The 57,671-nt window shown below is 40.0% G+C and carries 51 protein-coding genes (1 of these 51 running past the window's edge); 48 read left to right on the top strand and 3 right to left on the bottom strand.

From position 1 onward, the window contains the following. The 13 genes from NTHER_RS11460 to NTHER_RS11400 form a co-directional block, all read left to right on the top strand. Positions 1 to 576, top strand: the 3' portion of a protein-coding gene (locus NTHER_RS11460) for an LCP family protein (protein ID WP_012448673.1). 231 nt of this gene lie to the left of the window's left edge; the window shows 576 of its 807 coding nt (coding positions 232-807); its start codon lies off the left edge, out of view; its stop codon occupies positions 574 to 576. Between the two features lie 172 nt (positions 577 to 748). Then, complete coding sequence (locus NTHER_RS11455; protein WP_012448672.1) at positions 749 to 1,396, top strand: CpsD/CapB family tyrosine-protein kinase; 648 nt, start codon at positions 749 to 751, stop codon at positions 1,394 to 1,396. Positions 1,397 to 1,655: 259 nt separating this feature from the next. Next, a complete protein-coding gene (locus NTHER_RS11450; protein WP_012448671.1) occupies positions 1,656 to 2,363 on the top strand; it encodes a DUF554 domain-containing protein in 708 nt (235 codons plus the stop codon). Between the two features lie 280 nt (positions 2,364 to 2,643). Continuing rightward, positions 2,644 to 4,917: an S-layer homology domain-containing protein gene (locus NTHER_RS11445; protein ID WP_012448670.1), complete on the top strand. Its 2,274-nt coding sequence runs from the start codon at positions 2,644 to 2,646 to the stop codon at positions 4,915 to 4,917. Further along, positions 4,914 to 7,409: an S-layer homology domain-containing protein gene (locus tag NTHER_RS11440; RefSeq protein ID WP_012448669.1), complete on the top strand. Its 2,496-nt coding sequence runs from the start codon at positions 4,914 to 4,916 to the stop codon at positions 7,407 to 7,409. Before NTHER_RS11445 ends, NTHER_RS11440 begins: the two co-directional genes overlap by 4 nt. A 393-nt stretch (positions 7,410 to 7,802) precedes the next feature. After that, a complete protein-coding gene (locus tag NTHER_RS11435; RefSeq protein WP_238526100.1) occupies positions 7,803 to 9,500 on the top strand; it encodes an O-antigen ligase family protein in 1,698 nt (565 codons plus the stop codon). A 77-nt stretch (positions 9,501 to 9,577) separates the two neighbouring features. Next, entirely contained in the window at positions 9,578 to 11,293 is a 1,716-nt protein-coding gene (locus tag NTHER_RS11430) for a sigma 54-interacting transcriptional regulator (protein WP_012448667.1), read from the top strand. Positions 11,294 to 11,634: 341 nt separating this feature from the next. Next, positions 11,635 to 12,957, top strand: coding sequence for a short-chain fatty acid transporter (locus tag NTHER_RS11425; RefSeq protein WP_012448666.1), 1,323 nt, complete (start codon positions 11,635 to 11,637; stop codon positions 12,955 to 12,957). Between the two features lie 29 nt (positions 12,958 to 12,986). Further along, complete coding sequence (locus NTHER_RS11420) at positions 12,987 to 13,643, top strand: CoA transferase subunit A (RefSeq protein ID WP_012448665.1); 657 nt, start codon at positions 12,987 to 12,989, stop codon at positions 13,641 to 13,643. Between the two features lie 3 nt (positions 13,644 to 13,646). After that, positions 13,647 to 14,306 (top strand): 3-oxoacid CoA-transferase subunit B, encoded by a 660-nt coding sequence (locus tag NTHER_RS11415; RefSeq protein WP_012448664.1) that lies wholly within the window; start codon positions 13,647 to 13,649, stop codon positions 14,304 to 14,306. 280 nt (positions 14,307 to 14,586) lie between these two features. Next, positions 14,587 to 15,870: an MFS transporter gene (locus NTHER_RS11410; protein WP_012448663.1), complete on the top strand. Its 1,284-nt coding sequence runs from the start codon at positions 14,587 to 14,589 to the stop codon at positions 15,868 to 15,870. 41 nt (positions 15,871 to 15,911) lie between these two features. Beyond that, positions 15,912 to 17,084, top strand: a complete 1,173-nt coding sequence (megL, locus tag NTHER_RS11405) for a methionine gamma-lyase (RefSeq protein ID WP_012448662.1) — start codon at positions 15,912 to 15,914, stop codon at positions 17,082 to 17,084. Positions 17,085 to 17,106: 22 nt separating this feature from the next. Beyond that, a complete protein-coding gene (locus tag NTHER_RS11400; protein ID WP_012448661.1) occupies positions 17,107 to 17,793 on the top strand; it encodes an aspartate/glutamate racemase family protein in 687 nt (228 codons plus the stop codon). 69 nt (positions 17,794 to 17,862) lie between these two features. On the opposite strand, the gene NTHER_RS11395 is transcribed toward NTHER_RS11400, so the two are convergent. Continuing rightward, entirely contained in the window at positions 17,863 to 18,924 is a 1,062-nt protein-coding gene (locus NTHER_RS11395; protein ID WP_012446527.1) for an IS6 family transposase, read from the bottom strand. A 125-nt stretch (positions 18,925 to 19,049) separates the two neighbouring features. On the opposite strand from NTHER_RS11395, the gene NTHER_RS11390 reads away from it, so the two are divergent. Both NTHER_RS11390 and NTHER_RS11385 read left to right on the top strand, forming a co-directional pair. Beyond that, entirely contained in the window at positions 19,050 to 20,435 is a 1,386-nt protein-coding gene (locus NTHER_RS11390) for a Na+/H+ antiporter NhaC family protein (RefSeq protein ID WP_012448660.1), read from the top strand. A gap of 307 nt (positions 20,436 to 20,742) precedes the next feature. After that, positions 20,743 to 21,426, top strand: a complete 684-nt coding sequence (locus NTHER_RS11385) for a FadR/GntR family transcriptional regulator (RefSeq protein WP_012448659.1) — start codon at positions 20,743 to 20,745, stop codon at positions 21,424 to 21,426. 155 nt (positions 21,427 to 21,581) lie between these two features. On the opposite strand, the gene NTHER_RS11380 is transcribed toward NTHER_RS11385, so the two are convergent. After that, complete coding sequence (locus NTHER_RS11380; RefSeq protein WP_012448658.1) at positions 21,582 to 21,953, bottom strand: prepilin-type N-terminal cleavage/methylation domain-containing protein; 372 nt, start codon at positions 21,951 to 21,953, stop codon at positions 21,582 to 21,584. Positions 21,954 to 22,364: 411 nt separating this feature from the next. On the opposite strand from NTHER_RS11380, the gene NTHER_RS11375 reads away from it, so the two are divergent. From NTHER_RS11375 to hpf, 18 genes are all read left to right on the top strand, one after another. Continuing rightward, the gene (locus NTHER_RS11375) at positions 22,365 to 22,781 is read left to right on the top strand and encodes a TIGR03826 family flagellar region protein (protein ID WP_012448657.1); all 417 of its coding nucleotides are present in this window, start codon (positions 22,365 to 22,367) and stop codon (positions 22,779 to 22,781) included. A gap of 277 nt (positions 22,782 to 23,058) precedes the next feature. Continuing rightward, entirely contained in the window at positions 23,059 to 23,388 is a 330-nt protein-coding gene (flgM, locus tag NTHER_RS11370; protein ID WP_012448656.1) for a flagellar biosynthesis anti-sigma factor FlgM, read from the top strand. Between the two features lie 74 nt (positions 23,389 to 23,462). Continuing rightward, positions 23,463 to 23,978, top strand: a complete 516-nt coding sequence (locus NTHER_RS11365; protein WP_012448655.1) for a flagellar protein FlgN — start codon at positions 23,463 to 23,465, stop codon at positions 23,976 to 23,978. Positions 23,979 to 24,028: 50 nt separating this feature from the next. Next, positions 24,029 to 25,735, top strand: coding sequence for a flagellar hook-associated protein FlgK (flgK, locus tag NTHER_RS11360; RefSeq protein WP_012448654.1), 1,707 nt, complete (start codon positions 24,029 to 24,031; stop codon positions 25,733 to 25,735). 126 nt (positions 25,736 to 25,861) lie between these two features. Beyond that, positions 25,862 to 26,848, top strand: a complete 987-nt coding sequence (gene flgL, locus NTHER_RS11355) for a flagellar hook-associated protein FlgL (RefSeq protein WP_012448653.1) — start codon at positions 25,862 to 25,864, stop codon at positions 26,846 to 26,848. A 44-nt stretch (positions 26,849 to 26,892) separates the two neighbouring features. Beyond that, the gene (locus NTHER_RS15340) at positions 26,893 to 27,447 is read left to right on the top strand and encodes a DUF6470 family protein (RefSeq protein WP_012448652.1); all 555 of its coding nucleotides are present in this window, start codon (positions 26,893 to 26,895) and stop codon (positions 27,445 to 27,447) included. Between the two features lie 99 nt (positions 27,448 to 27,546). Next, positions 27,547 to 28,002 (top strand): flagellar assembly protein FliW, encoded by a 456-nt coding sequence (fliW, locus tag NTHER_RS11345; RefSeq protein ID WP_012448651.1) that lies wholly within the window; start codon positions 27,547 to 27,549, stop codon positions 28,000 to 28,002. Further along, the gene (csrA, locus tag NTHER_RS11340; RefSeq protein WP_012448650.1) at positions 28,002 to 28,238 is read left to right on the top strand and encodes a carbon storage regulator CsrA; all 237 of its coding nucleotides are present in this window, start codon (positions 28,002 to 28,004) and stop codon (positions 28,236 to 28,238) included. The genes fliW and csrA overlap by 1 nt, the downstream gene beginning before the upstream one ends. A 323-nt stretch (positions 28,239 to 28,561) precedes the next feature. Then, a complete protein-coding gene (locus tag NTHER_RS11335; protein WP_012448649.1) occupies positions 28,562 to 29,713 on the top strand; it encodes a flagellin N-terminal helical domain-containing protein in 1,152 nt (383 codons plus the stop codon). Positions 29,714 to 29,784: 71 nt separating this feature from the next. After that, positions 29,785 to 30,174: a flagellar protein FlaG gene (locus NTHER_RS11330; protein WP_012448648.1), complete on the top strand. Its 390-nt coding sequence runs from the start codon at positions 29,785 to 29,787 to the stop codon at positions 30,172 to 30,174. 19 nt (positions 30,175 to 30,193) lie between these two features. After that, on the top strand, positions 30,194 to 31,789 hold the full coding sequence (fliD, locus tag NTHER_RS11325; protein ID WP_012448647.1) for a flagellar filament capping protein FliD: 1,596 nt from the start codon (positions 30,194 to 30,196) through the stop codon (positions 31,787 to 31,789). 45 nt (positions 31,790 to 31,834) lie between these two features. Continuing rightward, entirely contained in the window at positions 31,835 to 32,257 is a 423-nt protein-coding gene (gene fliS / locus NTHER_RS11320) for a flagellar export chaperone FliS (protein WP_012448646.1), read from the top strand. Next, the gene (locus NTHER_RS11315; RefSeq protein WP_012448645.1) at positions 32,244 to 32,687 is read left to right on the top strand and encodes a hypothetical protein; all 444 of its coding nucleotides are present in this window, start codon (positions 32,244 to 32,246) and stop codon (positions 32,685 to 32,687) included. Before fliS ends, NTHER_RS11315 begins: the two co-directional genes overlap by 14 nt. Before the next feature lie 82 nt (positions 32,688 to 32,769). Beyond that, positions 32,770 to 34,143, top strand: coding sequence for a YheC/YheD family protein (locus tag NTHER_RS11310; protein WP_012448644.1), 1,374 nt, complete (start codon positions 32,770 to 32,772; stop codon positions 34,141 to 34,143). Between the two features lie 138 nt (positions 34,144 to 34,281). Beyond that, positions 34,282 to 35,745, top strand: a complete 1,464-nt coding sequence (gene fliD / locus NTHER_RS11305) for a flagellar filament capping protein FliD (RefSeq protein ID WP_012448643.1) — start codon at positions 34,282 to 34,284, stop codon at positions 35,743 to 35,745. A gap of 223 nt (positions 35,746 to 35,968) precedes the next feature. Beyond that, complete coding sequence (locus tag NTHER_RS11300; RefSeq protein WP_012448642.1) at positions 35,969 to 37,471, top strand: sensor domain-containing diguanylate cyclase/phosphohydrolase; 1,503 nt, start codon at positions 35,969 to 35,971, stop codon at positions 37,469 to 37,471. A gap of 97 nt (positions 37,472 to 37,568) precedes the next feature. After that, positions 37,569 to 37,766: a cold shock domain-containing protein gene (locus NTHER_RS11295; protein WP_012448641.1), complete on the top strand. Its 198-nt coding sequence runs from the start codon at positions 37,569 to 37,571 to the stop codon at positions 37,764 to 37,766. Between the two features lie 211 nt (positions 37,767 to 37,977). Next, positions 37,978 to 38,508, top strand: coding sequence for a ribosome hibernation-promoting factor, HPF/YfiA family (gene hpf / locus NTHER_RS11290; protein ID WP_041367118.1), 531 nt, complete (start codon positions 37,978 to 37,980; stop codon positions 38,506 to 38,508). Between the two features lie 65 nt (positions 38,509 to 38,573). Here the strand turns inward: hpf and NTHER_RS11285 are convergent, their stop codons facing one another. Next, positions 38,574 to 39,659: a P1 family peptidase gene (locus NTHER_RS11285; protein WP_012448639.1), complete on the bottom strand. Its 1,086-nt coding sequence runs from the start codon at positions 39,657 to 39,659 to the stop codon at positions 38,574 to 38,576. A gap of 269 nt (positions 39,660 to 39,928) precedes the next feature. Here NTHER_RS11285 and NTHER_RS15965 point away from each other — a divergent pair, with 269 nt between their 5' ends. The 15 genes from NTHER_RS15965 (at position 39,929) to NTHER_RS11210 (ending at position 57,584) form a co-directional block, all read left to right on the top strand. Beyond that, on the top strand, positions 39,929 to 41,326 hold the full coding sequence (locus NTHER_RS15965; protein WP_012448638.1) for a hypothetical protein: 1,398 nt from the start codon (positions 39,929 to 39,931) through the stop codon (positions 41,324 to 41,326). Between the two features lie 234 nt (positions 41,327 to 41,560). Continuing rightward, complete coding sequence (locus NTHER_RS11275; protein WP_012448637.1) at positions 41,561 to 42,445, top strand: hypothetical protein; 885 nt, start codon at positions 41,561 to 41,563, stop codon at positions 42,443 to 42,445. A gap of 108 nt (positions 42,446 to 42,553) precedes the next feature. Next, positions 42,554 to 45,214, top strand: coding sequence for a preprotein translocase subunit SecA (gene secA, locus NTHER_RS11270; protein WP_012448636.1), 2,661 nt, complete (start codon positions 42,554 to 42,556; stop codon positions 45,212 to 45,214). Between the two features lie 288 nt (positions 45,215 to 45,502). Next, a protein-coding gene (gene prfB / locus NTHER_RS11265) for a peptide chain release factor 2 (RefSeq protein ID WP_148206931.1) occupies positions 45,503 to 46,616 on the top strand; the annotation gives its coding sequence in 2 pieces (ribosomal slippage) (positions 45,503 to 45,568 and positions 45,570 to 46,616; 1,113 coding nt in all). 55 nt (positions 46,617 to 46,671) lie between these two features. After that, complete coding sequence (locus tag NTHER_RS11260) at positions 46,672 to 47,556, top strand: YitT family protein (RefSeq protein WP_012448633.1); 885 nt, start codon at positions 46,672 to 46,674, stop codon at positions 47,554 to 47,556. Between the two features lie 109 nt (positions 47,557 to 47,665). Beyond that, positions 47,666 to 48,520, top strand: a complete 855-nt coding sequence (locus tag NTHER_RS11255; RefSeq protein WP_012448632.1) for a transketolase — start codon at positions 47,666 to 47,668, stop codon at positions 48,518 to 48,520. Further along, positions 48,520 to 49,473, top strand: a complete 954-nt coding sequence (locus tag NTHER_RS11250) for a transketolase family protein (protein ID WP_012448631.1) — start codon at positions 48,520 to 48,522, stop codon at positions 49,471 to 49,473. Before NTHER_RS11255 ends, NTHER_RS11250 begins: the two co-directional genes overlap by 1 nt. 571 nt (positions 49,474 to 50,044) lie before the next feature. After that, a complete protein-coding gene (locus NTHER_RS11245) occupies positions 50,045 to 51,274 on the top strand; it encodes a molybdopterin-binding protein (protein WP_012448630.1) in 1,230 nt (409 codons plus the stop codon). A 2-nt stretch (positions 51,275 to 51,276) separates the two neighbouring features. Beyond that, a complete protein-coding gene (locus NTHER_RS11240; RefSeq protein WP_012448629.1) occupies positions 51,277 to 52,074 on the top strand; it encodes an XdhC family protein in 798 nt (265 codons plus the stop codon). Next, a complete protein-coding gene (gene yqeB, locus NTHER_RS11235) occupies positions 52,064 to 52,948 on the top strand; it encodes a selenium-dependent molybdenum cofactor biosynthesis protein YqeB (protein ID WP_012448628.1) in 885 nt (294 codons plus the stop codon). Before NTHER_RS11240 ends, yqeB begins: the two co-directional genes overlap by 11 nt. A 92-nt stretch (positions 52,949 to 53,040) precedes the next feature. After that, a complete protein-coding gene (locus tag NTHER_RS11230; RefSeq protein ID WP_012448627.1) occupies positions 53,041 to 53,769 on the top strand; it encodes an ATP-binding cassette domain-containing protein in 729 nt (242 codons plus the stop codon). Next, positions 53,759 to 54,685, top strand: coding sequence for a molybdate ABC transporter substrate-binding protein (locus NTHER_RS11225; RefSeq protein ID WP_012448626.1), 927 nt, complete (start codon positions 53,759 to 53,761; stop codon positions 54,683 to 54,685). The genes NTHER_RS11230 and NTHER_RS11225 overlap by 11 nt, the downstream gene beginning before the upstream one ends. Positions 54,686 to 54,873: 188 nt before the next feature. Then, positions 54,874 to 55,617 carry an ABC transporter permease gene (locus NTHER_RS11220; RefSeq protein WP_158438264.1) on the top strand — a complete coding sequence of 248 codons (744 nt, stop codon included), beginning with the start codon at positions 54,874 to 54,876 and terminating at the stop codon, positions 55,615 to 55,617. Positions 55,618 to 55,738: 121 nt separating this feature from the next. Further along, positions 55,739 to 56,791 (top strand): selenium cofactor biosynthesis protein YqeC, encoded by a 1,053-nt coding sequence (gene yqeC, locus NTHER_RS11215; RefSeq protein WP_012448624.1) that lies wholly within the window; start codon positions 55,739 to 55,741, stop codon positions 56,789 to 56,791. Positions 56,792 to 56,855: 64 nt separating this feature from the next. Continuing rightward, on the top strand, positions 56,856 to 57,584 hold the full coding sequence (locus NTHER_RS11210; protein WP_012448623.1) for a nucleotidyltransferase family protein: 729 nt from the start codon (positions 56,856 to 56,858) through the stop codon (positions 57,582 to 57,584). Positions 57,585 to 57,671: the final 87 nt, after the last annotated feature.

Below are 57,671 nucleotides of genomic sequence, written 5' to 3'. Positions count from 1 at the left end.
CGAGAAAATTACAGTCCAAATTCCACAAACTCTTCTAACCCAGATGATCTGGAGGACAACCAAAACAAAAAAATCCATGAACATGATTCACCTCTATATCAGATATCACAAGCCCCGAAACATATTCTCTTTTATACATTAGAAGATGATAGTGACGAAATTGAAACAATAATGTACGCAGCTGTGAATATATCCGAGCGAGAGATTGATCTCATTGGAATTCCCGTATCTGAACAATTGCACATCTCAGACAAGGGCATTCAGCCACTGAAAGAGCTACATAACCTAGGTAAACATGTTTTGGTGAAGTACGCTGTAGAATTGTTAACAGGACAGTATCCGGATAATTATGTTCGAACCAATGAAGAAACCCTGAAAAATGTCTGCAGACAAAAAAATATAGACATTGATAACTTAAATGTAGATGCTTTAGAAGAGGATGGCATCGAAGATGAACTCAAAGATCAGATAGAACTAGACCGTGATAATATGATGGATCTATTTTTTGAGTTCCAGGGGAATGTAGAGACAGATATTAATTTAGAGGAGCTGCTGGAATGGAAAGAGGAGCTTTGATAACGTAAATTCAACAATATTTAGACATATAAATTTTAAAAGATAGGAATAAAGTCACATTACGAGCAGGCTAAAATCATGTATATTGGTACTAGAAAATTATGGAACATAATTCCTAAATTTATTAACGAGGAGTTGGACCAGAATACTTGAAAAGGGGTGAAAAGTACTATTGAAAACTCCTTCCGATTTCCCATTTAGCAATGAAAAAAAGAAAACAAACCTGGAGTTATATCGAATTAAGCAAAATTTAAAAAGTGTAATGGTGACAAGTTCAGAGGACAACACGGGAAAGTCAACAGTAGCTGCCAAACTTGCCATTAACGATTGTAGAAATGACAGAAAAATCCTACTGATAGACTGTGATTTTCAGGAGCCATCTCAGCACAGTCTGTTCGGGGTACAAGACAATCCTGGTTTTTTCGATGTAATAGACAATTCCAGCCTTCAGTTATCAAAGGTAATTCAAAGACCTGAATCCTTTATGGATAAACCCGTGGATTTTCTAGATACAGATTATCCTGATATCCTTACTATAGGTTCACTTCCCAAGTATCCCCTTGACCAGTTAAACTCTCAATCTGGACAAGCCTTATTACAACAGTTGTCCCAGAAGTATCATACAATTGTTATTGATGCACCATGTGTCTATGAGGAGACGGACCTGTCAACTTTCGCCAGCTATCTGGAGGGTATCGTCCTGGTAGTGAGCTCTCAAGAAGCTAGCAGTAATAGTGAGGATGATGAAAGCAAGGAAGATGATACTCAAAATCAGCTTGACAAACTGCAAGGCAAAGTTCTAGGAGTGGTTTTCAATTAGCTTGAACTAGGTTAGACTGCAGTTAGCCCAATAGATAGCATTGACATATTCTGGATGCTCCTACAGCTAAAACAGTGGCTTTCTGTTGCTGTTTAACGTAAAACGGCAACAGAAAGCTTTTCTTCCACTCCTAATTAATATGGAAAAACTTATTTACAAACTCTGTTGACTGTATTAGACTAACATATATCATTGAAATTTTAGCGACTTTTAACTTTAGTTAATTAAATTCTACAAGTGACAGGTGGGAGGGTTTTACATGCCCTTAATATTGGAACTAGGTGATGCATTACAGGGTACTGTAGTTAATGTGATTGCAATTATAGCCGGGGCGGTTTTAGGGCTGGTCTTGAAAAAAGGTGTTCCGGAACAGATGAAAAACACCGTCCTTCAGGGTATGGGGCTGGTTGTCTTGTATCTTGGCCTTTCCATGGCCTTTGAGGGACAAGAGATGTTAATAGCTATTTTCAGTTTAGTTCTGGGAGGAATTTTAGGAGAACTGGCCAAGGTAGAACAACGCCTAAATTCCTTTGGAGACAAATTAAAAGCCAGGTTTGGCAGTGAAGAAGGCCAGTTTACGGAAGGTTTTGTTTTTGCCAGCTTAATTTACTGTGTAGGAGCACTGGCTGTAGTAGGTTCTCTGGAAAGTGGCTTAAATAGCAATCATGAAATTTTGTACACCAAGTCAGCCATAGATGGTGTGACTGCCATTGCCTTTACATCCAGCTTGGGGCTGGGAGTAGCATTTTCCGCTCTACCGGTCTTTATATATCAGGGTTTTATTGCCGTGTTTGCCAGCGGAGTTTCGGATTATCTATCCGATGAAGTAGTAGCCGAGATGAGCTCTGTAGGAGGAATATTGATAATGGCTATTGGATTGAATGTTTTAGAGGTTACCCAAATTAAAATAGCTAATCTCCTGCCTGCAATTCTGGTTGCCGCTGTCATCGCAAATTTCGTGTTTTAAAAATATTTAAATGAAAACATGTGAATACAACATATGAATGGAATGAAACATAAAGGAGCCTTTTGAGGGCTCTTTTTTATTTGCATTAAAATTCACAAATTTGAACAGACGCATAATATAAGGTATAATTCATATTATGTATGGAATATATTACCATTAAAAACACTTTGAACCACCTTAAACGTAAAAACTAATGTTGGGCTCTCTCCTGACCTTCATTAACCTGCTATTAGAAGAGGCCCTACAAATAAATAAAGCAAGTTCCTAAGGAGGTATTATTTTGAGATTAATCACAGTGTTACTAGGAGCAACTTTTTTGATCTCCTCCTGGTTGGCCCCTGGATTAGGAGAAACAGCGGTTTTAAAAGAAGCAGAACCTCATCCCGTAATAGAAGCAGAACAAAAAGATGCAAACTTGACCGAGGAAGAAGTGATTCAACTAGTGGAAGAACTTATTCCCACAACCCAGGATTTAGAGCTGGAAAGAGCAGACTTCAATGATAACTTTGGGAGATGGCAATTAGGGTTTGAAACGCCCCAAGAAGTAGAAGATAAGTATTATAGTACGAATGTCTATATTTGTGATGAAAATAAGAATTTAGAAAGTTTTACAATGCTCATGAGAGAACTGGAAGTAGAAGATCCCAAATACGTAACTCATCAGAAAAGTGAAGAAATTGCCAGGGAATTTCTGAAACGAGCGGATTATGATCTTGAAGAACTGGGAGAATTTGAACTACTGACCCAGGAGATTTCACCTAGTGAAAAAGTTCATCATTATGGTACAAATCTGTCTCACAACTTTACTTTTCGCCAGCTCTACGATGGTTACGGATCAAACAATGAATTTACCGTATACGTCAGTTCACGAACGGGAGAAGTTACGCGTTTTTTAAATAATTATGATTCAGATTTGGAATTTGAGGAAGTTGATCATGTTATAGACAAAGACAAGGCCGAAGACCTCTTTATTCAGGCGGGAGCAGAACTGGAATACGACATTGATTATCGAAATGAAAAAATTGATCTACAGTACAGTCCCATTGTAGGCAATGATGCCAAAATAGATGCAGAGACGGGAGAGTATCTAGATTTTGATGGCGAAACCAAAGATTTGGAAGAGATCAAAAACTCAAAGCCCGAAGTAGATTTGGATATGGGTGCTCTGGAGATTGACAGACTTGATGAGCCTCTGGATCGAAGGGATCAAGCTAGGCTCTCTAATAAGGTGGAAGAAGTAGTATCATCAGCCTTCGATGTTGAAGGTGAACCTTCTCAAACAGGCTCAGGCGGAACCTTAAGAAGCGGTCCATTAGAAATTGAACGTGTCAGTACTGATTATCAGGTCGAGGATCCTGATGTGGTTTTAGACGTCAATATTGAGAAAAACCGTGGTTATCTAAACAAAATTGACGTGAAGCCCATGACCGACGACCCTCTGATTTCAGTAGGAGATGAGGAGTATAGCGAACAACTTGCTCAAGCCTTGACAGAGCTGGCAGAAGATGAAACAGAAGCAAACTTTGAACAAGTAGCTGAGAAATATCTAACCAAGTTGACCCCAGAGTTTTTAGATTATCTGGACTACAGTGAAGCTACTATAACAGAACGAGAAGAGCACTTCGGTGATTTGTACAGGGTCAATTTTCCTATGAAGGCTTATGGACTGCCCCTTAATAGATCACATATACATCTAGTCCTTTGTCAGGAAACGGGAAAGCTTAACAATCTCACTGTTAATATGCCTGTTTTCAAAGAAGATATCGATAAACCAGAGGATTTAATTGATATGGAAGAAGCCTTGAAAACTTATCTGGAAGACACTGAAATTCAACCCTTCTATGGACATGAAGGAGAATTTTACTTTGAGTTTATTAATTACGATCATGATGCCATCAACGCTATCACCGGTGAGCTAGAAGGAAGGTCAAGGGCACAAATGTATACAGATCCCCTGGAGATCAACAATGCTGATAATGATAAGCTGATTGAATGGCTTCATGCAGTAAACGTGATTGTCCCTGAAGAAAGCCAGGTGATTGATGCCGAAAAAACAGTCACTAAAGGGGAAGCTGCTCGCTTAATTAAGTCTTTGACGGGTGAGGCCAGGGATCGCGTCCCGCCATCCGGTGGGCACCGAGGATCCCATGATACGGAAGGCGATGTATTTACTGATGTGGAAAAGGACCATCCCGACTGTGCTATCATTGAAGATATTTACGAACAGGGATTAATTCCTGAACAAATCCTTGCAGGTGAAGATGGGGATAAATTCAAACCTGACCAAAATATTACCAGGGAAGAGTTGGCCACTATGCTAGTCAAGGCCATGAATTTACAGGAAGTGGCTGAACTGGATAATATGGAACTAGACTATCAAATTTCCGATCAGGAAGAGATCCATAATCAGACTGAAAATCATGTGCTCTTAACAGTGGGTTTAGATATTATCTCCCTGAAAGATAGTGAATTTAGACCCCAGGAGTCTGTGACCAGAAACGAAATGGCCCAAGTTTTTGATAGATTGGTTGGATTAGGGAGGTTTGTACAATGAGAAGAATAATAACTGTAAGCTCAAAGCTAAGCCCTAGAAATAACTCGAGACTGGGCTTAATCTTAGCCACCATGGCTATATGGTTGATCGTCGGTTCTTTTTTCGGACTAGGAAACCAAACTTTTGCAGCAGAACCCGAATTAGAAGAAGTTGTGGAAGAAGCGCCTAATGCCGTAGAAAAGGAAACAGTGGAAGAAGAACAGGAACCTGATAAAAGTGATGAGCTAGACCAGGAGCTGACACGAGTAGATGATAAGATCAGGTCGAAACTGGATATTTTGGATGGTTATCGGCTCGATGATGTCGATGAATATCGAGAAGAAGGACATAAGCGATTTAAGTACCAGGACGATAACCACAGCATTTCAGTTGTATATAATTTAGAAAATGAACGAATCGTCAGGCTTGATTCCCATGTTCCCAGGCGAGAACCCACTCTGGCCCAGATAACTACTGCTGAGGCAAAAGAAAAAGCCATAGACTATCTAAAGAAACTGTATCCCGATCTGTTAGACCAGGGTTATCTTGACCCGGAACCCATAATTAACCGAAGAATAGACGATGAGCGCAGCTACAATTCTTACTATCAGTTTGAATTTTCCAGACAGTACAATGATATTCCGGTTAAGGGTGAAGGTATAACTATTGTGATCAATGCCATAAATGGTGAACTTTTTAGCATCAATAAAGACTTTACCGATGTTGACCGATTTGTTCCCGTAAAAGACAAAGCTATAAAAGCGGAGAAAGCCATGGAAATCTTTAAAGAGCAACTTCCCTTGCAGCTGGTATATATGAACAATGCCCGGAATACAGAACTTGATTCGGGGAAACTGTATTTTACCTTCTTTGGCCAGGTAGATGTCGATTCCAGAGGTTATCTTAATAGAGGTTATTCAGTAGATGTTAATGAAGGTGAACTAGTCACTAATTTTGAACAGATAGAGCACGAGAATATTGCTGAAACACTGACCCAGGACGGAAGGTTAACTGATAAGTTCTTAGAACAGTATGCTATCGAGCTTCAGGGAGAGACCCCCCCGGATCAGAAAGAAATAGATGAAGATTATACTGCAGACAGGGGTAAGGAGTTTCTTCACTATCTGGGAATAGAAGATGTTGAATTAGATAGAACTAGTATTCGGAGCATTAGGCGGCCTATTGTCGAAAGGGCCGAAGCCCGGGAAGTCTATGAAATGACTTTCAGCCATGAAGAAATCCGTTCTCTGAGACATTTAAGAGTGAAAGCCTGTACTGAAAGTGGAGATATCATCGGCTTTGAGTTTCGGCCTAGAGGTGAAGCACAACTATTAGAGCTGGTTGGTGACCGCCCGGAAAGGCTGGATCTAAGCGAAATTTCCCAAGACTTGGTTGAAAATATGAGACCTAAACCTTCCCAAGATAAGAAATTGCTTGACAGTTGGAATCTAACTGTTACCCAAGATGCTGATGAACCCCATGAGCATCAAATTGTGGAGGATCCTGGAGAACACGAACCTGGTAGGACTTTTAGAGGCGCGGAATTAATCAGGATAATCGATAATATTCCCGTAGAGGCCAGTGGTTATCATGTGATGCTTGATCAGGCCACTGGATTTCTCAATACTTTGCGTACAGCGGATATTGATCGAGAGAGTTTACAGGACCCTGAAGAGGTGAATATGAGCAAACAAGATGCACGGGAACAACTGCTTTCAGAGTTGGACATAGAAATTACCTATGCACCTAAAACAATCTCCGAAGAAGGTGAATTGGTGACAGATGTGCGCCAGATAGCGGAAGAAGATGTAAAATACGAGATGCGCCCGGTTTATCAGCTTAAACCTTATGTACAGCAGATAGATCGTTTAAGTAGTGCCCCTTATATCGAAGCTGAGACGGGAGAGGTTTATCGCTACGATGGCAGTCCTTTCATAGAAGAAGATATCTTTCAACTCGTAGACGACGATCACTGGGCCGCAACATATTTAGAGCTTGGCCTGGCCCAAGGAATGCTTCCCCTTAGAGAGGGTCAGCTGCATTCTGATGCGGACATCACTAAGGAAGAGCTTAGTGTAATGCTCGCTTATTTGATTAGTGTTCAGGACACTGGTTACGGTCCTGATATTCCGGAAGAGCCTTATTTTAACAATGTTCATAAGAATCATCCTAAATTTGACGAGATACAGCTGACAGCTGATGAGGGGATATTTGACAAGGATCAGGATCGTTTTCCCGCTGATGAAAAGGTAACCAGGGAAGAAATGGCCCAGTTGATAATAAAGACTTTGGATCTGGAACTTCTAATGCATAATGACTTAACCTTCAGTATGGACTATCAAGACCAGGATGAAATCTCTCCCGAACTTCGGGATTACGTTGGCCTGGTTACTGGCTTGGGTATAATGAATGGCGACGGCCAAGAATTTTCACCCCAGGAAAAATTAAGCCGTGCCGAGGCCATCACTATTTTGTATCAACTGGATGAAGAACTCGGTGATATGAAAAATTAAATGCCACCGAGAGAAATTGCTAACACGAATGAGTTTTCACTCTTATATGAAGGGATTTTGATTTTTTATAGTTAAACTTTTGGCTGTCCAGTGATGTCATATCACACCCTGGACAGCTTTTTTTTAACCTCCATTTGACCCCCCTAACATCCTTCCACCTGATCACACGGGGGGATTTTTAAATTAGGGGAAGCTTTTAAGTGAAATTGTTTGTGTTTTCGACATTTTACACCTTTTATTGACAACAACTACTTATTAAGATAAACTTATATAAATGTAAATAGTGTCTTTTAAGATTATTAGTGGGACAATTATAGTTATTCTAAAAAGTGGGCGTGGTTGTACTTTCCTGTGATTTTACTAATATACTGGTTCCTTAACTTGAAAAGGTTTTTGAATTCCTTTGTGTATGCTGCTATCCCTGCAGGGATAGTTTTAGTATCTGCTTTACCTGTTTGGGAAGCTATTGAAGAAAATTCAGCAGCCGGTTGGCATTATATTGGCTACGGTGTTATGGCCTCTTTTATCCTGACCTTTGCATTTTCCTACTTTTTTAAGGGTGTGGAGAAGATTGAAAAGAAGGCAGTTAAGTACAGTATGATTACCTTGTTAGCAGTGATTATCCTGGTCGGTTCAATGTATGGAGCAACTAATTATGAAAAGGCCCTGGGATACATGCCCGAAACGGTACAGGACAGAATTGATAGGGTGGATTTTGATGAAACTGGATTTACCACAAGAGTAGAGCTCATGGAAACTGCCTGGGATATTATAGAAGACCATCCCTTTGGTGTAGGAGGTGGAGGCTGGGATCCTTTATATCCCCAGTATATGGAGAGGGATTACACCTCTTCCAAAGTCCATTCCCATATATTTCAGATAGGAGTCGAGACAGGCATCCCCGGGATGATTATCTTCGGGGGGATTTGGGCTGGACTGATATATCAGTTGCTTGTTATCCGGCGAAGGGGAACTGCTCGCGAGTTGTATCCCGCTGCCGGTGTCTTTGTAGCGGCACTGGCCCTTGGAGGTCACAGTTTGATTGATTTCAACTTGTCCCTGGGAGCTGTTTCAGTATATCTCTGGGCCCTCTTTGGACTGGTAACTTTTTATTACCGAGAGGTTATTGATTCGAACCGGTCGGATAGGTCAGCACAATCGGATCAAATGTCGGATCAAATGAAACTGGAGGAGTCAAGTGAATTGGGCCAGTCCGAGGAAGAGAAAGGACAGGATCAGGAAAAAGGGGATAAAAGATTTTATAAATGGCATCAAGGTGTGAGATATGCTGTTTTTGTGGTTTGTATTGGATTGTTAGTTTATTCTAGTACCATGTTTTACGGTTACAGACAAGGGGAAGAGGCCCTTTCTGCCATGGAACTTGAATTTTGGGGTACGGCTATCCCCACCTATGAAAAGGCAGTGAAATACGATTCCCTTAACTATGACTATCACTTTAGTTTGGTCCAGGCTTATGAAGGGCTATACCAGGAAACCTCCAATGAAGACAATATTAGAAAAGCAGTCCAACATGCAGACCGGGCCATCGAGCTAAACCCTGAAGATGCTGTTTTAAACAGAAATTACGGTCAGTTTATGCTTCGGATAGGTGATATAGAAGGTGGACTTGAGCATCTAAAAAGGGCTTATCAGAACCAACCTTATAATGAGGACAAGTATCTAGTGTATACCGAAGCTTTGATATCTGTAAGCGAAACCTATCTGTTCCAGGAAAAATACCGAGAGGGTCAGGAAAGGTTGCAGGAATTGATTGAGTTCCGGGAGGAGTTTTTAGAGTACAATTCCCAGTCTCGGGATTTTGATCAGGAGGTTTTCAAAGCGTATGTTCTTTTAGGACATCTTGAAAGTGATGACCTTGAAGGTGATGAGCAAGGAAAATATGAAAAAGCCAAAGAGCTTGCAGAAGAAGCGGACCTCTCCTGGGAAGGTGAGTTACTTCCTTATCTTGCCTTGATGTATCATGATTTGGACGAAAAAGAAGAAGAGTATCAGGAAATAAAGGAAAAAATGGAAGATGAAGCGAAGGAAATATATGGATGGTTAAAAGAAACGCTTTATAAACTTTATTAAAATACAGATTAAGGACAATTTTATGGTCTTTCAAATTGTTAATAGTCTTTATTAACAGGAGGGGGGGCTGGTTATTGATGAGTCAGAATTTTGATATAGATTCAGTTTTGGAATCGGTCTATAATGGGATTATAGCTATAAATAGGGCGGGGGAGATCATGCTCTTCAACAGATCTGCTAGTGAGTTATTAAACATATCAAAAGAAAAGGCAATAGGAAAAGACATTCGAGATGTAATTCCGAAAACTGAATTATTCAAGGTCATGGAAACAGAAAAAACTTACTCATCGGAAAAAGGACAATTTAATAATAAAACTATGTTGACAAATCGTTCGCCTATTATAAAGGATGGGCAAGTAATTGGGGCTCTAGGGGTTTTTCAAGATATCTCGGAATTAGAACACATATCCCAAGAACTTGCCAAAACTAAAGCAATAAATGATGAGTTAAGAGCAATTATTGAATCTTCTTATGATGGTTTTTGGATAACAGATGGTGAAGGTTATACTATCATGATAAATAGTTCTTACGAGCGCATTTCCGGTGCCAGAGCAGAAGAAGTAGTAGGAAGGCATATGAAGAAATTGGAAGAAGAAGGATTTTGCTCGGAATCTGTAACCTTAAAAGTATTAGAACAAAAAGAACGGGTAACATTAATGCACGAATTATTTTCTGGAAAAAAAGTCATGGTTACTGGTAATCCGGTGTTTGATAGTGATGGAAATATCACAAAGGTAGTAACTAATGTCAGAGATATTTCTGAACTATTAAGTTTAAAGCAAGAATTAGAGCGGACCCAAGTTTTAACTCAACACTATAAAGAAAAATTAACTGAAATGGAAATCAAGCTAGGTGAAGGTGAAGTCATAGCTAAGAGTAAAGTGATGAAAAATATACTGGACCAATCTGCTAGAGTAGCTTTATTTGACTCAACAGTTCTTATAACTGGGGAAACTGGAGTGGGTAAGGAAGTGATTGCTAAATATATTCATCAACAGAGCAACAGAAAAGAAGATCCTTTTGTAAAAATTAACTGCGGAGCAATACCTGAGAATTTATTAGAAAGTGAGCTATTTGGTTATGCACCTGGTTCTTTTACCGGTGCTTCTCAAAAAGGTAAGCCCGGAAAATTTGAAATGGCCGATGGTGGGACTTTATTGCTGGATGAAATAGGTGAACTTTCGAAAAACTTACAGGTGAAATTGCTGAGAGCACTTCAAGATCAGGAAATTTATCGAGTTGGCGGGGTCAAGCCTAAAAAAATGGATGTTCGGATATTAGCATGTACTAATCAAAATCTGAATAAATTGGTATCTGAAGACAAATTTCGGGAAGATTTATACTATCGGATAAGCGTTGTTCCAATATACATACCCCCATTGCGAGAACGTTCTGAAGATATCCCATTTTTAATTAGACATTTTACAAGAAAGTATAATAATAAATATAATATTAATAAAGGATTTTCTACGGAAGCCTTAAATCAATTGATAAAATATAATTGGCTAGGTAATGTTAGAGAGCTAAATAATATGATTGAGAGATTAATTATTATGGTATCTAAAAATCTTATAGAAGAAACTGACTTGCCTGGACTAGCTCATCATACTAGCGATACATCAATAAACATGTCACTTTCTGAAGCATTGAATGAAGTCGAAAAAAATATGTTAAAACGAGCATTAGGAGATTCACAAACTACTAGAGAAACTGCTGAAAAACTAGGAGTGTCACAGCCAACGGTAGTAAGAAAAATAAAAAAACATAACCTGAATAAAGATTTAATAAGTTAATAAGATCTGTTATAAAAAAGCCGAAACTGATACAAAAATGTATCGGTTTCGGCTTTTTATTTAGTTAGAAAAATCTCGTGATAGTCGGAAATAAATTAGTTACTAAATATTATGGCATAGAAATTATTCAATAATGTATCGGTTTTGATTTATCAATGAATAATTTTAGCATTTTGACAGTATTAAAAATATTAACTTCAATATAATGTATTTTTTAAAAACTCCAATATTTTAGTTTCCTTGTGAATTAACAGACAAATAAGACGCTTTTTAAAAAATTGGCATATAAATTGCAATATACTAATTATAAATTCAAAAAATATGACAAAGGAGGTTTTATTTTGCTTAATCGTTTAGCTCGCTTTTTTGTTCATCTAATGCAAAAGTACTTACCTGCACCGTTCTTATTTGCTATTATTTTGACCTTGATTGTTTTTGTTTTAGGTATTGTAGCTACTGATTCTGGTCCCGGAGATATGGTGATTTATTGGGGCGATGGTTTTTGGAACTTACTGGAGTTTGCCATGCAGATGGCTTTGGTCCTTGTAACTGGACATGTTATGGCTAATAGTAGGCCTATTAAGAGAATCTTGAATTATGGGGCTTCTATACCTAACAATCCAACTCAGGCTATAGTAATGGTGTCTTTTATATCTGCTGTTGCTTGTTGGATTAACTGGGGATTTGGTTTGGTTGTTGGAGCATTGTTTGCAAAAGAAATGGCTAAAGTTGTTCGAGGCTTAGACTATCGGCTTGTAATAGCTAGTGCTTATTCTGGCTTTTTGGTTTGGCACGCTGGATTTTCCGCTTCTGTACCCTTAGCTGTTGCAACTGAAGGCCATGATTTTGAAGAACTGGTAGGTGTTATTAGTACAAGTGAAACAATTTTTTCTATTGAAAACCTGATTATATCTGCGGCAGTTATAGTGATGCTTCCTTTATTAAATAAGGCAATGATGCCTAAAAAGGAAGAAGTAGTAGAAATCGATGCATCTTTATTAGAAGATGAAGTCAGCGCTACTGATGAAGAAAATGAATTGGAAACAGTGGCTGACCGCATAGAAAATAGCAAAGCCATCTCTTTAATCATTGGTATAATGGGACTTGCTTATATCGGATATTATTTTTTGATAGAAGAAGGGACCCTTGGATTGAACATTGTTAACTTTATATTCTTATTTGTTGGGATCTTACTTCATGGGACACCTAAACAGTATCTTAAGGCACTACCTGAAGCTGCAAAAGCAGCTAGTGGGATCATTATTCAATTTCCGTTTTATGCTGGTATCATGGGTATGATGACTGCTTCTGGCCTAGCAGCTGTGATTTCACAAGGACTTGTAAATATGTCTACTGAAACCACTTTCCCTATATTTTCATTCTTAAGTGCTGGTATTGTAAACTTCTTTGTTCCTTCTGGAGGTGGTCAATGGGCAGTTCAAGCACCAATAATGCTACCTGCTTCACTTGAAATGGGAGTAGATGTTGCAAAAACATGTATGGCAGTAGCTTGGGGTGACGCTTGGACTAATATGATACAACCTTTCTGGGCACTTCCCGCCCTTGGAATTGCAGGATTGGGTGCAAGAGACATAATGGGTTATTGTCTAATGGCCCTCTTATTTTCAGGCGTAATTATAATCTTTGGATTACTCATATTTTAAGCAAAATCTAATTAGGTGGTGAAGCTATTATGAAACAAATTTTAAGTGCTAAAGAGAGTGTTGAAAAGATATTTGATGGTATGACAGTTATGATAGGAGGTTTTCTTGCGACAGGTACTCCAGAAACATTAGTCGATGCACTAGAGGATAAAGGTGTTAAGGATTTAACATTAATTGCAAACGATACCAGTTATCCAGAGAAAGGGATTGGGCGTTTAGTTGTAAATGATCAATTTTCAAAAGTTTTCGTTTCCCACATTGGTACAAACAAATATACAGGAGAAAAAATGCATAACGATGAACTGGATGTAAACCTAGTACCTCAAGGAACTTTGGCAGAACAAATCAGAGCAGGTGGAGCAGGTTTAGGAGGAATATTAACTCCTACAGGTATCGGTACTGTAGCAGAAGAAGGAAAACAAAAAATAAAAATAAATAGAAAAGACTACATTTTAGCCGAATCTTTAACAGCAGATGTAGCGTTAATTAAAGCTGAACAAGCTGATGAATTTGGTAATTTAAGATATCGTCTTTCTGCTCGTAATTTCAACCCACTTATGGCAAAAGCAGCAAAAATAGTTATAGCAGAAGTAGGAAGTATAGAACCGGCATCATCCTTTGACCCAGATGATATTCATACTCCTAGCGTATATGTAGATTATTTAGTAAAAAGAGAGGAGGGGTAAATTATGGATAAGAATGAAAGACGAAATCTAATAGCAAGGCGAATTGCAAGAGAGTTTCAGACAGGAGAAGTTGTGAATCTAGGCATTGGAATGCCCACACTAGTGGCAAATTTTATTGATGAAGAGCAAAACATAACTATTCAATCCGAAAATGGAATAGCAGGTGTAGGGCCTACTCCTGAAGAAGGTCAAGAAGATCCAGATTTAACAAATGCAGGTGGTCAACCTGTATCTATTTTACCTGGAGGTACGTCTTTTGATAGTGCAGAATCATTTAGTATAATTAGAGGTGGGCACTTAGATTCGACTGTACTAGGAGCTTTGGAAGTTGATGAAAAAGGTAATTTGGCAAATTGGATGGTCCCTGGAAAAATTGTGCCTGGTATGGGAGGGGCTATGGATCTTGTAGTTGGTGCTAAAAAAGTTATTATTGCAACAGATCATGTTAATAAAAACGGAGAACCCAAGATTTTAAAGCAATGTAACTTACCTCTGACTGCTGAAAAGGAAGTAGATTTAATTGTTACAGATTTAGCAGTTATAGAAATCACTTCAGAAGGTGCTGTTCTACTGGAAGTCGCCGAACATTCCACAGTAGATGAAGTGGTTGAAAATACTGAAGCTAATTTGATAATTCCTGATAATATCGGTGTTTTGAAATAAATGGGATTCCATTTCACACCAAGGGTTGCAGAAACCTTAACATGGAACTGCGAGATACGGAAAGGTTATTGACTTAAATAAAATGGAATAAGTAAACAAAATTTTTTAAGCGGCTAAAGCCCACAGTGAAACGGGTTGAGGCCGCTTAAATAAATTAATATTTAAAAAATTTAAAAATTAAGGGAGGAATTTTTATAATCTCAGAGAATATTGATGAGTAACTGGTATGACCAGCAGACATCATACAATAATACAACCTAAATTCAAAGGGGAGTTATTTATGCAACAACGGACAAAAATCTTTATATTAATGGTAATCTCCATGGTCTTAGGTTACTTGCCCTGGTATAACTTTTCAGCAGTAATGAACTATATCGCTAAAGACTTCAATTTGTCATCAGACCAAACAGGAATGATCTTATCGGCTTTTCAAATGGGATATGTCATTGTAGTTATTCTATCAGGATGGATTGCTGACAAAGTTGGTGACAAGAAAGTGGTTGCTTGGGCTACATTGAGTACAGCAGTTTTTTCTACGGCTTTTACATTTTTCAGCAGTGGTTTCTGGAGTATTCTCGTTTTAAGACTGTTAACTGGACTCTCAGCCGGGGCAATATATGTTCCGGGAATGGCCCTTTTATCTAAATGGTTTCCCCCTAAAGAACGAGGGAAAGTTATTGGCGGCTATACAGGGGCTATGACTTTAGCTTATGCCGGAGGGTACTTTATTGCAGGTCCTTTAGCATCAAATTTTGGCTGGCAAGTCGGTATCTTATTTACTTCCCTTCCTGCTTTTATAGCAGCTTATATAGTTTTCTTTATGGTCCATGAGCCGGAAGAATCTACATACGAAGAATCAACAAAGCAGGATGCAGAGGAATCCGAGTCAAGTTATAGTAATACCGATGTCAAACCGGCACCCGAAGGTGGTTATGTAGGACCTTCTGTTATAACTGCAGGGTATATGGGGCATATGTGGGAACTGTATGCCTTCTGGGGTTGGATTGGTCCATTCATGACAGCTTCTGCATTTAAAGTGGGTTATAGCAGTGCAGAGGCCGTTTCCCTGGGTAACTTTTTAGCAGCTTTGATTATAGTGAGTGGAGCCCCAGCTGTGTATGTCATGGGGAAAATAGCTGACAAATGGGGAAGAAGTAAGACCATATTCATGTGTTCGATATTCAGCCTAGTTGCCCAATTGTTTTTAGGATTTTTACACGGACATTCCCTTGTCTTTGTAACACTTGTTGGTTTTTGGATAGGTTTTTGGGTAGTAGCTGATTCAGGAATATACAAGGCAGGTCTAACAGAGATGGTCAACTTCAGATTGAGATCAACCATGTTGGGAATTCAATCCGCTGCCGGCTATTTGATGACTGTGGTTTCACCCTATGTATTTGGTGTAGTTCTGGATTTACAAAACAATGGGGCCGATCCCATGCATGCGGAAAACTGGAGTTTACCATTTATAATTTTAGGATTAGGTGCAATTTTAGCGCCCATATCAGCAATTATTATTAGAAAAACCCGACAAGGCAGTTTGATGGTCAATGGTAAGTATTAATTTAACATAGATAACAAAAATTTATGGAGGTGTTTTCTAAGATGTCGAGTCAAAATTTTGAGACAAGGATTTTACATGCCGATGAAGGTCACAAGAATGATGCAGGTGCACTTAGGGTACCAATTTATCAAAGCTCAACCTTTGTATTTGACAGTGTTGAGCAGGGTGCGTCCAGGTTTACAGGTGAAGAAGATGGCTACATTTACACCAGATTAGGTAATCCCACTCAATCAAGCTTAGAAAAACTTATGGCAAATTTAGAGGGAGGAGAAGACGCTCTCGCCGTGAGTTCAGGCATGGCAGCTATCTCTTCTGCTATCATGAGTTTACTCAGCTGTGGGGATCATATGATCGTTTCAAATCCTCTGTATGGATGTACTCATTCTTTTTGTGTGGATATATTGCCTGAATGGGGTATTGAAGTGACTTTTGTCGATATGACAGATCCAGACAATATTTACAAAGCGATAAAAAGTAATACCAAAGTTATTTACACCGAGACACCGGCTAATCCTACCTTATATCTAATAGATTTAGAACGAGTTGCGAAAATTGCCAAGGAGAAAAATCTTACCACAATAACTGACAATACGTTCATGAGCCCATATCTACAAAGACCACTTGAGTTGGGCATAGATGTGGTTGTCCATAGTGCTACTAAATATCTCTGTGGGCATGGTGATACTGTAGCTGGAATGATAGTAGGACCAAAAAAGATAATTGACAACATTAATGGGACTACAATTAAAAACTTCGGTGGAATTATAGGCCCCTTTGATGCTTTCTTGATTTTGAGAGGAGTTAAGACACTAACACTTCGGATGGACAAGATTTGCGAAAATGCCAAAAAAATAGCTGAATTTCTCGATAATCACCCTGCCATAGAAAAAGTGTATTATCCAGGACTGGAAAGTCACCCTCAACACGAACTAGCTAAGCGACAGATGAGAAACTTTGGTGGAATCGTGACCTTCGAACTTGCTGATGGCTATGAAGCCGGGAAAAAACTGCTTAACAATGTTGAAGTTTGTACTCTAGCGACTAGTTTAGGTGATGTAGATACATTGATTCAGCATCCAGCTTCCATGACTCATTATGTAGTTCCTAAAGAAGAACGTGAGAAAAATGGTATTACTGATGGATTAGTAAGACTTTCTGTAGGAATAGAAAATGTCAACGATATTATTGAGGATTTAAAACAAGGATTGAACTAAGATATCTACAGGAGTGATGAAAATGAAATCTGAACAGATAAATCATCTAGGAGTCATTGCGGGAACACCGGTTGATACGGAAATGGGGGAGATGCTGTTAAGATCGAAAGCGTTTACAGCAAGTGGTAAAAGCATCTCGGCTACTCCTGAAGAACAAGCCAAAATGCAGGTGTTAGAACAACAGAGATTGTTTGAAGAAACTTTAAATAAAGTGAAAGAACTAAGGGACTTGGGTGCCGAGGGAGTAATCATATATTGCAATTCACTTAGCGCTTCCCTCGATTTAGATAAACTGAAAAAGTTATCTCCCCTTCCTATAGTCACACCATTAGATATATATAAAGAAATTGCCAATGATTTTCAGACTATAGCTCTGATGTCGGCAACAAACTCAAGTAATATTACCATCGAAAAGGTCATGAGACAGAACAATTCTTATATTACAGTTCTGGGCTTTAGTTTACTACCAGTAGTCTTGCAAATTGAGAAAGGGGTGGCGCCGGAGAAAATAGTTCATGAAGTGGGTATAAAGGATCTGTTAGCAGCAATAAGTAAATTAAAGGTTGAATCATTAATACTTGCTTGTACGCATTTTCCTTATTTTAAAGATGAAGTAGACGAGCTTATTTCAGAACAAGGGTATACTTTTGAATTGATTGATCCTGCAGAGAAGATGGTAGAAAAATTCTTAAATTATCAAAAAATTTAAAAGTTGAGTCTGTTAAGTTGTTATGAAAAATAAGCTCATTTGCTCGCAAGATTTCAAAAGATTTGGCAGTCAAGCGGCATTATTACTATGTAAAAGCCAAAAAGTCCTATTACGATTAGAGTAATTAATCCCAGCAACTTGAGCAGGAGTAGACTGATTCAAAACATTGCTTGTCCTAACAAAGTTAAAAGCAAACACAAATACCGCAATCAACTTGTTGGCTGACTGGAAAGAAGCAAATCCTCTGCGTTGCTTAACCCAGCTTTTGAAAATCTGAAAAAAAGATTCAATTAAGTTATTAGAGATATCATCTTGAAAAGACTCGACTCTGATGTGATTAGAGTTTGGAAACAGAACTTTAATTGGAGCATTGTAAGCCCAGTATCTATCTGTAACGATACTATGAGGCTGTCCAAAATGTTTCTTAGCATAGTTCAGCACTTTAAAAGCAGCCTGGCTATCTCTGTAAGGAGATAGATGAAATGCAAGCACAAATCTAGTTTCAGCATCAATAACAGTCCAGGCGTAGAATCTTTTGCCTTTAATTTTAATTACAGTTTCGTCGACATGCCACTCATCAGAAGAGTCAAGATCTATTGGCTTTAGATATCTAGAGATATAAAGAAACAGAGGAGCAAACTTTTTAGTCCAGTCAGCAATAGTAACATGAGATACTTTAATTCCTTCACAATCAATAAGGAACTGTGAGACACCTCTAGTAGAGCTACCATTGATAAAGTACAGGTAAAGAGCTCGAATAACAGTATGAAGAGAATGTCTCATGTTAGAGAAGTCTACTTTGCCGTCAATATCAAGTTGCGAAGGTTCAGGAATACTTTGAGGTTTAGGGACATAGAAAGAATGATTACAGCTTTTGTCCCAACACCTCAAATTAGAATAAAATTCATAGTCGTGATGTAAAAATGTAGCTTTACCGCATTTAGGGCAAGAGGGATATTTACGAGGTTTATTAGGACCTCTTTTATCCCCGCCTTTAGAAAGTGTCTTAGGTGCAAACTGACTAAAACATTCTTGACATTGATACTTTTGATGACCATGATTATCAAAACCAAACCTATAAAACTTGTCAGAGCAGTTATTATTGCATCTAGGGCATACAACTTTAGTCATGGATCAGTCTCCTTTCTCCCGGAGGGTTTTGATTTCTGTCTAAAACTATCTTAACTCCGGGACGGAGACTGATTCAAATATCATATAACTTAACAGAACTTAAAAGTTTTAGAGGAGGATTTGAAATGAAAAATGAAATTGACAAGGCTCAAGAAATTCAAGAAGGACCAAAGGCAAATCCGATAGCACTATTACCTTTTATTTTGTTTCTGGGTTTATACCTGGGTATAGGGATTTATTTACAGGTCACCGGTGTGGAAGATCCTTTCTACCAATTTCCGATGCCCGTAGCCGTTTCAATCGGTGTGGTCCTGGCGTTTATAATCTTAAAAGGTACTGTTGCAGAAAAAACGGAAACATTTTTAGCTGGTATGGGTGAGAAAAACATATTAACCATGTGTACCATCTATCTATTAGCTGGAGCTTTCTCCGCAGTATCTGAAGCCATGGGCGGTGTTGATTCTGTCGTTAATTTTGGATTGTCTTTAGCTCCAGTTAACCTTTTAACCATTGGATTATTTTTGATTACAGGTTTTATTTCAATTTCAACTGGTACATCTATGGGAGCCTTAGGTGCAGTTGCCCCCATTGCCTTGGGTTTTGCTCAAGAAACTGGTTTGAGTTTACCTTTGATTATGGCGGTTATAATAGGTGGTGCCATGTTTGGGGATAACCTTTCAGTAATATCTGATACCACCATTGCAGCTACAACTTCTCAAGGTGTAAAAATGCGTGATAAGTTTAAAATTAACTTATTTATTGCTGTACCAGCAGCCCTTGTAACTATTGTCCTTCTATTTTTCTTTTCAGGAACTCCAGATGAATTACAAACGGGTGGTTATGATTATAATCTGATTAAAATAATTCCGTATATTTTTGTCTTAATTTTTGCAATAGCAGGTGGGAATGTATTTTTAGTTCTAACTAGTGGGATTGTAATGGCTGGTTTGATAGGAATGCTTTACGGGGAACTGAACTTTCTTACTTTCGGCCAAGAGATTTATGATGGTTTCTTATCAATGATGAATGTATTCTTGGTCTCGTTAATTACCGGTGGATTGGCTAAAATGGTAACAGATGCCGGTGGACTGCAATACCTTGTAGATTCCATCAATAAGAGAATTACGAGTAAAAATTCTGCAGAACTTGGTATAGCTGGACTAGTTGCTTTAACAGATGCTGCAATTGCTAATAATACTATTGCAATCATAATTAATGGTCCAATAGCTAAAAAGATATCTAGGACTTTTAAAGTCGATCCGAGAAGAAGTGCCGCACTAATGGATATTGCTGCATGTGTAATGCAAGGGGCTCTCCCATATGGTGCTCAAATACTTATGGTAATGGGGCTTACAGGCGGAGCCGTTGGTCCTTTAGATGTTATTCCATTATTATGGTATCAGGGGCTATTAGCCATCTTTGGAATCATGTCTATCTTTATTCCATTTGCCAACAAACTCATTAAAGATGAACCTTGGGACTGGGAACAAGAAGAATCTATTGAAGGGTAACTTTTACGCTGGATTGTGAAAATTAATATGTTGGAAATTTAGAATAAATTAGTAGGGTGTACTGTCTATTTTGAATGTTGAATGGTCTTTTATATGGGCAGTATGCCCTACTATTAATATTTATAAAATTACAAAAAAGTGATATAATTAACTGTATAAATTGTAAATTATTTTGATATATTATCATCATTCAAAAATAAATGATATTAGAATGGTAAAAGGTTTGAAGGAAAAATTATGGAATTATTTATTAAGTAGGTTGTAGGTAGTTGTTAGTGGTTAGTGCCAACAAAAGGAGTGAAGTTTAATGGAAGATTGGAATATTAAAAAATTAAAAACAACTAGCTTAAGTGATAGGGTAATTGATCAAATTATAGATTTAATAGTTCAAGGTAAATTGAAACCTGGTAATAAACTTCCTTCTGAAAGAGAATTGGTGGAGTTATTTGGTGTTAGTCGAAGTTCCATAAGAGAGGCATTAAAAACATTGGAAAAAATCAATCTGCTTAAATCTGTCCCTGGAAGAGGTGTCTATCTTTCCAGTGAGGAAGATGAGGGATCAGTTAGCGCACTGGCTTATCCCCTTTTACTGACAAATGATATAGAAGAACTATTTGAAGCTCGTGAATTAATCCAAGTGGAAATGGCAAGAAAAGCGGCGAAAAGGGCAACTGAAGAAGATATTAAGAATATTAGAGAAGTAATCAGAAAAGCTTCACAAGCTGAAACGAAATCGGAAAAAGCCGAACTGGACGTAGAATTTGATTTAAATTTAGCCAAAGCTGCAAGGAATTCGGTCCTTTTAAAATTTTTAATTAGTATTCAAGAAGTGCTCAGATTAACTCAACTAAAATTTATTACCGAAGAAAGATACACAAAATCAATAAATGATCACACAAAAATCGTTGACTTTGTTGAAAAAGGAAAACCAGAGGAAGCCGCTGAAGCCATGAGAGTTCACCTGATCAGTGTTAAAGACGATATCAACTAAACCGACTAAATCCTTATATTCGCGAAAACGCAAAAAACGGTAGCATTGACGCTACCGCTTTTTATGTATAGATTATGTCGATAAATATGTAAAAAATAGCTATATTTATAAATTTGTAGATTTTCAATAGATAGGAAATATTGTCTTATGAACTTTTAGTTGCTAGCCTCATTTATTCTAGCTATTTCGTTGTCCTCAATTTCTATCTCTAAATCAACCCCCTGAACTTCCATATCTTCTTTTTCTTCTTCCTCAATTGCACTTAAATCACCATCGATATAGTCATTTGCATCAGCTGCACTAACATTTTCTAAATCTTTATTTTCTTGCATTGCAGCATTAACAATGGCATCTTCTACTATTGCCCATTCTGCATCTTCAGCTCCAGCTTCTGCATCTTCTATAAATTGCATCACATTAGGTGCAACAACTGCAACTAATATTCCCAGAATAGCTACAACAGCCAAAAGCTCAATTAAGGTAAAGCCCTGTTCCTCCTGGAACAGTCGTTTAATAATTTTAATCATGAGAACACCCCTTGGAAAGTAATTTTATGGAAATCCCTTTGTTGAGTCCATGCTATAAGCCATTAGTACTATTAGCAATAGGTAAATGGTATGATTTAACCTTTGTTCATTAATTTTTTAATTAAATTATTGATTTATTAGGTTATTCCTTTTAATAAAGATTAACAAATAATGTGGCTTATTTAATTGTTTGAAATAAATGATGAAATTAGTTGGATAAACAGGGGTTTTAGTAGATTGTGTTGAATAATGTTACATAGACCACATTATTTTCCAGGGTCAAAATAATGATTTAGTACATGTCAAAGTTAACATTATATAAAAGTTATTAATTTGGAGTAATCCGAACCCAAATTCTCACGAACAGGAGGTGAAAACCTGGGTTACTAAAAGTAGTAACCGGGGAAAGCCATGCAAAACCTCAAAAACTGTAAGCGGTGCGGAAAGTTATTTTTAAAAACGACCCGAGATATTTGCCCTGATTGTCATCAAAAGGAAGAAGATGATTTTTTGAAGGTGAAACAGTATCTGGATAAGAATCCTGGTGCGACAATTGTTGAAGTTTCCGAAGAAACAGAAGTATCTCAAAAACAGATCAGAAAGTTCATTGAAGAGGGTAGATTACTGACCTCAAAATACGAAGCCCTGACAATTGAGTGTAAGCGCTGTGGTAAGGAGATTTCTCAAGGTAAATATTGTGAAAGCTGTCAAGGAGAACTTTCCCAGCAATTTGAATCCGTCAAAGGAGAGCCCAAACAAACAGATGATGAAACTAAAGAAACAGGCAAAGTACATATTAAGGATCGTGTGGACAAGCGCAGAAGATAAGATGTTAGGATGATAATAAGATATGGTGGATAATTATCATAGGATAATAGGATGATAAGATAAAAAGATGATAAGATAAAAGGATGATAAAATTTTTGCGAAAAAAGCGATATAAAATAGCTTTTAAAAGCATATAAGAGCTAATTGGAGTTAATGCGGCCGCAGGGGAGTTGTGTGATTTAAGTTTTTGCTCCCAGCGGCCGACTTTATTTATAGGTGCAAATTAGGATTTCGGACTTGTGTCAATATATTCCTGTATAATTAGGAGTGACTTGTTATGGATAAAATTAGAGGGGACTATAATCAGTATTTGAGAACCTATCAAAAAAGTATCTCCCAACTGGATAAGGTCCAAAAAATTGAGAAAACAGGCAAGGGCCGGGGAGGAGAAGGTGCCAAGAAAAAGGATTCTCTGGAACTTACAGGTCTGTCTAAGGAGATTAAGGTGGCCAGGGAAAAGATCTCTCAACTGGATTCACAGGAGAAAGCTCGGGTCAACGAATTAAAAGAATCCATACAAAGTGGCACCTATGACGTTTCTGGTGACGAAATTGCCGGTAAAATCATTGAAACTGCCCGAGAAGTTCAATTTGACCGGGAAGTATAATTCTCAGTTATCTGGATATATAGATAACTACAGTTAAGTTAATCTCGGCTTAGATTAAATGGGGTGAATTATACATGGACAAACTATTACAAGATCTCTGTGAAAATTTAGAAGAACAGTTGGCCACTTATAAACTTTTGGTACAACAGGAAGAAGAGAAGCAGGAGGCCTTGATTCAGGGCGAGCTAAGTCAGTTAGAAGAACTGATTAAAAAGGAACAGAAAATAGTCTTTCAAAACGGTGAACTCGAGAGAAAGCGCCAGGAAATCATTGCCCAGTTGGCTGAAGAACTGGGTGAAGTTCAAGATGATCTGACTATTTCTAAATTGATAGAATACGCGGAAGGCGAGCTGGAAAAACGCCTATCCCAGGTTTACAGGGAACTGGAAGAGATCGTGATTACTTTGAAAGATTTGAACATAAAGAACAATTCCCTGATCCAACAGTCCCTCTCATATATAAATTACAGTTTAGATATTGTGGCAGGTGCCGGTCAGGATGATCCCGGCACTTACGGTAACGATGTTGGTGATGATTCGGGAAAAGCGGCCAAGAAAAGCAACCGCAGCTTTTTAGATAAAAAGATTTAGATCCTATTATTATTGTATTTAGACAATTTTTCACTAGGGGGTAGATTTACTTGAGATCCACTTTCCACGGTATGGAAACGGCTAAAAGGGCACTTTTTGCTCAGAGAAATGCACTTGATACTACTGGTCATAATATAGCAAATGCCGAGCGCGATGGTTATACCCGCCAGAAAGCACATATGAGTGCCACATCTCCATATACCATGCCTGCCCAGAATATGCCCGGAACTGCCGGACAGATCGGAACAGGTGTGGAAGTTGAGAGTGTTGAAAGGATGCGGGATGATTTCATAGATTCACAAATTAGAGAAGAATCCCGGTTTAAAGGGAATTGGGAAAACAAAAATGATACCCTGAAAAAAATAGAAACCTTATATACAGAACCATCGGATAGTGGTTTGAGATCTGTATTCGACCAGTTCTGGGAGTCTCTACAGGATCTTTCCAAGAATCCGGAAGACAGGACCGCTCGTACCCAGGTCATGGAACGGGGTGTTTCCCTGGCGGATACTGTTAACCACATGTACGGTCAGTTTGTAAACTTAAAAGAAGATTTAGATGAAAGTATAGATATCAAAGTTGATGAGATTAATTCCATTGGTCATCAAATTGCCGATTTGAACGAGCAGATTCAAAATATCGAGCTTCGAACTAACCAAAACGCAAATGATCTCCGCGATAAGCGAGATATGCTTTTAGACGAGCTTTCCGAGCTTACAAATTATAATTTAAGTGAAGATGATAAGGGAAATGTCAGAGTTAGTATAGGCGGTACCTCCCTGGTGGAAGGGAATCGGGTCAATGAGCTTGAATTCGAAGCGGAAGCTGCTGATGCAGATAATGACAACGGAAACAACGAGGGCAATGGGAACATCTATTTAGACGATCAAGAACCTAGAGGTGGTAAAGTTAAGTGGAGCCATACCGGAGAGGAAGTTAACTTCCGGGATGGTGCCATGGGCGGTCTGATGGATTCCCGTGATAAAATCGTCCAGGACCACATAGACGAACTCCGAAGTGTCATGGCCCAGTTCCAAGAAAGCTTCAATGTTGTGCACAGTGATGACAGGGCTTTTAACCACTATCAAGCCCAGGCAGCCCAGGATGGGGAGGACCCTTTTTCAGACGATGTTAATCAGGTGGATAATTTCTTCGAATGGAAGAATGATGGCAATGAGCTATTGACAGTTAATGAAGAAATTCAAGAGGACGTTTATTTGATTAATGCGGGATACATAGACAATGACACCCTTTCAGAATACCTGGATGGAGACTATGATGACGATGATCTATCTGATATGGGATTAGAAGATATATTTGGCGACAATTACGAAACACAAGAGCCCGAAAACATGGATATTAATCCTAACAAATTGATGTACCGTGGAAATGGTGAAAACGGTAAACGCCTGGCTAATTTAAAAGATGAAGACATTATCAAAGAAGTCCCAAGTGAAGATAATTTTGATAATGATGAAAAAATTTCTGGAGACACAACTTTTAATGACTATATCGATGCTGTGGTTTCAGACCTGGGTGTAGAAGCCCAGGAAGCTGAACGAATGGTGGAAAACCAGGAATTACTAGTAGATCAGCTAGAAAACAGGCGAGAGGCCGTAAGTGGTGTATCCATGGACGAGGAAATGACCAAAATGGTCCAACAACAACACGCCTACAACGCTGCTTCTCGAGTAGTAACCACCATAGATGAATCCCTGGATACCATAATAAATCAAATGGGTATTGTTGGGCGCTAATTTCAAAGCATACAATTATGATTTGATGCGAAGTGGAACTATCTGAATAAGATAAATCTAGATGTTTAATTAAGAAACAACCCATAGAGAAACTGATTATTGAGGAACTGTCAGGAGGGTGAATATATGCGGGTGACCAATAAAATGATGAGTGACAATATGTTGAGGAATCTGAACACAAATTTGCGGGATATGAATCATACCCAGAACAAGCTTTCCACCGGAAAAAGAATTTTAAGTCCTTCCGATGATCCAGCGGGAACTGCCAGAACCCTGGACCTTCGGACTGAGGAAACTGAACTGGCTAAATACAAGCAAAATGTTGATGATGCCGATTCCTGGTTGACCAGTACTGATTCCGCTTTAGATGAAGTTGACGATGTTCTACAAAGGGTTAGAGAACTAACTATATATGCAGCCAGTGACAGTGTGGATCAGCAGTCCAGAGAGGCCCTGGCAGCAGAAGTTATGGAATTAAAGGAACACTTAGTGGAAGTTGCCAATACTGACTTTGGTGGTAAGCACATTTTTGGAGGGCATAATACTACTGATAAACCCTTTGATATGGATGACGTTGAAGAAATGAACGGCGAAGAAGGAGAATACAATACCTTTGATGTAGAGTACTCCGGAAATCGAGGACGCCTTAATACCGACATCAGCTCCGATGTAACGATTTCTAAAAACCTGCACGGTGAAGAAGTTTTTGGCTCTTTCGATGAAGAAGAAAACGGAGAAAATGGTGAGAACGGTGATGAGGCCATCTCACAAAATATGTTTAAAATGCTGGACGGGGTTTATGATAGCATGATGGAAGATGATGGCGGTGGAACAGAAAAACTCTCCAACGAACACTTGCAAGATCTCGATCACTGGATTGAGAACAACTTGGATAATAGAGCAGAAGTCGGAGCAAGACAAAACAGGTTAGAGCTAAGTAAAAACCGCCTACAAGATATCGAACATCTAACCAAAGAAGACTTATCCGAAACGGAAGAAGCGGATATGGCCAAGACCATCATGGACTTAAAGAGCCAGGAAAACGTGCACCGAATGGCTCTGTCAGCAGGTGCTAGAATAATTCAGCCCACTTTGTTGGATTTTCTTCAATAGAGTCCGGATAAAGTAAGGGTGAATAATCTAAGAGGTGAATAATCATGGGAGTTGGTCTAGAAAGACGCTTACAAATTGATTTTAACTTTGGAAAATTGCAGTTACAGTCTAGCCCAATGGATTCTGGTGTGGATGCCAGTAGGCGGGAGTTTCAGATGGATAAGCAAAAGCGTCAGTTTGAATTGTCCACTGAAGATCCCAGGGTTGAGATAGATTCCAAGCATGTATGGGAGGATTACGGCCGCTACGATATAGTTTCACTGCGGGCAAAAAGCGCCCAGGAAGGTATGGAAACGGCCCATGAAACTATTGGCCGTATTTCTGCCTGGGGTGATCAGCTTCAGCGCATTGAAGATGGTGGTAACCCCATCATTGAACAACTGGAAGAACATATCTGGCCGGAAAAAGAGATCAATGTGGCATTGGTGCCGGAAAATCCTCCTGAAATTAATTTTGTGGAAGGTGAAGTGGACCTGGATTATTCACCGGAAGAGGTTGAAATAAATTTAGAAGATATCGCCCGTAGAGTATATATCAATTCAGGAAATCTTAATATTGATGTAAACCCTGAACCTAGGATTGATTTCAGAGTGGAATAATCGAAATAACTAAATGACTATAAACAGCAGCATAAAGCCTACGCTTTAGCTGTGGAAGTATTTCAAAGTAAGAACCTGTCTTAAAGAGGTGTTAAAATAATGAAAATAACTAGTCCTCATTTTGGGGAAATAGAAGTAAATGAAGACAAGATTATAACCTTTCCTACAGGTTTAATTGGATTTTCCGACTGCAAGAGATATCTTCTCTTGGAAGGTGAACAGGGAACTCCCTTTTGGTACTTACAATCAGTGGAACAGGAAGATCTGTTCTTTGTAATGATAGATCCTACCAACTTTTTCGAAGATTATCAGATAGAACCTAGCAGCCAAGACCTGGCTGCTATAGATCTCAAAGAATCTGAAAATGCCGTGATCTTGACTTTAGTTACAGTACCAGAACAAGATATCAAAAGTGCTACAGTCAATCTAAAAGGACCTGTAATTATAAATCCCGACAGGCGTTTAGGTAAGCAGATAGTATTACATCCATCGGACTATACCACTAAACATCCCTTATTCAATGATCAGGGAACCAAAGCGAGAGGTGCAGTCTGATGCTTGTACTCACTAGAAAGCAAAACGAATCCATTATGATAGGTGATGACATAGAAATTACGGTAGTGGGTACAGAAGGAGACAAAGTGCGCCTGGGTATCAAAGCCCCCAAAGATGTGGAAATTCACAGGGCAGAAGTATATCAAAAGATCCAGGAGGAGAATGTGAAAGCTTCCCAGGTTTCAGAAAATGTGTTGGATAAACTGTCCGATGCACTGCAAAAGAAAAATAAATGATAAAATATCAAATGGGGCCGAAAAACAGAGCAAAACAAAGGACAAGCTATTTATAATATTATAATCGCTCGTATTTCTACCTAAACACATTAATGAAAATGCTGATCATTGTCGATATATAAGAGTAGAGTGAAAGCTTAGTTTATATATAATTAAGCATACATAATTGAAGATCTTAATGGATTTTTATTAGTTTATACTTTTAGGGGACAACCCTTAATAAAGGGTTAACCATAGAAAATTCTCTCGAGGTGGCCACCGAGAGGAGCAAATTTAAATGGGCAGGGAAGCCCAAAAAACAAAAATCAAGGAGGATGATTTTCATGAGAATTAACACGAACATTGAAGCGTTGAATGCTCACCGCAACTTAGAGCAAACTAATCAAAACATGCAGAAAAACCTAGAAAGATTGTCAAGTGGACAACGAATCAACAGAGCCGCTGATGATGCAGCAGGTCTAAGCATTTCAGAAAAAATGAGAGGTCAGGTAAGTGGTCTTGATCAGGCAGTAAGAAACGCTCAGGACAGTATCAGCTTAATCCAAACTGCAGAAGGTGCTCTAGAAGAATCCCATAGTATACTGCAGAGAATGAGAGAGCTAGCTGTACAATCAGCTAACGACACAAATATCGATGCAGACAGAGGGGAAATTCAAGAGGAAATTGATCAACTTGCAGAAGAATTACACAGAATCGAAGAAACCACAGAATTTAACACACAAAATCTAGTTGACGGTGATTTTGCTGGAACTTTCCATATCGGTGCAAATGAGGGTCAAAACTTACAATTGAACATTGATAATATGGGAGCGTCAGAATTAGGTGTTGGTGAAGAATATACTGCTACTAATGATGAGGCGGATTTAGATGAAATAGCTGTTGCTGATGGTGAAACCTATGAAGTTGTTGAACTTGATGAAACACTAGATGGGGTATTTGATGGGAATGGAGATGCTCACTACGGACTAGTCAATAATGAAGGAGAATATGTAGCACTAGCTGATGATGAAGCACAAGAATTTGAATTTCTCGATGATGCAGAAGCAGATTTAGACGAAATTGGAAGTGACGAAGTTTCAGACGAATCTGTTGATTTCGGAAACACAGTAGACCGCGGTAGTGTAACTATAGAAGAAAATGATGAAGGGGAGATAGAAGCTACAGCAAGAATGGGAATAGAAGTAGATGAACAAGAATCAGCTGATGAAGCAATCACTGATATAGATAACGCTATAGATACAGTATCTTCCCAGCGTTCTGAACTGGGAGCTCTTCAGAACAGATTAGAGCACACTATCAACAACTTAAGTGTAGCTTCTGAAAACTTATCTGCTGCAGAATCCAGAATCAGAGACGTTGACATGGCAGAAGAAATGATGGACTTCTCAACTCAGCAGGTACTTGAAGAAGCAGGTACAGCTATGATGGCTCAGGCCAACATGCAGCCTCAATCAGTTCTTCAGCTTCTTCAGTAATATACCTTGAATAACAGGGCCGGCCGACCAAGTCGGTCGGCTCTTCTTTATATACAGGGAGGTGCGTTCAGGTGAGAGTCAATGAAACAGACGCTGTTTCTAAAGTTAAGGGCTTAGACAACCTGGACCGGGGGGGAGCTTCCGGCGCAAACAAGAAATTAAAATCCTCAAATGAAGTTTTGGAAAACAAATTAGGTCAGGACCAGCTAGCTCCAGAAGAGCGCCGGGAAGATCTAAACCAGGACAAGGTAAAAAAAGCACTGGAGGAGTTTGAAGAACTAAATAAATTCATTGATAAGGGATTTGATTTCCATGTACATGAAAAAACTGATAAAATATGGGTAGAAGTTATAGACCGGGAGCAAGATGAAGTGATCAGAGAGATTCCCCCGGAAAAGATCCTGGATATAATAGCAGGACTTAAGGAGGTTGTTGGCCTCATTGTAGATGAAGAGGCCTGAGTCATAAGGAGGTGAGAGCTTGCGACTTGGAGGATTAGCAACAGGTTTTGATACAGAAAACCTGGTAAAACAGCTAGCAGAATTAGAAAGACAACCTATTCAGCGCCACGAACAGGATATCCAAGAGATAGAAGGAGTTAAAGACGCATGGCGAAATGTCAATAAACTGTTATCGGGAGTTAGTGATGAACTCTCTGGACTTCAGAGTGAAGATACCTTTCAAGGTATGGAAGCCAGCTCTACTAATGAAAATATTGAAGTTTCCGCTGACAATCAAGCAGTAGAAGCAGATTATGCATTTGAAATACAGCAAAAAGCCCAAAATCAAAGACTGGCTTCACTAGACACTATAAACAATGTGGAAAATGAAGATGGTCACAAAGGTACTCTGACCTTTGATTTTGGTGATGAAGAATTTGATATTAAAGTGGACGAATCAGACACCATTCAGGACATCGCTGATAAAATCAATAACAATGAGATAGAAAATAATGACGATAAAACCATTCCCATGGGTGCTACCGTCATAGCTGGTGAATACTTAGAGTTTAACATCGATGAAGGATATGAACTAGAAAATATTGAGGCAGACAATGAGGAAAAGGCAGACAATGATGGAGACAGTGACTTATTAGGCTGGCTGCAACTAGATGCTGATATAAAGAACGATGATGAAGAAAATAATGATGTTAATGAAGATGATAGAGAAGTACTGCAAGTGCAAGAAAGCCAAAATGCCAAAGTCATAGTAAACGGCATTCAAGGTATTGAATCTTCCACTAATGAAATAGAGATCGCCGATGGTGTGGAAGTAGATATTTCTGCAGCTACTGAGAGTGATATGGAGATTCAAGAAACCATTTCCATATCTCAAGATACCGAGACTCTTATCAATAATGTAGAAAGCTTTGAAGAAAACTACAACGAAGCTATCAGTGCAATTGAAGACAAAACTGATGTTACAGTACTTGAAGATGATACCCAAGAGGGTGAAGAAGAAGTTCAGTCCGGTGTTTTACAGGGAGATAGTACCCTTAACAATATTACCAATAATCTCAGAAGAGCTATTACAGATCCGGTAGATGTCAGTGATCAAGATATAGAAGTTGATGGTAATGAAGTAGATGAATTAGTTCCTGCACACTTCGGTATTGAAATTGGCGGTGACACTGTAGCTGGTGGCTCTTACAGCGGAGCTGATGCCAACGAGCTCACTATCGATTACGATAGATTAGAAGAACAGCTCCAGGAAAATCCCGAAGCAGTACAAGCTCTATTCGCCAATGACGGCGAAGGCGGCGGAGAAGGAATAGCCGTTCGCATGGAAGAGTACTTGGATGGCGTGGTTTACGACGGTGAACTGGACTCTACTGGACTTCGAAATCAAACCCAAGACCAGAATCAAAGTGTTATCGAGAACCGGCTTACCACCGAAGCCAATGAAATTGAACGCACTGAAAGCAGAATAGATACTATTGAAGACCGGGCGGAAATGCGTGAAGAACAACTTTGGTCACAATTCACAGCTATGGAAGAAGGAATACAAAGCGCTCAGGCTGAATCACAGTCTCTAATGCAGGCTATGGGAGGCGGTATGGGCGGAATGATGATGTAAGGTGCTCATACCACATAAATGCAACACTGAAAGGGGGTCTTATGCTTGTACGGGCAAAATCCTTATAACAACTACAAGGAAACTCAAATTAAGACGGCAAGCTCTGAAAAGCTTTTACTGATGCTTTTCGACGGGGGGCTTAAGTTCATGAAACAGGCCAAAGGTCACTTGGAAAATAAAGAATTGAAACAGGCCAATGAAAAACTAAAAAGAGCCCAATCCATAGTGGCTGAACTCATGAACTCTTTAGATACTAATCAGGGAGAGGTAGCTACTAATCTATGGAGACTATATGATTTCATGCTCAACGAACTCATCCAGGCCAATATCAAAAAGGATACCGAGAAAATCGATCAGGTGATGAAGATGATGAGAGAACTGCGCCAGACCTTTGATGAGGCCTCTAAGAGTGCGGGTTCCGGCAAAAATGTTAAGACTCAGGCAGGTGGCATAGTTGGAAAAGCTTAATGAATGGAAACAGTATTTAGAACAACATAGAAAACTTACTAAAAGGTTTTTGCATCTGACAGAGCGTCAGGAAAATCTATTGAACAAGGAAAAAATAGATGAGTGCCTAAATTTATTTGACAAGAAAAAACAGGTTATGGATGAAATTACAGAACTTCAAAAGACAATTGCCGGTTACAAAGAGCAATACGCCCACCTGGTAGAGGAGCCCCTGCTTTCTGAAATCAGGGAACTGCAGTCTTCTAGTCAGGAAAATATGGAGACAGCCATGAATAAAATTGAGAATTTAGAGCAGGAATTCAATAAGCGAAAGTTAAATATCGGTGAGGAGCTCAAACGCGTGAAACAAGACAAGCAAACAGTCAATACTTATTTTTCCAGTAAAAACAAAAGCAAAGGCGAAGGAGTCTTTTTCGACAAAAAGAGCTAATCAGGGCTGACCTCCCATTATAAATTTTGGGGGGTTAAGTTTTTGGCATTTCTAAGCTGATTAAATGTAGGAGGTAATAATTTTGTTAATAGGTATCTATCATGGTAAAAAATCTCCTTTTGATGTTCAAAGGTACGAAATATTATATACCTTAACTGCAAGGGCTAAAATGGAAGGCGATGAAATCATAATTTTTGATAATAGTGGTGTGGATTTGGAAAATGAAACAATTTGCGGTCATGTAAGGAAAGATGGTATCTGGATAAAAGAGAAAACTTTGTTTCCAGAAGTTATTATTAATGTCTCACCACCTTCTGCAAAAGATCGTACTGAGATTGAGAAATCGTTAAGGAAAAAGATTCCTTTCACTAAAAATTTAATACATGATAAACTCGGCTTCTATGTATTAATGAATAAAACAGGAAAATACACTAAATACTTAATACCCACCAAAAAAGTAGACAGTATAAAAACAATTGAAGAATTTATAAATAATTATCAAACAGTGATAATAAAACCCTCTAAAGGGAGACAGGGAAAAGGTGTCATATATATTGAAAAGAAAAAAGACCATTACTTACTTATAAAGGACCAAGGAAAAAAACACTTACACAAAAAAGAATTCATAAAATTTGCGAATAAATTAATAGCTAAAAAATACTTAGTTCAGAAGTATGTATATTGTAGAACAGAAGAAGGGTTCCCTTTTGACTTTAGAATTGTAACTCAACGAGATGGAAAAGGCAACTGGGTTTTGGCCACCTCTTATGCCAGAATAGGAAAGGATAGGAGTTTAGTGACAGCTAATATCAGTAGAGGTGGAATGGTTGCCAACTTCAAACATACACTAATTAAAGAATTGGGATTAAAAAAAGCTGATAAATATGAAGAATATATACAACAATTAGCTTTAAATATATCAAAACATGTAAACAAATTATATAAACATGAAATAGATGAACTGGGAGTTGATATTGCTGTAGATAATAATGAAAATATATGGTTATTTGAAGTTAATACAGGACCTAGTAATTCAACAATTCAATGGGAGACAACTCCGAATAAATTAGCTTATGCAAAGTATTTAGCATATCTGAATAGGATAAACAAATTAAAAAAAGTCGATAAAATTATTAGTAATATAGTGAAAGGTCTAGTACAAATAGAAGATGATTTAGAAAATGGGAATTTAGAAAAAGCTGTTAATTTAACTCCAAGTTTATTAAAAGGTTTTTCCAGTATAGACAGAACTATAATGTCCTTTACAACAGAACCTAATACAAATATATATGATAGTACAAATAAAATTAGAGAAGGATTCTCTAATTTAGTATATGCTTATGAGAACAGTAATTTAGCGAATGCAAAAGAAACTGTTGATTATCAACTAGTACCAAATTTTCAAGAACTAAGCTCTAAAATACAAGAAATTTTGAGAGAAAATGAACATTGTTAATCTTAAAGTAAGAGTTTTGGTTTTAATTTATATCCATGCGATTTTATAGAAGATACCGTTTATTATTTATTTAATTCAAATTAATTTAAAATTAAGAAGTTTGATTGACCATTCCAATTAACCAGGGAGATGATAATTATGAGGCTTGGCGGAATTAGCAGTGGGTTCGATACCCACGGGCTAGTAGAGCGTTTAATGGAAATTGAACGTCAACCCATCCAGCGGATGGAAAAGGAAATTGAACAATTGGAATCTACCAAGGAAGAATGGCGTGAGCTCAATAAAACACTTCAGTCCTTTATGGATGAACTGTCTTCTTTACAGGATAAGGATTTGTATTTTTCCATGGAGGCAGAATCAAGCCATGAGGATATCTCTGTCACAGCAGAACGAGATGTCATGGCCAGAACCTATGACCTGGAAGTGAGCCAAATCGCCAGGGCCCATAGGATTTCTTCCGGGCCCATAGAGTCAATCCAAGATCTAGATGATGTAGATGAACCCCTTGAACTTGAAGGAGACCTGGAGCTTTATCTGGGTGATGAAGAAGAACCCTACACCATCGAAATAGAATCCGAAGACAGCCTGGCAGATATCAGGGATAAAATCAATGACGGTGATCTAAAAGAAACCGGAGACGAAGAGTTGGATAACAGGGAACTACCCTTAGAAGCCCAGATCATTGGTGATCGGCTAGTTATAGAGGCAGAACAAACGGGAGAAAGTCACAGCATTACAAAGATCGGTGGTAGTGAAAATGTTTGGGGTCAGGATGGCCTGAATCTGTGGAATGCGGAAGAAGATTATTTCAGTAATGAAATTGACAAAGCCCAAGATGCCAAGTTCCAAATTAATGGATTGGATTTTGAAAATGAATCCAACACCATTGACCATATCATTGATGGTGTCACCATAGATATCGGTGCTATCTCAGCGGATCAGGAACTACCGGTCAGTTCCCTGATTTCCATTGAATTGGACGACAACAAGGCCGAAGAAGAGATTTCCGAATTTGTCGAGAGCTACAATGAAATCTTTAGTAAATTACAAGACAAAGGGCGCATTACTTTAGCAGATGATGAGATCGACAGAGGCCCCCTACAGGGAGATTCCCTTTTGAGAAATTTGACCAGAAACTTCCGTACAAGGGTGACAGATCCCATTAATGCAGAGGGGTTAGGACTCAAAAATGATCGCTTGGTTTTGAGTCAATTTGGTATTGAGATCGATCGCTACGGTGAAATGACCTTTGACAAGGATAGATTTAAAGAAGCACAGGATGAAAGCGTGAGCCAGGTGTACGAGGCCTTTGGTGGCGAACATGGCATTGGTGCCAGATTGCAAAATTATCTGGAAGGGCTTAGCTTTTCCGAAGGGGCCAGGGAAGCTGATATGAGAGAAACAGCCATTGGCAACAGAAAGCTGACCTTGGATAGACAGATAGATCGCAACGAGGACAGAATGGATCAGATGGAAAGGCGCCTGGAGAGCCGGGAAGATCACTTGTGGAGTCAGTTTTCCCGGATGGAACAAGCACTGAACAATGTCTACAGTGAAGGCAACTGGCTGCAGCACCAATATATGCACATGTCTTCTCGCTAACAAGGGATGGTACCTTGACTTGTGATAATTATTATCTTGTTAAGTAGTAAAAATTATGGTAAAATTAAGAAAAATTAACAATGATTACTATAATCAATTCTAATTTGTTATAGTGAAAGTATTTCTGACAAAAATTATTGTGGGAATTTTTTAATACAACTTTTTAAAAACAATTCTCTTTTAGAGTGATGGGTTCGAATATTCTCCAGCAGGAGGTGCTTCCTTGGCGGGAAAGGAAGATAAGTTTATGGGAGATGGTGGCTTTACTGGCAAAGATGAAAATTTGGATAGTAGGAATTATCAGGAGCTTTACTGGGTACACAAAAGCTATTATGAACAGCTCTTTAAGCATATGCCCGATGGTATTGCTCTGGTAGATCAAGACAATAAAGTGATAGATGTCAATCCAGTCTTTGAAAAAATTTTTGGTTATGATAAAGATGAAATTATTGGTGAAAATTTAGATTGTATGATTACCACACCAGAACTTTCTAAGGAAGCCGAAACCCTATCAAGTATGGCCCAAAAAGGCATGGTGGTTAACCGATCCAGTCAGAGGATAAGAAAGGACGGTAAACCAGTATTTGTGAAAATTACAGGTATGCCATTAGTTATCAATGATAAAATGGCAGGAGGTTTTGGAATTTATCAGGATATCACCGAGGAAAAGCTGGCCAAGGAACGTTTGGAATACTTAAATAATAGGGACAAGCTCACAGGTACTTATCACCGTCAGTATGTGGAGAATATGATCTATGAGCTAGAGAAAAACAATGTTCCCGTAAGTTTTATTTTAGGTGATATCAATGACTTGAAACTGGTAAATGAGGTCTTCGGTCACCTGGAAGGGAATAAGGTCTTGCAAAGGACTGTTAGGATCTTAAAATCCGTACTTCCTCATGACGCCATTATATCCAGGTGGAGTGGTGACGAGTTCTTAATAGTACTTACTGAAACGGGTGAATTAGAAGTTCAGCAGTGGCTCAAAAAACTTCGAGAGGCCTTTGAATGGGAAAATATAAATAAAAGGGACAAGTTTCCCGTGATTTTATCCTTTGGATATGCAACCCGGATTGGTGATGGTAGACCTGTTCGGGAAGTACTCAAAAAGGCCGATGACAGGATGCAGCGCCAGAAATCTTTGAGCAGTCGCAGATTGAAAGGTGCTTCTGTAGAATTTCTCAAGCGCATGATGCCTGAGAAATGTTCGGAAACTGTAGAACATACTACTAGAATGAAACATATAGCCAGGATGATGGGAGAGGCCCTATATCTTTCTGAAGCTGCCTTGGATGAGTTAGAACTAATTGCATCCTTACACGATATTGGTAAAATTGCCGTCCCGGAGAACATTTTATTGAAGGAAGGCCCCCTTGATGAAGAAGAATGGCATGAAATCAAGAAACATCCAGAAATCGGATGTCGAATTGCCCAGTCCATGGAAGAACTTCGGCCAGTAGCCGAAGGTATTTTGTACCATCACGAATGGATTAACGGCAGGGGTTATCCCACAGGCCTTCAAGGTAGGGAGATTCCCCTGGTGGCCCGGGTGATTTCCATTGTGGATGCCTATGAAGTCATGACCAGGGGTAGGCCCTATAAGGGTCCGGTAACGCCCCAAAATGCCAGGGAAGAGCTAAAAAATTCTGCCGGAACCCAGTTTGACCCGGATTTGGTAGAACTCTTTTCTGAAGAGATCTTTCCAAAAATAAAGGAAAAATTTTAAAACAATGGTTTGACATGCCCAATTAGTGATGGTATAATCTTACTTAAATACGGCATGCCGTAATTTTAGAACATTATTTTAGGAGGTATTTGGTTTAATGCAAGGTAAAGTTAAGTGGTTCAACGCAGACAGAGGTTATGGATTTATCGAGAGAGACGGTGGAGATGACGTTTTTGTACATTATAGTGCCATTCAAGAAGAAGGTTTCAAAACACTAGAAGATGGCCAAGATGTAGAATTTGAAATTGTTGAAGGACCTCGAGGTCCTCAAGCGGCTAATGTAGTTAAGCTATAAACCCACGGGGTTATGATATAGCATGGCCGAAGACAAGCTCCCGGAATTCCGGGAGCTTTTTCTATATACGGACAAAATATTATAATATATTATAATATTTTGTAGATAAATAAAATATCTTGTGATAAAAGTCTTTTTATTTGATTTTGCAGGATTTTTATTATTTTTGAGGAATATATATAATATAAGACCTGGAAGGAGAGTGATGTCTTTGAAACTGACAATTAGTGGTAAGAACATTGACGTTACAAACGCATTAAAAGAACACATTCAGAGAAGGTTTGCAAAGCTTGACAAGCACTTTGACGACACAGTGGAGGCCCAGGTCACCTTGAGTGTAATTAAAGACAACCACAATGTCGAGGCCACCATGTTTTTGAATGGAGGGATGCTTGTCCGGGGTGAACAAAGTACCGGAGATATGTACGCTTCTGTCGATCAAGTTATCGACAAGGTAGAGCGTCAGATCAAAAAGCATAAAACTAAAATTAACAGGAAGTTACGCCAGTCTGGTGGCAGCCTGCTGAAAGAGGGTGCCGAGTCAACAGAAGAAGGCAAGGATCCTGAAATTGTTAAAACCAAGCGTTTTGCCATTAAGCCCATGACACCTGAAGAAGCTGTACTACAAATGGAATTGATCGGCCACGACTTCTTCGTATTCAGAAATGCAGAAACTGAAGAAGTCAATGTAGTCTATAGACGTAAAGATGGAAATTACGGTCAGATAGAACCTGAAGTATAAACAAGTATTGACATAACTAAAGAGAGTAAATTTAAAGGGGGCCTTTTAGCCCCCTTCATTAATGTCTAAAAAAATATATCATTGTGAGCGGGTAAATTATGGCTGGACTGGGCTTTGGTTACACCATTAATGATAGATTTTTCCACGGACAGGGCGGCCAGTTCACCGATGAGAGTCAAATCAGAAGTTACACGACCGGAAGCCATGGTAAATAAAGCGTCACCATCCAGCATGGAATGAGCGGGTCTGGTAGTGCGGGAGATGCCGCTGTGGGCCATTTGGCTTACCTTGGTAGCAGCTGCTTTAGTTAGCTGGGCATTGGTCACAACGACTCCGATAGTGGTATTATTGCGAGAGAAGATACTTCTTTCACCATCATCGTTATCGTCATTGTAACCGCCGCTATCGCGTTCACTGTCACCGTGGCTATTACCTTGATCTTTACCATTGTCAGCACTATTACTGTTTTCCTTATCACTTTCACTGTCGTGGCCCAGGACTTCCCTGGCCCTTATAAACTGATAGGTACTGCTATCATAAGCTCCACCTATTATCTGACCGGTTTCCGGGTCTATAACTTCACCAAAGCAGTTAACTGCTACCAAACTAGCCACGATCAAATCTCCCGTTCTAAAGGCGGATACGCCGACCCCTGCTTTCATGGCATGGGCTTCACCGGCAAACTTGCCGATAGTGGCTCCCGTTCCACAGCCGTAATTACCTTCCTGGGGATTTGAGTTGGCGGCATTTTTTGCGGCCTGATAGCCCATATTGGCATCGGGACGAGTCCGGGGATCGCCGATTCCCAGGTCAAACAAAATTGCACCTGGGACTATGGGAACTTTGGCATAACCTGTGGGAACACCCACACCCGATTCTTCTAAGTACTTCATGATACCACCTGCTGCTTCTAATCCAAAGGCACTGCCTCCGGCAAGAAAAATGCCGTGAACTTCTTCCACCAGGTTAGTGGGGTCTAGTAGATCTGTTTCTCTAGTGCCCGGGGCGCTACCCCTGACATCTACCCCGGCCGTAACTCCCTGACCTTCTGTAGTGGTAATTACGGTTACACCCGTGGCTGCCTGAAAATCTTGGGCATGACCAAATTTAAAATCTGTCAGTTCCGTAATACTACAGCTCTTTATAGACAAATATATCAATCCTCCTTCAGTTTGAGATCAGTTGTAATCAGAATATAATTGAGTCGATACGTGGCCATGGGAATATCTGTCGCATCTGTGATGATTATGCAGCTAATGTGCGTTGAACATTAAGCCATAAGATGCATGTCTCAAGTGTAATCAAGTGTGATGCGCGTATTTAATAAAAATTAATTAGTGTTTGTTAATTTATTCTATCCCTACATGAGAAAAACCTTGATATTAACAAGGGATTTTAATTAGACGAGGTGGTGAATAGTATGGGAGTTTCAGCAGTCATCTTTCACAATTCGGGGAAAGTCCATCAGGATAATGAACTTTTGTCCCTAATGAATAGAGTGGAAAATGAGTTGTTTTTAGATTATCTAAAAAAGCTTCTACAAATACCTGAAATAGACAAGGTGTTTGCTGTTACCAGTGTTAAGGATCATAAGAAATTACGGGAAGATTTAGAAAAGCTGCAGAAGCTGCCACAGCAACAGCCGCAACACCCTAGGCAGCAGCAACACCCTAGGCAGCCGCAACAACCTGAGCCGCCGCAACATTCGAAGCAGCAACACTCGAAGCAGCTGCAACAATCAAAACAGCAGCAGTCACATCAGTCACAGTCACAGTCACAGTCACAGCAGGCTCAGTCACAGAGGGATCAAAGAGATCAATCAGCTCGGTCAGCGCAACACTGCCGGACAACACAACTAATTCAGTCAGCGCAACCCCAAACCCAACTCGAAATCATCAATTCCGAACAGGAAGGGAGCTTTCATCTAGGAAAAACCCTACAAAAGCTTGTAACTGACTACGAGCTCGACCGAGTTTTAGTTTCTGGCGGCACGGCCCTTCCCTTGATGGAAACCTGGGAGCTTGGACGCTACATCCGAGAACTGCAAGACCGGGATGATTTTATGATCACTAATAATCCCCAGTCCGGAGACCTGATTTTGTTTCATCCTGCCCGTCTTGTCAATGAGATTCCCCAATTTGCTTCAGACAACGAACTGTCAAATAATCTCAGATATCAGGCCGGCCTACCTCAAAAGCTTATGGATAAATCTACAGCTCCCCTCTTTGATATAGATACACCTGTAGATCTACTCTTGTATTATCAACTGACCGGAAAACCGAGTTGGCTCATGGAAGAATACGGTCACTTATTTGCCAGACTTCAAAACAAGCTCGAAGAAGTGTCTAGGATAGCGGCTACTGATTATCGGGAACTCATTCTGGCAGGCAGGGTATCTGGCAATATAATTTCATACATTAATGAACATCTGCGGGTGCGTCTGCGCATATTTTCCGAGGAGCGAGGCATGAAGGCCCTTAAGCGAATCCAGGAGAGAAAGGTCAGTTCTTTTATGGGAAATTTACTAGAAGACCTCGGTCCCCAGGGCCTATTTTCCTATCTGGAAAAAGTGGGAGAAGCCGCCCTTATAGATACCAGGGTTATGTTTTATCACATGAAAAGGGGGCTGCCTGATCAACAAGGTGCAGATTTGGACCGGTTTTATTCAGATCTGTTTTTATATGAGTATGTTCAGGATCCGGTCATCAAAGAGTTTACCAAATGTGGTTATCAGTCTTCAATGCCTTTGCTAATGGGAGGGCATTCTCTGGTGTCTGGTGGTATTTACGCTCTTACTAGCTTGATTTATAGATCATAAATTCTTTATTGCAATGCAAGGGTGTTACCTTTCGTTATTGATACTGTAAAATTTTCAATTGAACGGATTATGCGGGTTAGTCAATACATCTCAGTAAGCTTAACGAGTGAACAGGAGAATTAGAGTCAAACTTTCAAGCAGAAATAAGTAGTCACAAAAGTTTTAAAATGATAAAATTAATTTATTGCCTGTACATTTTATGATTGATTGCATAATTGGAGGTGTGACAATACAATGCCCATTGCATCTATTCACGAAAATATTCTTAAAGCCCTGGGGACCATTAGGAATCATCCTAAACTGTTGTACTTTGCCCTAGGATTGATGATTTTCTTTTATATATTGACCTTACCCTTACTGCTTAATCAAGGTAATTTTTATATTGATTATGCCGATATGGACTTTGGCTATATCATGGAACAGGTAATGCCTTATATGTTTCCTGGATCACCGCCTATCGGCTTGCCTCATTCAGGTGAAAATTATATCCCTGCTGATGCTACTCAAATAGGGTTGATCCCATTTTTGGTTGCTGGGGCTATAACCACATTTTTGGCACCGGCCTATCTTGGCTTGATCCGGACTGCTGTCAGAAAAGATCAGGGCCTTTGTGAAGATAAACTTGAACTGGATACTTTTTTGAGTTACGGTGGCAGGTACTTTCTCAAGTTTCTCTTTGTGTTTTTGATTTTAGGTGCAGTATTTTTGGCTGCCGGATTGGTCTTTGGTACAGCCGGTTATATTTTGGGCTTAATATTTGGAAGGACTGCTTTGATTTCTAGTCTTGTATTAAATGTAGTTTTGATTTTAATATCTTTTAATTTTATCTTTGTAGAATTTGAAATTTTAGAACACGAACGGGAAGAATCGATAATAGAAGTGATTTTATCTGCTCTTAGCTATATAGGAAACGTAAAAAATCAACTAATCTGGTATGTCTGTACTTTCTTTCTCATAGGGCTTGTAACCATGGGAATTAACTTGACAATAGATTCTCTACCGGTAATTTCATATATAGTGATACCTCTAATCAGCACTGGAGTGTTGACTGTACTATTACTCACTTTATATCATTATTATCGCGATATAGCTGACGCATCCCAAGAACCCGATGAATAAAATCAAGAGTTAAAGATATTGTAAACTCCTTGGAAATTCCCCAGGACTAGCTTGTAATCCTTACTATTAAGTGATAAAATTGTCCATGAGCTTAAGGAGGGATGTTAATTGGTAAAGAATTTAATATATAAGATTATTGGAGATCCCAATGACAGGGAATTAAAAAAATTGCAAAAATATGTAGACAGGGTAAACGAACTAGAGCCTGAAATCCAGGCTCTTTCAGATAATGAACTAAAAAATAAGACTCCAGAATTCAAAAATCGCCTTGAACAGGGGGAGACCTTGGAGGACTTGTTACCCGAGGCCTTTGCCGTGGTAAGAGAGGCCAGTAACAGAGTCCTGGGAATGCGCCATTTCGATGTTCAGGTTTTGGGTGGAGTTGTTCTACACCAGGGAAGGATTGCCGAAATGAAAACCGGTGAAGGTAAAACCCTGGTTGCCACAATGCCTGCCTATTTAAATGCCTTAACGGGCAAAGGTGTGCATATCATTACTGTTAACGATTACCTGGCCCAGCGTGACAGTGAATGGATGGGTGAGGTATATAACTTTTTGGGACTAGAAGTAGGTTTAATTGTCCACGGTATGAATTCCCAGGAGCGCAGGGAATCTTATGCCTGTGATATCGTCTTTGGGACAAACAATGAATTCGGTTTCGATTACTTAAGGGACAATATGGCTCTTTACGAAAAGGATTTGACCCAGAGAGAGCTAAACTTTGCCATTATTGACGAGGTAGACAGTATCCTGGTGGATGAAGCCAGAACTCCATTGATCATTTCCGGAGCTTCCGACAAACCCAAGGAACTGTATTACAAAATGGCCAAGTTTGTACCAATTCTCAAGCAAGATGAAGATTATACAGTAGATGAAAAGGCCAATAGCGTCATGCTCACTGAAGATGGCGTTGATAAGGCGGAACGCTTTTTAGGTGTGGATAATCTATATGATGATACCAACCTAGAGCTGTCTCACCACTTGAACCAGGCCCTAAAGGCCCACGCCTTGATGAAAAGGGATAATGACTATGTGGTGGAAAACGGCCAGGTGGTCATAGTAGACCAGTTCACAGGCCGAAAAATGCCAGGTAGACGATACAGTGACGGCCTTCACCAGGCCATTGAGGCCAAGGAAGGTGTGCAGATAGAAAAGGAAAACCAGACACTTGCCAGTATTACTTTCCAGAACTTCTTTAAGCTGTACAACAAGCTCTCGGGTATGACCGGAACAGCTGCTACTGAAGAAGAGGAATTCCAGGAAATATACGGTATGGATGTGGTGATTGTTCCCACCAATGAACCCATGATCAGAGAAGACCTACCTGACCGAGTTTACAAGACGGAAGAGGCCAAGTTCCAAGCTGTGGCCGACGATATAGAAGAATGTTACAACCGAGGTCAGCCGGTACTAGTGGGTACAGTGTCCATTGAAAAGTCCGAGGAACTTTCCCATATGTTGAAAAAACGCGGAGTTTCTCATCAAGTTCTGAATGCCAAGCATCACGAAAAAGAGGCGGAAATTATCAAAAATGCCGGCCAAAAGGGCACTGTAACCATTGCCACTAACATGGCTGGTAGGGGTACCGATATTGTCCTAGGACCCGGTGTAAAAGAGCTGGGCGGCCTTTATGTCATCGGTACCGAACGTCACGAAAGTAGAAGGATTGATAATCAGCTGCGAGGTCGTTCCGGAAGACAGGGTGATCCCGGTGCCAGTAGATTTTACGTCTCTTTAGAAGACGATTTGATGCGATTATTTGGTTCAGACAATATTTATTCTATGATGGATAAGCTGGGTATGGAAGAAGATCAGGCCATTGACTCTTCCTTTGTCTCCAGTGCCATTGAAAATGCTCAGAAGAAGGTAGAAGGTAGAAACTTCAGTATCCGAAAACATGTCTTGGAATACGATAATGTTATGGATCAGCAGCGTAAGGTAATCTATGAACAAAGAAGACAGGTCTTGCAAGGTGATAACCTGCGGGACGAAATCATGGATATGATCTCAGATGTAATTGAGGAAGCCATTGAAAGTTACGCTTCCGAGAAGATATATCCCGAGGAATGGGATTTAGATGCCTTGATGCAATTCGGGCGAAAGAGCTTCTTGCTTCCTGAAAAGGGCAGTGTCCAGGAACTTAAAGAACTTACAAATGATAAAGAACCCAAAGAAGCCATTGATGCCATGCGCGAATATCTTATGGATCTGGCCAAGGAAGCTTATCAGGAAAAAGAAGATGAAATTGGCGAAGAGCGCATGCGCGAGGTAGAACGGGTTATCCTGCTGCGAGTTGTGGATTCCAAGTGGATGGATCACTTGGATGCCATGGAACAGCTTCGACAGGGTATTGGCCTGCGGGCATACGGTCAGAAGAACCCGCTGGTTGAGTATAAGTACGAAGGTTATCAGATGTTCCAGAATATGATTGCCTCTATTAAAGAAGAAGTTACTCGATTAATTCTCAGAGTAAAGATCAACGAACAAGAGGCACCTAAGCGTCAATCAGTTGCCAATGTGAGTGGCCAACAAGGCGGTGGAGGCGCTACTAGAAGTTCCTTCCAGGACCACGGAAATCCAGCTGGTTCTGCAGGTGGTGGAGCAAAAACGGCCTCAGGTGGAGGCTCAGAAGGAACAGCTAGTGGTAATGAATCTCAAGAACAGCCCAAGAAAACTCCCATTCGCCGGGGTAAAAAGATCGGCCGAAATGAGCCGTGCCCCTGCGGAAGTGGTAAAAAATACAAGAAATGCTGTGGCAAACCGGCTTAAGTTCTAAGTTCTAATTCAATGCTGTCTGGTCCGATATTGACTCGGGCCTTGCAGCATGTTTTATTTAATTGCCTAATCGCCTGGTTTGACCTTGCCCTTGGTGAATCATGCGGGTTTGACAGTACATCTTAACGAGTACGAGTGAACTGGAGAATTAGAGCCATAGGAGAATTAGAGCCATTTTTAAATGAAATTGAAATTTTACAATTAACAACATTGTAAAAATAACATAAATCAGTTAGGAGTGATTTTGTGCAAGACAAAAACAGTGACAAAAGAATTCAAAACATGGGTGAATTAAAGACCAGATTTCAAGAGCTAACTGAACAATTAAACGAAATGAGGGCTTCACTTTGACCCGGATGGGATGGAGAAGCGCTTAAAAGAACTTGAAAAGCAAATGACTGAACCCGGCTTTTGGGATGATCAAGACCGGGCCAAAAAGGTGACCCAGGAACGACAGGAACTTAAAGAACATTTAGATGAGATAAAGGAACTGGATGAACTCAAGGATGAAGTTTCTGTCATGATTGAGTTGTCTGAAGAAGACGAAACAGATGGAACTAATATGAAAGAAATAAAACAGGCCTTGTTTCAATTTGAAGAACAGTTATCAGAGATCAGGCTAAAAAATATGCTGAAAGACCGCTATGATGAAAATAATGCTATCATTAGCTTACATGCCGGTGCCGGTGGGACTGAAAGCCAGGATTGGGTGGAAATGTTGCACAGAATGTACATCCGCTGGATGGAGCACCGGGGCTTTAATTACGAGACCCTGGACTTTTTACCGGGAGATGAAGCCGGTGTAAAATCAGTAACCATGATGGTGAAAGGAAAGTATGCCTTTGGTTACTTAAAATCAGAAGCCGGAGTACACAGATTGGTTAGGGTGTCACCCTTTGATTCTTCCGGTAGAAGACATACTTCTTTCGCATCGATGGATGTGGTACCGGAAATTGATGATGATATAGAAATTGACATCAAGGATGATGACCTAAAGATTGACACATACCGGGCCAGCGGAGCCGGAGGACAGCATGTTAATACCACGGATTCCGCCGTTCGGATCACCCACCATCCTACAGGAATTGTGGTTCAATGTCAGAATGAAAGGTCTCAGCATAAAAACCGGGAAGTTGCCATGAAGATTTTGAAGGCAAAGCTGGCAGCCATTGAAGAGGAAAAACGCCGACAGGAACAAGAAGCCATGCGGGGGGATAAAAAAGAGATCGCCTGGGGTAGCCAGATTAGATCTTATGTTTTTCACCCCTATACCATGGTAAAAGATCATAGAACCAACCTGGAAGAAGGCAATGCCGATGCCGTCCTGGATGGAAAGTTGGATCATTTTATCCAGGAATATCTGAAGCAAAGAATGAATGACAGGATGTCCCAGTAACCGATAACGAGCTCGACACAAAACAAGCCTTCACATCAGGAAAGGAGGAGTAGCTATGAAAAAGATAGTTTTTAAAGAAAGTCACAAAAAGAAGTTAAAGGAACTTATCCTGGATTTTATCGGGATAGCCATCGGGTGTGCCATTGCAGCAGCGGGTATGAATGCCTTTTTAATCCCCAATCAATTGGCTGCCGGTGGTGTTAGTGGTTTGGGAATTGTCCTGTTATATGTACTGGGAATTCCCGTAGGTTTAACTGTACTGGCCTTTAATATTCCTCTGTTAATTGCAGAGGGTAAAATAATGGGGGTCAAATATACGGTCAGGACCATTTTTGGTGCAATAATGTTTTCAGTATTAATTGAAGCTTTCACCTTCGTTCCTGATGTGACAGGCGATATATTCTTGTCGGCCATTTACGGTGGTCTTACAGTTGGACTGGGACTCGGAATAGTTTTCCGGAACCGGGGAACTACCGGTGGAACGGCCTTGGCTGCCCAGTTATTACAAAAGTTTACCGGTCTGACCATGGGTCAGGGTATAGTCGGCTTTGATATGGTAATCATCGCGACTTCAGCCATTTTCTTTGGTGCCGAAATAGCCCTGTACGCCTTAGTCAGTTTATTTGTTTCCAGTAAAGTTATCGATATGGTAGAGCAAGGTTTTGGACAGGAAAAAGCCGCATTTATCATTTCCAATAAATCAAAGGAAATTTCTGAGGAAATTTTACATCAGTTGGGCCGCGGTGTCACCAATATTACAGCCAAGGGTGGCTATACCGGTGAGGACCGGGAAGTATTGTTCGCCGTTGTGAGTAGAACTGAAATTTCCAAGATGAAATATCTGGTTTATTCCCAGGATGAAAACGCATTTTTAATTGTCACAAATGCTAGCGAAGTTATGGGAGAAGGGTTTAAAGCGGTGGATCCCGAAGAATTATAAGAACTGTAAGCATTTAATTTTCTTTTTGCAGGAATCGAGAATAAATCTAACTAAATAAAGAAAAATTAGGCATTAGTGCCAACATCGACACCATGGAGGTGAAAGAAATATGGCCATCACGGCTAAAGAAAAAAGTTATCTCAGTGAAATGGCGTATAAAATCAGGGTAGAAACTTTAAAGATGCTTAATAAAGCAGAATCAGGCCATCCGGGCGGTTCCCTGTCCATGGCTGATATATTATCTTCCCTTTATTTTAAGCATATGAATATAGACCCTGAAAACGGAGAAGATCCCGATAGAGACAGATTGGTACTGAGTAAGGGCCATGGAGTGCCCGGCCTTTATTCTGTATTGGCTTTAAAGGGTTTCTTTCCCTTAGATGAATTACAAACCTTGAGAGACATTAATTCCAGGCTGCAAGGTCATCCCGATAGAAAAGGTACACCGGGTATCGAGATGACAACTGGATCTTTGGGTCAAGGCCTGTCAGCAGCTAATGGTATGGCCCTGGCTGCCAAGATGGACGGTCGAGACTACAATGTTTACTGCATTTTGGGTGATGGTGAGATCCAGGAAGGTCAAATTTGGGAAGCGGCCATGACAGCTTCTCATTACAAGATCGATAATTTGATTGGCATTTTGGATTACAATGGCCTGCAAATCGACGGTAAAGTTGAAGACATTATGGATCCTGGCCCGGTTTCCGATAAATGGCGAGCCTTTGGCTGGTATGTTATTGAGACCGATGGTCATGATCTGGAAAAGTTTAATGCAGCTATCGAAGAAGCCAAGGGAGTTAAAGATCAACCTGTAATGATCGTGGCAGATACTGTTAAAGGCAAAGGAGTTTCATACATGGAAAATGTAGTTGACTGGCACGGTAAGGCGCCAGGAGACGAGGAACTAGAGCAGGCATTAGAAGAACTTGAACAAGGCCTAGCAGGCACAAGGGGGGAAGAGTAATGGCAAATATCGGCGAAAAAATACCTACCAGAAAGGCCTATGGTGAGACGCTAATCGAACTAGGTCAAGAGCGTTCAGATATAGTGGTTTTAGATGCCGACCTGTCTAAATCAACTAAGACTGCAGGTTTTCAAAAGGAATTCCCAGAGCGATTTTTCAATGTGGGAATTTCGGAAGCTGATCTCATGGGGACTGCAGCTGGTTTTGCTACTACAGGTAAAACGGTGTTTGCTAGTACCTTTGCTATATTTGCTACTGGTAGAGCTTATGATCAGGTGCGAAACTCCATCTGTTATCCCAAATTAAATGTAAAAATTGCCGCCACCCATTGTGGCTTAACTGTAGGAGAAGACGGGGCTTCCCATCAAATGCTAGAAGATATGGCCTTGATGCGAGCTCTTCCCAATATGAAAGTCATGGTGCCTGCTGATGCTACTTCTGCCAGAGCTTTGGTGAAAGAAGCGGCCAGCTTTAAAGGCCCTTGTTATATCAGATTGGGAAGACCGGGAGTACCTGTGATTTACGAAGAAGGAGAACAGTTTACCATTGGCCAAGGAAAGCTGTTGAAAAAGGGTGAAGATGTCACTATAGTTGCCTGTGGTCACATGGTAGAACGAGCTAATAAAGCTGCTGAGGAACTGAAAGAACAGGGGATTTCGGCAGAGGTTCTGGATATGTACTCTGTCAAGCCAATTGATAAACAGTTGATCATTGATAGTGCCAAGAAAACAGGAGCCGTAGTAACTGCTGAAGAACATAATATGTTTGGTGGCCTGGGTGAGGCCGTGGCATCTGTCTTAACTGAAAAGTGTCCTGTTCCCCTGCGAAAAGTAGCTGTGAACGATACCTTTGGTGAAAGCGGAAAAGCCGAAGATCTAATGGATAAATACGGATTGACTTCTCAAGATATTGTGGAACAGTCCAAAAACGTGATTAAATTTAAGCAAAGCTAAGTTAATAGGTTTTTAGATACTGATCGGCTTGATCATTGCTCATTGATTAGTTTCTAATCGCCTGGCCTGTTCAACCTGATCAATCTAATCATCCTAATCTTACTATCAGCCTAATCTTACTAGAGGGTGTTGGAAATGAATTTAAAGCTTGTCAGCAATATTGTCTTTTGGGTATCAGTTGTGATAGTGGCGATATCCTTGGGGCGATTATATTTACTAAATAGAAGCTTACCACCAGGTGTTTGACCGGCTACCCCTCCTGGGGTCAGTGCCATGTTATGGCTCGGAGTCGGATTATTGATTGCTTCCCTGGTGTTAGAATTTGCCGCCCGCAATCAAGACAAATAGAATATATAGAGTATCAAGCACAACTGGGTATATTAAACCCTGGTTGTGCTTTTTTTATTTGGCACTATTGCAGGACCTGTTTCAGTAGTGTAAAATAATATTTGTACGACCGTTGTACGTAACCTGGTATAACGAATAAAAAAAAATAAAGAGGGATAGGAAATAATAAAGATGGCAGTTATAAAGTTATAAGATATGTGATCGAAGTGGAGGGTGACATGAGATGAAATACGAGTATGTAAAAACTCGAGAAGCTGTTGGTATGGTGATTCCCCATGATATAACAGGAATCAAACCTGGTGAATTCAAGGGAGCTAAATTTAAAAAGGGACATGTCATTACCGAACAGGATATTCCGGTATTACTTTCTTTAGGAAAAGAACATATCTATTCAATGAAATTAGAAGACGGAGAGGTTCATGAAGACGAGGCCGGAACCCGCATTGCCCAAGCTGTTAGCGGTCACGGGATTGCCTTCAAGGGTCCGGGGGAAGGGAAGGTAGATCTATTGGCTGAAGTCCCCGGATTATTGAAAGTAAATGTATCTTCTTTAACTCGGATTAATGCTTTGGATAAAGTGATTTTGGCTTCATTACACAATAATACTCCGGTAAAAGAGGATGGAAAACTTGCCGGTACCAGGGTGATCCCCCTGGTAGTTTCAGAACAGGTAGTCCAAGAAGTAGAAGAGATTTGCCGAGAAGAGGGCCCTGTGATTTCAGTAAAACCCTTTGAAAAATTGGAGATGGGTGTTTTGGTAACAGGTCAGGAAGTTTATCAGGGGCGGGTAGAAGATGCCTTCTATCCCGTACTGAAAGAAAAAGCCAGAGAGCATGGTTTGACAGATCCTCGGGTTTGCTACGCCCCTGACGATCCTTGTGAAATCAGTACTAATATTCAGGCCTTGATTGATCAGGAGGTCGATTTAGTAGTGGTTACAGGGGGAATGTCCGTTGATCCCGACGATGTTACTCCCAAGGGGATTCGCATGAGTGGTGCCCAAACTATCAGTTATGGAGCCCCCGTGCTTCCAGGTGCTATGTTTTTGATGGCTTATCATCCTGGGAATCAGGCGAAAGAGGCCAAACTAGGAGAAAACAGACCAAAGGCAAAGGATTCATTTGATGTATCTAATTCAGGTGATGCAAAAGATCCAGCTAATCCAAGTCACGACAGGAAAGAAGTCGGAGCTGATAAAGTTAACTTCAGGGAGAATCCCAGGGAAAATCCAAGGGAAAATCCCAGGGAAGTTCCCAGAGAAATTCCCGTAGTAGGCCTACCTGCCTGTGGCATGTTCTTTCAAACTACCGTTTTCGATTTAATTTTTCCCAGGTTGTTGGCAGGGGAACGGGTTAGTTCAGAGGAAATCGCCGCTCTTGGTCATGGCGGTCTCTGTCTTCAGTGTGAACAATGCAAGTATCCCAACTGTCAATTTGGAAAGGGGAGTGTATAAATATGAATAATCGAGAGTTTTACCAACTAGTGATCGATGCACTTAAGGAGAAAACTCCGTGTGCAGTAGCAACAGTAGTAAAATCATCTGGTTCCAGTCCTGCTAGAGAAGGAGCTAAAATGCTGGTTTATGAAGATGGCAGCATTGCAGGTACTGTAGGCGGGGGTGCTCTAGAGGCCAGGACAATAGAAGAAGGTCTTAATTGCATCCAAACTAATCAACCTAAATTTTTGGACTATAGTTTGAGCAAAGGAGAGGCTTCAGAATTGGGAATGGTTTGTGGTGGTAATGCCAGTATTTTCGTAGAACCAATGTTGACATCTCCCGAACTGGTACTAGTAGGGGCAGGTCATATTTCCCAGGAAGTGGCTAAGCTGGCTCAGAACTTGGATTATCAGATCACTGTAATGGACGATCGGGCGGAATTTGCCTCTCGAGAAAATTTTCCCGGAGCCCATGATATATATTCCGGAGAAATTGAAGAAACTCTATTGGAGTTTTCCATAGGGCCAAACACTTACATTGTAATTGTGACTCGAGGACATGCCCACGATCAAAAAGCCCTGGAAACGGTTTTAGATTCTCAGGCGGCCTATATTGGCATGATTGGCAGTAAAAATAAGGTGAGAGAAGTGGTGAACAGTTTAAAGGATAAGGGTTACAGTCAGGAACAGATTGATAGGATCTACGCACCTATAGGCCTTGATATAGGTGGGAATACTCCTCCGGAGATTGCTGTCAGCATTATTGCCGAGATTCAAAAGGTCAGATATAAGGGGGAGGGCCGAAATGATAAGTGAGCCAACTACAAATGAGCCAACTATGAGTGAGTCAACCATGATTGAGCCACCCATGAGTAAGCCAACCAACGATATTTATGATAACTTGGTTTTGATAAAAGGTGCCGGTGATCTGGCTACAGGAGTAGCTCACAGATTATTTCGGGCCGGAATACCTGTAATGATGACTGAGATTTCCAGACCTACTGTGGTGCGAAGAACGGTAGCCTTTGCCGAAGCCGTCTTTGATGGAAGTGCCCAGGTGGAGCGGGTTACTGCCAACTTGATTCAAAAGCCAGAAGACAGAACAAAGGTATTGGAGGCGGGGGAGATCCCCCTGTTGGTTGATCCAGAGCTTAACTGTTTGGAAACAGTCCGGCCCCAGATTTTAGTGGAGGCCACCCTGGCGAAAAAGAATACAGGCATATCTAAGGACGATGCTCCTATAGTCATTGCCCTGGGACCTGGATATATAGCTGGTCAGGACGTGGATGCCGTGGTAGAGACCAAGAGGGGCCATTATTTAGGACGGGTTGTCTATCAGGGAAGAGCCCTTCCCAATACTGGAGTACCGGGAGAAGTTGCGGGTTACACCCGGGAGCGGGTACTGTATTCTCCTGGAACCGGAATGATAGAGAACTTTGCTAGGATTGGTGACAAAGTAGAAGCCGGTGAGCAGGTGGCTTTGGTGGAGGGCCAGCCCATTAGAGCCCAAGTATCGGGAGTATTAAGAGGTATGATCAGACAAGGTCTAAAAGTGAAACAAGGCATGAAAGTAGGGGATGTTGATCCCCGGGCCGATGTGGAACACTGCTGGACCATTTCCGATAAAGCCAGGTCTGTTGCCGGTGGGGTACTGGAAGCTAGCCTGGCCCTGTCAAGATCAAAAATCTAAAGGATCTAAGGATTTAAAGAATCTAAGAATCTAAAGGAAATCTAAATGGATCTAATGAATCTAATTGGATTGGATATGAAGGAGCTGATTTCGTGATCAATATTAAGCTAGTCAAAAAACTACCGGAATTCCAATTAAACGTAAATTTTCAATCCCAGTCCTCCTTGATCATGCTGGAAGGCCCTTCGGGTTCTGGTAAAAGTACCCTCCTGAATTGTATCAGTGGTATAGAAAATCCCGAATCCGGTGTTATAAGTATTGATAATAGCACCTTTTTTAACTCTCAAACAGGAGAGTACTTACCACCGGCCCAGCGTGGAATTGGCTACTGTTTTCAAGATTTTCGTTTGTTTCCTCACAAGACGGTCAAAGAAAATATTCTATACGGAATTAAATCCAAAGCCAGTAAATTAAGGTTGGCGAATTCCCAAAAAAATAGTAATCAAGAACTACTAGATTATATAAACAGAAATTTAGAGATTTCCCAATCACTACTGGAGAGATATCCATCTAAATTATCCGGTGGCGAGCAGCAGAGGGTAGCCCTGGCTCGGTCACTGATGAGAGGAACAAACTTGCTTTTACTAGATGAACCATTCAACGCCCTAGATAAAAAATTGCGCCAACAGGTGATAACCTTTGTCCAGGATTGGATTAAAGAGTTTGGGATTCCGACCATTTTAGTATCCCATCAAAATGATAGTAGATATTTCCAAAATGTTACAGGAACCTTGGTGCAAGGTCACTACCACTATGGGAAACTAACCTGGGCCTCAAGTGATGCTGCAAGTTGTGTAGGTGATGGCAAAAGTGCTATATAAAAAGTTGGTAGTTATGTTTTTGGTTTTAGCACTCCTATTCGTTGGATTGCTTGGTTGTACTTTGCAGGAACAGATAGACCCATTCTCCTTTTTAAGATCTTCAACATCCACAGATAGAAATAATCAAACCAGCCAGGGTGGTCAGGAGTTCATTATTTACTGTGCTGCTACTGTCAAAGCTCCTGTTACTGAGTTGTTGGAACAGTACCGAGAAAAGCAGAACCAGACTAATGACCCGGACCAAATCAAAGTAGATCATACAGAGTTAACGGGCGATCAAGGTAATGAAATACAAATAATCTATGGTAATAGTGGAGAACTCCTGTCCCAGTTGCAGTCAAGTCCGGGTGGAGGAGTTTATATTCCAGGGGATCCTCAATTTTTGGATAAACTAGCTCAAATGTCCGTAAATAGCCAGTATGATACCACGGATAAATACACCATGGCCGAGCATTATCCGGTTTTGGTAACTAATGATGAACTAGGAGATCAGTTAAAATCCCTAACTGACCTAAAACAGTTGGATCCTGAGGATGACAATGCCCCCAGCTTTTTGCTGGTAAAACCAGATCTCAGTGCCCTGAGTGACAGTAGTGAACGCCTGATTGAAAATGCCGATCTAACTTCCCATGTAGAAGAGAATTTAAGGGGGCGGGTGGGAACTGCTAATCAAGTGCCCATGTATCTCAGTCTAGGCATTGGAGATATAGGTATCACCTGGTCCAGTAATTATCTTCGCTTTCAAGATGAACTATCTTTAATAGAATATCCCAATGAACTGATCCGAACAGTACCCATAACGGGGATGGCTGTAGCTGAAGAGGGAGATGATCAGGCCCTGGAGCGAAAGCAGGCTTTTTTGGAGTTCTTGGTATCTGATGAGGCGTCACAGGTTTTTGAAAGACATGGTTACTAAAGAATTCATTAGGAAAAAGAGATGAACAATAAAAATCTAGGTGAAAAAATGGAGTTGAAAAGCTTATAAAATAATTTAGGAAAAAAATAGAGAGGAAATAGTAGGTGAAAAATATGCGGTTAATCAGTTTTAGGAATAATTATATAAAGATCATATTCACAATAATACTTGGGCTATACTGTGGTCTATTGCTGCTAACTTACGGTCAGTTATTCCGTGGTTTTCATCTCGGGAACTTTTTTCCACTTTTAGTAAGTGATGAGATCCTGTTTTCTATTGGCTTTAGCCTGGCTACATCGTTGTCAGCCTTGTTGCTGTCTTTTTTAATCGGAATTCCCTCGGCCTATATTCTGGCTCGGGAAAACTTCCCAGGGAAAGGTATTTTGGAGTCATTTTTATACCTACCCGTATTTTTACCACCTTTGGTCAGTGGTTTGGCCCTGGTATTGCTTGTATCCCAGGGAGCGGGAGGTTTTTTGGAATCAAGAGGAATAGAGTTTATGTTCAGCTCATTGGGGGTAGTAACCGCCCAGGCATTTATTGCAACACCTTTAGCAATTAGATCCTTTCAAACGGCTTTTCAGAGTGTTGATCCTAAATTGGAGCAAGCAGCAGAAAGTCTGGGTGACTCTCCTGGAAAAGTGTTCTATGAAATTACATTTCCCTTGGCATGGAAGGGGATTTTAACTGGATTACTTTTAGCATGGGCCAGGGCTTTGGGTGAGTTCGGAGCTACTATCATGCTAGCGGGAGCTATAAGAATGAAGACAGAGACATTACCTATATCAATTTATTTAAACATGTCCCTGGGCAACTTAGAAAATGCTATAGCTGTAGGTATATTAATGCTGATTATTGCTGTAGTCATTTTAACTATTTTTCACTATCTGATCGGATTTTCCTCTATCAAAAATAGGCTTCCTTACAGATAACAAATAACAATAATAGGTATAATAGGTAACAAATAGGAGGCATAACCAACCAACCATAACCATAACCATGAGTCTTTAATACAGCTTTGATTAAAGATATAGGATGAGGGTGGTGATTCCGGTGGTAGGCTCAAGAAAAAGCCATATCTATAATGATGCCAATCACTTAAAAACTCAATGGAAAAATAAAAATAAAACTGGAATTGAAAACGGAACCGATTTACTTTCGGCCCTGGATTTACATGAACATGAGAGGGTGATTGGTGTCATAGGGGGCGGTGGCAAAACATCGCTTTTATACCGTTTGGGCAGTGAATTGCATAAAAAAGGGGATTCAGTGCTTCTAACTACTACCACCAAGATGTTTTTTCCGCACAACCGAGCTTTTGATGGATATCTAATTACATCTAGATATACAAACTTTCATAAAGGCCTGAAAAGATTCATCAAACCTTCTTCCTTAGCTCAGGTCAGTGCAAAACAAAGTGTAAAACGCAGTGCAAAGCAAAACGTAAAACGCAGTGTAGAACAAAATGTAGAACGAAGCGTAAAGCAAAGTGCTAAGCAAATTTTTGCAGGACAGGCAGTGAAAAAAGATAAAGTGACGGGAATTTCCCCTTTTTGGATAGATCGGGGCAGGGATTACTTTTCCGAACATGATCTAAAGATTCTTGTGGAAGCAGATGGTTCAGCTCGGCTGCCCTTAAAACTTCACAATAATTTCGAGCCAGTTTTACCTGCCAGTTGTGATCTGGTGATAGTAATGGCGGGTATAGATGCCCTGGGTAAACCTCTAGATCAGGTAGTGCACCGATGGGAACTGGCCGATGAACTATTAAAACAAACACCGGAAAATGACCTGGCTCCAGAAACAATAGTAGATTCCGAATTGTTTTCGAAAATTGTTTTGGCTGCTGGTCATAGAGCTAGAAGCCAGGTTAAAAGTTCAGCCCGGATAATTCCGCTGATAAACAAGTTGGATATTCTGCAGGAGGGCTTTGAAATTGAAGAGAATGGAAAAAATGTCGAAGGGCTGCAGGAACTATTAGACATTGACCGTAATTTGACATCACAAGAGTTTTCAAAGAAACTTTCAATGGAGAGGTTTCACCATGTACTGTGGTGTTCCCTTAAAATGGATGGCTGTAGACACGTAGATTATAAATATGAGTAAGGAATAGGAAGGAATAGTAAGAAAATAGGAAGGAAAATAGGAAGGAAAATCAGGATTGAAAGGCGTGAGCCCTATGATTTCAGGAGTAATATTAGCAGCAGGAACTTCCTCTCGCATGAAGAATAATGGCTCCAATTCCAGCCAATCCAAAGCCCAATCCAAAGCTCAATTCAATGCTATCAATGATTTCAATGCTACTAACGAATTTAATGATCCCAGTAGCCCCGAAAGCCACAAGCTCTTACTTCCTTTAGGAGAAAAGACGGTGATTGAACATACCGTGGATAATGCCAGTTATTCAAATTTGGATGAACTGATTGTAGTCACTGGCCACAAATCACGGGAATTAAAGGACCTTTTTTGTAATCGTTCAAATCTAAAGCTGGTACACAATCCGGAATATCAGCACGGACAATCGACTTCCATGAAGACAGGAATAACATCTGTATCTCCTTCTACCCAGGCCATAATTTTTTTCCTGGGAGACCAACCCTTTATTCCTTCAGAACTTGTCAATCAGATGATTGCCCGATTCAAAAATTCAAGCAATTGTAACTGCCAGATCATCTATCCGCTATTTCAGGGAAAGAGGGGTAATCCTGTTTTATTTGCCCACAGTTTATTTTCTCAGCTGATGTCTGTAAGTGGTGATCGGGGAGGACGTCAGGTTATGGAAAATATCCCTCCAGAGGCTGTTTGCTCCCTGCCAACCAAAAAACCAGGGGTCCTATTTGACCTGGACAGTCCCCAGGATTATCAAAAGGCAGTGGAGTTTTATAAAAGGCACTTGTAATTCGACAGTTCGAAAGTATTAGATGTACCTAATCTAAGCAATTTTTAAGTGAAATTGAAATTTTACAGTTATCAACATTCAAATTTT

The organism is Natranaerobius thermophilus JW/NM-WN-LF (assembly GCF_000020005.1).
Taxonomy (GTDB): Bacteria; Bacillota; Natranaerobiia; order Natranaerobiales; family Natranaerobiaceae; genus Natranaerobius; species Natranaerobius thermophilus.
The sequence above is the reverse complement of the archived record's forward strand: the minus strand, read 5'-3'. Positions and strand labels throughout refer to the sequence as shown.

Bases quoted from the DNA above. Each gene is read 5' to 3' on its own strand.
- NTHER_RS11450 (WP_012448671.1), top strand. From the start codon at position 1,656: ATGCCCTTAATATTGGAACTAGGTGATGCATTACAGGGTACTGTAGTT.
- NTHER_RS11440 (WP_012448669.1), top strand. From the start codon at position 4,914: ATGAGAAGAATAATAACTGTAAGCTCAAAGCTAAGCCCTAGAAATAAC.
- NTHER_RS11430 (WP_012448667.1), top strand. From the start codon at position 9,578: ATGAGTCAGAATTTTGATATAGATTCAGTTTTGGAATCGGTCTATAAT.
- NTHER_RS11420 (WP_012448665.1), top strand. From the start codon at position 12,987: ATGAAACAAATTTTAAGTGCTAAAGAGAGTGTTGAAAAGATATTTGAT.
- NTHER_RS11415 (WP_012448664.1), top strand. From the start codon at position 13,647: ATGGATAAGAATGAAAGACGAAATCTAATAGCAAGGCGAATTGCAAGA.
- NTHER_RS11410 (WP_012448663.1), top strand. From the start codon at position 14,587: ATGCAACAACGGACAAAAATCTTTATATTAATGGTAATCTCCATGGTC.
- megL (WP_012448662.1), top strand. From the start codon at position 15,912: ATGTCGAGTCAAAATTTTGAGACAAGGATTTTACATGCCGATGAAGGT.
- NTHER_RS11400 (WP_012448661.1), top strand. From the start codon at position 17,107: ATGAAATCTGAACAGATAAATCATCTAGGAGTCATTGCGGGAACACCG.
- NTHER_RS11395 (WP_012446527.1), bottom strand. From the start codon at position 18,924: ATGACTAAAGTTGTATGCCCTAGATGCAATAATAACTGCTCTGACAAG.
- NTHER_RS11390 (WP_012448660.1), top strand. From the start codon at position 19,050: ATGAAAAATGAAATTGACAAGGCTCAAGAAATTCAAGAAGGACCAAAG.
- NTHER_RS11385 (WP_012448659.1), top strand. From the start codon at position 20,743: ATGGAAGATTGGAATATTAAAAAATTAAAAACAACTAGCTTAAGTGAT.
- NTHER_RS11380 (WP_012448658.1), bottom strand. From the start codon at position 21,953: ATGATTAAAATTATTAAACGACTGTTCCAGGAGGAACAGGGCTTTACC.
- NTHER_RS11375 (WP_012448657.1), top strand. From the start codon at position 22,365: ATGCAAAACCTCAAAAACTGTAAGCGGTGCGGAAAGTTATTTTTAAAA.
- flgM (WP_012448656.1), top strand. From the start codon at position 23,059: ATGGATAAAATTAGAGGGGACTATAATCAGTATTTGAGAACCTATCAA.
- NTHER_RS11365 (WP_012448655.1), top strand. From the start codon at position 23,463: ATGGACAAACTATTACAAGATCTCTGTGAAAATTTAGAAGAACAGTTG.
- flgL (WP_012448653.1), top strand. From the start codon at position 25,862: ATGCGGGTGACCAATAAAATGATGAGTGACAATATGTTGAGGAATCTG.
- NTHER_RS15340 (WP_012448652.1), top strand. From the start codon at position 26,893: ATGGGAGTTGGTCTAGAAAGACGCTTACAAATTGATTTTAACTTTGGA.
- fliW (WP_012448651.1), top strand. From the start codon at position 27,547: ATGAAAATAACTAGTCCTCATTTTGGGGAAATAGAAGTAAATGAAGAC.
- csrA (WP_012448650.1), top strand. From the start codon at position 28,002: ATGCTTGTACTCACTAGAAAGCAAAACGAATCCATTATGATAGGTGAT.
- NTHER_RS11335 (WP_012448649.1), top strand. From the start codon at position 28,562: ATGAGAATTAACACGAACATTGAAGCGTTGAATGCTCACCGCAACTTA.
- fliD (WP_012448643.1), top strand. From the start codon at position 34,282: ATGAGGCTTGGCGGAATTAGCAGTGGGTTCGATACCCACGGGCTAGTA.
- NTHER_RS11295 (WP_012448641.1), top strand. From the start codon at position 37,569: ATGCAAGGTAAAGTTAAGTGGTTCAACGCAGACAGAGGTTATGGATTT.
- NTHER_RS15965 (WP_012448638.1), top strand. From the start codon at position 39,929: ATGGGAGTTTCAGCAGTCATCTTTCACAATTCGGGGAAAGTCCATCAG.
- NTHER_RS11275 (WP_012448637.1), top strand. From the start codon at position 41,561: ATGCCCATTGCATCTATTCACGAAAATATTCTTAAAGCCCTGGGGACC.
- NTHER_RS11260 (WP_012448633.1), top strand. From the start codon at position 46,672: ATGAAAAAGATAGTTTTTAAAGAAAGTCACAAAAAGAAGTTAAAGGAA.
- NTHER_RS11255 (WP_012448632.1), top strand. From the start codon at position 47,666: ATGGCCATCACGGCTAAAGAAAAAAGTTATCTCAGTGAAATGGCGTAT.
- NTHER_RS11250 (WP_012448631.1), top strand. From the start codon at position 48,520: ATGGCAAATATCGGCGAAAAAATACCTACCAGAAAGGCCTATGGTGAG.
- NTHER_RS11245 (WP_012448630.1), top strand. From the start codon at position 50,045: ATGAAATACGAGTATGTAAAAACTCGAGAAGCTGTTGGTATGGTGATT.
- NTHER_RS11240 (WP_012448629.1), top strand. From the start codon at position 51,277: ATGAATAATCGAGAGTTTTACCAACTAGTGATCGATGCACTTAAGGAG.
- yqeB (WP_012448628.1), top strand. From the start codon at position 52,064: ATGATAAGTGAGCCAACTACAAATGAGCCAACTATGAGTGAGTCAACC.